The 48,447-nt window shown below is 64.8% G+C and carries 52 protein-coding genes; 5 read left to right on the top strand and 47 right to left on the bottom strand.

Going from position 1 to position 48,447, the window contains the following annotated elements:
* Positions 1-94 precede the first annotated feature (94 nt).
* The 7 genes from lysS to AS26_RS04350 all read right to left on the bottom strand — a co-directional run bounded on the left by lysS (position 95) and on the right by AS26_RS04350 (position 6,018).
* Complete coding sequence (gene lysS, locus AS26_RS04320) at positions 95-1,582, bottom strand: lysine--tRNA ligase (RefSeq protein ID WP_062306407.1); 1,488 nt, start codon at positions 1,580-1,582, stop codon at positions 95-97.
* Between the two features lie 288 nt (positions 1,583-1,870).
* Entirely contained in the window at positions 1,871-2,347 is a 477-nt protein-coding gene (greA, locus tag AS26_RS04325; protein ID WP_062306409.1) for a transcription elongation factor GreA, read from the bottom strand.
* Between the two features lie 174 nt (positions 2,348-2,521).
* Positions 2,522-2,746, bottom strand: a complete 225-nt coding sequence (locus AS26_RS04330) for a helix-turn-helix transcriptional regulator (protein WP_062306410.1) — start codon at positions 2,744-2,746, stop codon at positions 2,522-2,524.
* Entirely contained in the window at positions 2,724-3,224 is a 501-nt protein-coding gene (gene folK, locus AS26_RS04335) for a 2-amino-4-hydroxy-6-hydroxymethyldihydropteridine diphosphokinase (RefSeq protein ID WP_062306412.1), read from the bottom strand. Before folK ends, AS26_RS04330 begins: the two co-directional genes overlap by 23 nt.
* Positions 3,202-3,990 carry a dihydropteroate synthase gene (folP, locus tag AS26_RS04340; protein ID WP_062306414.1) on the bottom strand — a complete coding sequence of 263 codons (789 nt, stop codon included), beginning with the start codon at positions 3,988-3,990 and terminating at the stop codon, positions 3,202-3,204. Before folP ends, folK begins: the two co-directional genes overlap by 23 nt.
* Positions 3,987-4,880 (bottom strand): Hsp33 family molecular chaperone HslO, encoded by an 894-nt coding sequence (gene hslO, locus AS26_RS04345; protein ID WP_062306513.1) that lies wholly within the window; start codon positions 4,878-4,880, stop codon positions 3,987-3,989. The genes folP and hslO overlap by 4 nt, the downstream gene beginning before the upstream one ends.
* Positions 4,881-4,926: 46 nt before the next feature.
* Positions 4,927-6,018 (bottom strand): HD-GYP domain-containing protein, encoded by a 1,092-nt coding sequence (locus tag AS26_RS04350; protein ID WP_245629610.1) that lies wholly within the window; start codon positions 6,016-6,018, stop codon positions 4,927-4,929.
* Between the two features lie 229 nt (positions 6,019-6,247).
* Here AS26_RS04350 and AS26_RS04355 point away from each other — a divergent pair, with 229 nt between their 5' ends.
* The gene (locus AS26_RS04355) at positions 6,248-7,105 is read left to right on the top strand and encodes a hypothetical protein (RefSeq protein WP_062306417.1); all 858 of its coding nucleotides are present in this window, start codon (positions 6,248-6,250) and stop codon (positions 7,103-7,105) included.
* 182 nt (positions 7,106-7,287) lie between these two features.
* Here AS26_RS04355 and ftsH read toward each other — a convergent pair whose 3' ends face one another.
* The 6 genes from ftsH to spoIIE all read right to left on the bottom strand — a co-directional run bounded on the left by ftsH (position 7,288) and on the right by spoIIE (position 15,490).
* A complete protein-coding gene (gene ftsH, locus AS26_RS04360) occupies positions 7,288-9,096 on the bottom strand; it encodes an ATP-dependent zinc metalloprotease FtsH (RefSeq protein WP_062306419.1) in 1,809 nt (602 codons plus the stop codon).
* Positions 9,097-9,186: 90 nt separating this feature from the next.
* On the bottom strand, positions 9,187-9,729 hold the full coding sequence (gene hpt / locus AS26_RS04365) for a hypoxanthine phosphoribosyltransferase (RefSeq protein WP_008340702.1): 543 nt from the start codon (positions 9,727-9,729) through the stop codon (positions 9,187-9,189).
* Positions 9,730-9,772: 43 nt separating this feature from the next.
* On the bottom strand, positions 9,773-11,200 hold the full coding sequence (gene tilS / locus AS26_RS04370) for a tRNA lysidine(34) synthetase TilS (RefSeq protein ID WP_062306518.1): 1,428 nt from the start codon (positions 11,198-11,200) through the stop codon (positions 9,773-9,775).
* Between the two features lie 109 nt (positions 11,201-11,309).
* Positions 11,310-12,215, bottom strand: a complete 906-nt coding sequence (locus tag AS26_RS04375; RefSeq protein WP_062306425.1) for a protein kinase domain-containing protein — start codon at positions 12,213-12,215, stop codon at positions 11,310-11,312.
* A complete protein-coding gene (locus tag AS26_RS04380; protein WP_062306428.1) occupies positions 12,212-12,931 on the bottom strand; it encodes a vWA domain-containing protein in 720 nt (239 codons plus the stop codon). The genes AS26_RS04375 and AS26_RS04380 overlap by 4 nt, the downstream gene beginning before the upstream one ends.
* A gap of 93 nt (positions 12,932-13,024) precedes the next feature.
* On the bottom strand, positions 13,025-15,490 hold the full coding sequence (spoIIE, locus tag AS26_RS04385) for a stage II sporulation protein E (protein WP_062306430.1): 2,466 nt from the start codon (positions 15,488-15,490) through the stop codon (positions 13,025-13,027).
* 138 nt (positions 15,491-15,628) lie between these two features.
* Here spoIIE and AS26_RS04390 point away from each other — a divergent pair, with 138 nt between their 5' ends.
* The gene (locus AS26_RS04390; RefSeq protein ID WP_062306432.1) at positions 15,629-16,084 is read left to right on the top strand and encodes a ComE operon protein 2; all 456 of its coding nucleotides are present in this window, start codon (positions 15,629-15,631) and stop codon (positions 16,082-16,084) included.
* 203 nt (positions 16,085-16,287) lie between these two features.
* Positions 16,288-16,410: a cortex morphogenetic protein CmpA gene (gene cmpA / locus AS26_RS14170; protein ID WP_157068440.1), complete on the top strand. Its 123-nt coding sequence runs from the start codon at positions 16,288-16,290 to the stop codon at positions 16,408-16,410.
* A gap of 77 nt (positions 16,411-16,487) precedes the next feature.
* Here the strand turns inward: cmpA and AS26_RS04395 are convergent, their stop codons facing one another.
* The 23 genes from AS26_RS04395 to yabG form a co-directional block, all read right to left on the bottom strand.
* Positions 16,488-16,688 carry a hypothetical protein gene (locus AS26_RS04395; RefSeq protein ID WP_062306435.1) on the bottom strand — a complete coding sequence of 67 codons (201 nt, stop codon included), beginning with the start codon at positions 16,686-16,688 and terminating at the stop codon, positions 16,488-16,490.
* A gap of 142 nt (positions 16,689-16,830) precedes the next feature.
* The gene (locus tag AS26_RS04400; protein ID WP_008340714.1) at positions 16,831-17,235 is read right to left on the bottom strand and encodes a S1 domain-containing RNA-binding protein; all 405 of its coding nucleotides are present in this window, start codon (positions 17,233-17,235) and stop codon (positions 16,831-16,833) included.
* 146 nt (positions 17,236-17,381) lie between these two features.
* Entirely contained in the window at positions 17,382-17,729 is a 348-nt protein-coding gene (locus AS26_RS04405) for an FtsB family cell division protein (protein WP_062306520.1), read from the bottom strand.
* A 62-nt stretch (positions 17,730-17,791) separates the two neighbouring features.
* On the bottom strand, positions 17,792-18,385 hold the full coding sequence (gene yabQ, locus AS26_RS04410; protein WP_062306436.1) for a spore cortex biosynthesis protein YabQ: 594 nt from the start codon (positions 18,383-18,385) through the stop codon (positions 17,792-17,794).
* Positions 18,382-18,642, bottom strand: a complete 261-nt coding sequence (locus AS26_RS04415; protein WP_062306439.1) for a YabP/YqfC family sporulation protein — start codon at positions 18,640-18,642, stop codon at positions 18,382-18,384. The genes yabQ and AS26_RS04415 overlap by 4 nt, the downstream gene beginning before the upstream one ends.
* 254 nt (positions 18,643-18,896) lie before the next feature.
* The gene (locus AS26_RS04420) at positions 18,897-19,199 is read right to left on the bottom strand and encodes an RNA-binding S4 domain-containing protein (RefSeq protein ID WP_062306441.1); all 303 of its coding nucleotides are present in this window, start codon (positions 19,197-19,199) and stop codon (positions 18,897-18,899) included.
* Positions 19,200-19,202: 3 nt separating this feature from the next.
* Positions 19,203-19,475, bottom strand: a complete 273-nt coding sequence (gene hbs / locus AS26_RS04425; protein WP_008340720.1) for a non-specific DNA-binding protein Hbs — start codon at positions 19,473-19,475, stop codon at positions 19,203-19,205.
* Between the two features lie 64 nt (positions 19,476-19,539).
* Entirely contained in the window at positions 19,540-21,021 is a 1,482-nt protein-coding gene (gene yabN / locus AS26_RS04430) for a bifunctional methyltransferase/pyrophosphohydrolase YabN (protein ID WP_062306443.1), read from the bottom strand.
* Between the two features lie 262 nt (positions 21,022-21,283).
* The gene (spoVT, locus tag AS26_RS04435) at positions 21,284-21,826 is read right to left on the bottom strand and encodes a stage V sporulation protein T (protein ID WP_062306445.1); all 543 of its coding nucleotides are present in this window, start codon (positions 21,824-21,826) and stop codon (positions 21,284-21,286) included.
* A 114-nt stretch (positions 21,827-21,940) separates the two neighbouring features.
* Positions 21,941-25,492, bottom strand: coding sequence for a transcription-repair coupling factor (mfd, locus tag AS26_RS04440; RefSeq protein WP_062306447.1), 3,552 nt, complete (start codon positions 25,490-25,492; stop codon positions 21,941-21,943).
* 35 nt (positions 25,493-25,527) lie between these two features.
* The gene (locus tag AS26_RS04445; RefSeq protein ID WP_245629611.1) at positions 25,528-25,791 is read right to left on the bottom strand and encodes an anti-sigma-F factor Fin; all 264 of its coding nucleotides are present in this window, start codon (positions 25,789-25,791) and stop codon (positions 25,528-25,530) included.
* Between the two features lie 72 nt (positions 25,792-25,863).
* Entirely contained in the window at positions 25,864-26,439 is a 576-nt protein-coding gene (gene pth, locus AS26_RS04450; RefSeq protein WP_062306451.1) for an aminoacyl-tRNA hydrolase, read from the bottom strand.
* Positions 26,440-26,452: 13 nt separating this feature from the next.
* Positions 26,453-27,397 (bottom strand): ribose-phosphate diphosphokinase, encoded by a 945-nt coding sequence (locus tag AS26_RS04455; RefSeq protein WP_062306453.1) that lies wholly within the window; start codon positions 27,395-27,397, stop codon positions 26,453-26,455.
* Positions 27,387-28,799: a bifunctional UDP-N-acetylglucosamine diphosphorylase/glucosamine-1-phosphate N-acetyltransferase GlmU gene (gene glmU, locus AS26_RS04460; RefSeq protein WP_062306455.1), complete on the bottom strand. Its 1,413-nt coding sequence runs from the start codon at positions 28,797-28,799 to the stop codon at positions 27,387-27,389. The genes AS26_RS04455 and glmU overlap by 11 nt, the downstream gene beginning before the upstream one ends.
* Positions 28,800-28,947: 148 nt before the next feature.
* On the bottom strand, positions 28,948-29,247 hold the full coding sequence (gene spoVG, locus AS26_RS04465; RefSeq protein WP_062306465.1) for a septation regulator SpoVG: 300 nt from the start codon (positions 29,245-29,247) through the stop codon (positions 28,948-28,950).
* Positions 29,248-29,384: 137 nt separating this feature from the next.
* Complete coding sequence (locus tag AS26_RS04470) at positions 29,385-29,762, bottom strand: RidA family protein (protein WP_062306468.1); 378 nt, start codon at positions 29,760-29,762, stop codon at positions 29,385-29,387.
* A 13-nt stretch (positions 29,763-29,775) separates the two neighbouring features.
* Positions 29,776-30,603: a pur operon repressor gene (purR, locus tag AS26_RS04475; RefSeq protein WP_062306469.1), complete on the bottom strand. Its 828-nt coding sequence runs from the start codon at positions 30,601-30,603 to the stop codon at positions 29,776-29,778.
* Between the two features lie 11 nt (positions 30,604-30,614).
* Complete coding sequence (gene ispE / locus AS26_RS04480) at positions 30,615-31,493, bottom strand: 4-(cytidine 5'-diphospho)-2-C-methyl-D-erythritol kinase (RefSeq protein ID WP_062306471.1); 879 nt, start codon at positions 31,491-31,493, stop codon at positions 30,615-30,617.
* 55 nt (positions 31,494-31,548) lie between these two features.
* Positions 31,549-34,194 carry a cyanophycin synthetase gene (gene cphA / locus AS26_RS04485; RefSeq protein WP_062306474.1) on the bottom strand — a complete coding sequence of 882 codons (2,646 nt, stop codon included), beginning with the start codon at positions 34,192-34,194 and terminating at the stop codon, positions 31,549-31,551.
* Positions 34,191-35,027, bottom strand: a complete 837-nt coding sequence (locus tag AS26_RS04490) for a cyanophycinase (RefSeq protein WP_062306476.1) — start codon at positions 35,025-35,027, stop codon at positions 34,191-34,193. The genes cphA and AS26_RS04490 overlap by 4 nt, the downstream gene beginning before the upstream one ends.
* Before the next feature lie 111 nt (positions 35,028-35,138).
* Positions 35,139-35,324, bottom strand: a complete 186-nt coding sequence (locus tag AS26_RS04495; RefSeq protein ID WP_169304837.1) for a small, acid-soluble spore protein, alpha/beta type — start codon at positions 35,322-35,324, stop codon at positions 35,139-35,141.
* Positions 35,325-35,525: 201 nt separating this feature from the next.
* A complete protein-coding gene (veg, locus tag AS26_RS04500; RefSeq protein WP_062306479.1) occupies positions 35,526-35,801 on the bottom strand; it encodes a biofilm formation stimulator Veg in 276 nt (91 codons plus the stop codon).
* Between the two features lie 216 nt (positions 35,802-36,017).
* Positions 36,018-36,884 carry a sporulation peptidase YabG gene (yabG, locus tag AS26_RS04505; protein WP_245629613.1) on the bottom strand — a complete coding sequence of 289 codons (867 nt, stop codon included), beginning with the start codon at positions 36,882-36,884 and terminating at the stop codon, positions 36,018-36,020.
* 69 nt (positions 36,885-36,953) lie between these two features.
* On the opposite strand from yabG, the gene AS26_RS04510 reads away from it, so the two are divergent.
* Positions 36,954-37,799, top strand: coding sequence for a glycosyltransferase family protein (locus AS26_RS04510; RefSeq protein ID WP_245629614.1), 846 nt, complete (start codon positions 36,954-36,956; stop codon positions 37,797-37,799).
* On the opposite strand, the gene AS26_RS04515 is transcribed toward AS26_RS04510, so the two are convergent.
* Together AS26_RS04515 and AS26_RS04520 are read right to left on the bottom strand one after the other, a co-directional pair.
* Complete coding sequence (locus AS26_RS04515; RefSeq protein ID WP_245629615.1) at positions 37,744-38,223, bottom strand: ribonuclease H-like YkuK family protein; 480 nt, start codon at positions 38,221-38,223, stop codon at positions 37,744-37,746. The genes AS26_RS04510 and AS26_RS04515 overlap by 56 nt on opposite strands.
* Positions 38,224-38,290: 67 nt before the next feature.
* Complete coding sequence (locus AS26_RS04520; protein ID WP_245629616.1) at positions 38,291-38,935, bottom strand: metallophosphoesterase family protein; 645 nt, start codon at positions 38,933-38,935, stop codon at positions 38,291-38,293.
* Between the two features lie 121 nt (positions 38,936-39,056).
* On the opposite strand from AS26_RS04520, the gene AS26_RS04525 reads away from it, so the two are divergent.
* Positions 39,057-40,130 (top strand): phosphotransferase family protein, encoded by a 1,074-nt coding sequence (locus AS26_RS04525; RefSeq protein ID WP_062306487.1) that lies wholly within the window; start codon positions 39,057-39,059, stop codon positions 40,128-40,130.
* A 54-nt stretch (positions 40,131-40,184) separates the two neighbouring features.
* Here the strand turns inward: AS26_RS04525 and AS26_RS04530 are convergent, their stop codons facing one another.
* From AS26_RS04530 to AS26_RS04570, 9 genes are all read right to left on the bottom strand, one after another.
* Positions 40,185-40,637 carry an Rpn/YhgA-type helix-turn-helix domain-containing protein gene (locus tag AS26_RS04530; protein WP_169793468.1) on the bottom strand — a complete coding sequence of 151 codons (453 nt, stop codon included), beginning with the start codon at positions 40,635-40,637 and terminating at the stop codon, positions 40,185-40,187.
* 90 nt (positions 40,638-40,727) lie between these two features.
* The gene (locus AS26_RS04535; RefSeq protein ID WP_062306491.1) at positions 40,728-41,501 is read right to left on the bottom strand and encodes an IclR family transcriptional regulator; all 774 of its coding nucleotides are present in this window, start codon (positions 41,499-41,501) and stop codon (positions 40,728-40,730) included.
* A gap of 37 nt (positions 41,502-41,538) precedes the next feature.
* The gene (locus AS26_RS04540; RefSeq protein WP_062306494.1) at positions 41,539-41,961 is read right to left on the bottom strand and encodes a MaoC/PaaZ C-terminal domain-containing protein; all 423 of its coding nucleotides are present in this window, start codon (positions 41,959-41,961) and stop codon (positions 41,539-41,541) included.
* Positions 41,958-42,413 carry a MaoC family dehydratase N-terminal domain-containing protein gene (locus AS26_RS04545; RefSeq protein ID WP_062306497.1) on the bottom strand — a complete coding sequence of 152 codons (456 nt, stop codon included), beginning with the start codon at positions 42,411-42,413 and terminating at the stop codon, positions 41,958-41,960. Before AS26_RS04545 ends, AS26_RS04540 begins: the two co-directional genes overlap by 4 nt.
* Before the next feature lie 22 nt (positions 42,414-42,435).
* Positions 42,436-44,070, bottom strand: coding sequence for a long-chain fatty acid--CoA ligase (locus AS26_RS04550; RefSeq protein ID WP_062306499.1), 1,635 nt, complete (start codon positions 44,068-44,070; stop codon positions 42,436-42,438).
* Between the two features lie 52 nt (positions 44,071-44,122).
* Positions 44,123-45,340 (bottom strand): acyl-CoA dehydrogenase family protein, encoded by a 1,218-nt coding sequence (locus AS26_RS04555; protein WP_062306501.1) that lies wholly within the window; start codon positions 45,338-45,340, stop codon positions 44,123-44,125.
* Between the two features lie 32 nt (positions 45,341-45,372).
* Entirely contained in the window at positions 45,373-46,146 is a 774-nt protein-coding gene (locus AS26_RS04560) for an SDR family oxidoreductase (protein ID WP_062306505.1), read from the bottom strand.
* 66 nt (positions 46,147-46,212) lie between these two features.
* Positions 46,213-46,974, bottom strand: coding sequence for a beta-ketoacyl-ACP reductase (locus AS26_RS04565; protein WP_062306507.1), 762 nt, complete (start codon positions 46,972-46,974; stop codon positions 46,213-46,215).
* A 199-nt stretch (positions 46,975-47,173) separates the two neighbouring features.
* Complete coding sequence (locus tag AS26_RS04570) at positions 47,174-48,340, bottom strand: acyl-CoA dehydrogenase family protein (protein ID WP_062306510.1); 1,167 nt, start codon at positions 48,338-48,340, stop codon at positions 47,174-47,176.
* Positions 48,341-48,447 lie beyond the last annotated feature (107 nt).

The following is a 48,447-nucleotide window of genomic DNA, read 5'->3' on the forward strand; positions in this document are numbered from 1 at the left end:
GCGGATCGGCCAAGGAAATTTTTAGACCATGAAATGCACGGCGGGCGAAGGGCCGGGCCAGGCGGCCCCGGCCCGCGCCTCGCACCCACGGCGCTCAGTCGTCCTGCCGGTCGCGCATGAGCGGGAAGAGCAGGACGTCGCGGATGGACGGCTGGCCCGTGAGCAACATCACCAGCCGGTCAATGCCCACGCCGAGCCCGCCCGTGGGCGGCATGCCGTGCTCGAGCGCCGTGAGGAAGTCCTCGTCGAGCTCCTGCGCCTCCTCGTTGCCCGCCTCCTTCTCGCGGAGCTGGGCCAGGAAGCGCTCGCGCTGATCGATGGGATCGTTCAGCTCGCTGAAGGCGTTCGCGTGCTCGCGGCCGACGATGAACAGCTCGAACCGGTCGGTGAAGCGCGGATCGTCCGCGTTCTTCTTGGCGAGCGGCGAGATCTCGACCGGGTGGCCGTAGACGAACGTCGGCTGAATGAGCTTGTCCTCGACGCGCTGCTCGAAGAACTCGTTCAGGATGTGCCCGTAGGTCATGTGCGGCTCAATCTTCACCCCGTGCTCGGCGGCCAAGCGCCGGGCCTCCTCGTCCGAGGTGACGCGGCGAAAGTCGACGCCCGTGTGCTCCAGGACGAGATCAGCGATGTGCGCGCGCTTGAAGGGCGACTCGAGATCCACGACGTGATCGCCATACGGAACGTGGAGCTTGCCGATCACGGCCTTGGCCGCGTGGCGCACCATGTTCTCGGTGAGATCCATGATGTCGTGGAAGTCGGCGTACGCCTGGTACAGCTCGAGCATGGTGAACTCGGGGTTGTGGCGCGTCGAGACGCCCTCGTTCCGGTAGACGCGGCCGATTTCGTACACGCGCTCGAGGCCGCCGACGATGAGCCGCTTGAGGTGCAGCTCGATGGCGATGCGCAGATAGAGATCCATGTCGAGCGCGTTGTGGTGCGTGATGAACGGGCGCGCGTGAGCGCCGCTCGCGACGGTGTGGAGCGTGGGCGTCTCGACCTCGAGGAAGCCCTGACCGTCCAGGAAACGGCGGATCTCCTGGATGATGCGAGAGCGGGCGATGAAGATCTGGCGCACGTCCGGGTTGACGATGAGATCCAGGTACCGCTGGCGGTAGCGGGTCTCGACGTCCTTCAGCCCGTGCCACTTCTCGGGCAGGGGGCGGAGGGACTTGGTGAGAAACGTCACCTGCTCGGCGAGCACGGTGATCTCGCCGCGGTTGGTGCGAAAGACGGTGCCCTCGACGCCGAGGATGTCGCCGAGATCGACGAGGTGCTGGAAGACGTCGTACGCCTCGGGGCCGAGCACGTCGTACTTGGCGTAGATCTGGATGTTGCCGGTGACGTCGTTCAGGACCGCGAAGGTGGCTTTGCCGTGGCCGCGGCGGGCCACCATGCGGCCGGCAATGCGCACGCGAAGGTGCTCCCGCTCGAGCTCCTCCTGGCTCTTGCCCTCGCCGAAGCGGTGGATGTCGGCCGCGTGATGCGTCACCTCGTAGCGGCCGCCAAACGGATCGATGCCGCGATGGCGCAGGGCGTTCATCTTCTCCAGGCGATGTTGAATCAGCTCTTGCTCTTCCAAACCGACACGCTCCTCAGGAAGGTTGACCGGGCCAAGGGGCCCGGCGTCTCTTGTATCATCATTGGACAAAACGGCGCAAGTTGCAAACCGGAAAGGCGCGCGCGTCTCGTCTCTGGCGATCTCGCCCGTCCACCGGCGGCTCGACCGCCGTCACGCCGCGCCCGTCCATCGGCGCCCCGCCGCGCGATGGAAGCCGCCAAACTCCGCCAGACACGCAAAGGGACGAGGCACAAGTCCTCGTCCGCACAATTGGATGCCAAAACCCGGGCGCGCTGCCGCGGAATACGCTTACCGTTTAATCTCAAGGATTTTGAACTTGATGACACCTGCAGGCACGTTCACTTCGACGGTCGAGCCAATCTGCTTGCCGAGCAGCGCCTTGCCCACGGGCGACTCGTTCGAGATCTTGTTCTCGGCAGGGTTCGCCTCGGCGGAGCCGACGATGGTGTACTCCATTTCCTCGTCAAGATCCAGATCCAGGACCTTGACCGTCGATCCGATGCTGACGACGTTGGTGTCCACCTCGTCCTCGTTGATGACCCGCGCGTTGCGCAATTGCTTCTCGAGCGTCATGATGCGGCCTTCGATGAAAGCCTGCTCGTTCTTCGCGTCCTCATACTCAGAATTCTCACTAATATCTCCATAACTGATAGCAACCTTGATGCGCTCCGCGACCTCGCGCCGCTTGACGCTCTTCAAGAGCTCCAGTTCCTCTTCGAGCTTGCGCAGGCCCTCAGGCGTGAGCAATACTTCTTTATCTGCCATGGCTGTCTCTCCTTTGCTCCCAGTCGGTGCTCCAAGGCTCCGGAATAGCGAGAAGCGTGCATGCCATCCCTGGCAGCACGCGCGCTGTGAGCCATTCAGGATACCATTGTTTCGGAAAAACGAAGTCGCCAGTCGCGGATCTATGCGCCATTATAGAGACGGCCCCACACATTGTCAACGTACCCTTGTGGCGCAATCGCGACCACATAATTCGTCCAAGTCGACCGCAAGCGCACTCGCGATGGCCTGCACGAGGCGTGCCGAGGGCTGCCGCGTGCCGCGCTCAATCCCGCCGATGGTGGCGAGGCTCACGCCGATGGCGCGGGCGAGATCGGCCTGGGTCATCTGCTTCAGCTTGCGAAAGGCGCGCAACCGCCTACCAAAACCGTCCAACCTCATGCACCTCGTCTTTCTGGCGAAGGCGCGCCGCGACTTCCGCCCACGTCTCGCCGGTCGGGGCGAGGCGGTCGGGATGCAGATCCGCGAGCGGCACCATGACAAACGCGCGCTCCCACATGCGCGGGTGCGGCACGGTAAGGTCCGGCTCGTCGAGCGCGAGATCGTCGTAGAGGAGCAGGTCGAGATCGAGCGTTCGCGGGCCGAAGCGGATCTCGCGCGTGCGCCCTGCCCGGCGTTCAATGGCGAGGAGCGCGTGCAGGAGATCCCGCGGCGCAAGCGGCGTGCGCAGGTGGACGGCGAGGTTCAAAAAGTCGCCCTGATCCAGGTAGCCCACGGGCGCGGTCTCGTACACCTTGGACACCGCGGCAATCTCGCCCAGCGCCTTGAGGCCGTCGATGCCGAGGCCAAGGTGAACGATGCGCCGGCCGACGTTCGATCCGGCTCCGATGTACGCGTCATGAAGCACACGGTCCGCCATGCGCCAAGATCGCCTCCATCATCCGTACCACGCGCACCGAGTCGCGCACGTCGTGGACGCGCACGATGTCCACGCCCGCCATGCACGCGTGCGCGACGATGGCGAGCGATCCGGCGAGCCGATCCCCCACCGGCGCGCCGCCCAAGGCGTGGCCGACGACCCGCTTGCGGCTCGCACCGACAAGCACGGGGTGGCCGAGCGCCTGGAAGCGGCGAATCTCGGCGAGGCAAGCGAGATCCTGCTCGCGGGTCTTGCCGAAGCCGATGCCGGGATCGACGACGATGTCGCGCGCGGGCACGCCTGCCTCAAGGAGCCGCGCGAGCGGGCGGCGCAACTCCTCCACCATCGCGGCCACCGGGAGCCCTGGCAGCACCTCGCGACGCGTGTGCATGAGCACGTAGCGCAGGCCGTGATCGCGCACAACGGCGGGCATGTCGGGATCGCCCAGCATGGAGACGTCGTTCACCATGGCGATGCCGTAGTGCGCGGCGCGGCGCGCGGTCTCGGCGTGGTACGTGTCGATGGAGATGGGCACCCGAAGGCGCCCGGCGAGCCGCTTCAGCACCGGCTCCAGGCGGCGCCACTCCTCGTCCGGCGCGAGCGGCGTGTGCCCGGGGCGCGTGCTCTCGGCCCCGATGTCGAGGATGCCCGCGCCCTCCTCCTCCATCTCGAGCGCGCGCGCCACCGCCGCATCCGGGTCCAGGTACCGGCCCCCGTCCGAGAAGGAGTCCGGCGTCACGTTCAAAATCCCCATGACCACCGTCACGGCGCGCCCACCCCCTGCTGTTCAATCTCGGCGATGATCTCGTCCAGCTCCTCTCGCCCGAACCTGTACACGTTGCCGCAGAAGTGGCACGTGAGCTCGGCCTGGCCCTGCTCGTCGCGAATGGCCCTGAGCTCCTTGGCGCCGAGGCTCAAAAGCACGTCGCGCAGGCGGGGATAGCTGCACTTGCAGCGGAAACGCACGTCCTGCATGGCTAGGATATGCGCGTCCGGGAACAGCTTGAACAGGAGCGCATCTGCCGCTGGATACTTCTCCAGAAAACCGGTGACGCTCGGCACCTCGGCGAGGCGCGACTCTACGTAGGCAACATCTTCCTCCGTGTGCCCCGGCATGAGCTGAATCAGAAAGCCGCCCGCCACGATGGGCACATTGTCCGTGCCGACGAGCACGCCCGCACCCACCGCGGACGGCGTCTGCTCCGACGTGGCAAAGTAGTAGGTGAAGTCGTCCGCGATCTCGCCCGAGACGAGCTCGCTGGATGACGTGTAGTACGATCTCAGCCCTGTGTCCCGCACCACGTACAAATGCCCGCGCCCGATGGCGCCCCCCACGTCCAGCTTGCCCTGGCGGTTTGGGGGCAGGTGCACGTGCGGATTCCCCGGATACCCGCGCACGTCGCCTGAAGGCAGCGCCTCCACCACCAGGTAGCCAATCGGCCCGTCCCCTTCAATCTTGACGGTGATGGACTCGTGGTTCTTGAGCAGCGTGGCCATCATCGCGGCGATGGACGCCGTGCGCCCGAGCGCCGCCGTGACCACCGGCCAGGTGTGGTGGCGCCGCGCGAGTTCGCGCACCAATTCGGTGGTGTGGCAGGTGATGACCCGCACCCGCCCGTCTCGGGCGATGGCGCGAATGACGCGGTCTTTTGTCATATCCATTCCCCCGTGCGCAGCGGGCCAACGAGCCCGCCGCCTTGTCTCACGCCTCGCAGGTGGCGATGTGCACGTCCCGCGCATGGGCGAGATCGATCTCATACGGTTCCACCGGGCGCCCGTCTGCATCCTCGATGACGCGCACCACCGGATACTGCCGGTTGCGGGCCGAAGGCACCACCACCACCGCCAGCGTCCCGTCCGACAGCCGCACGGACATACCGAGCGGGTACAGGGAGACGGTGGCCAGAAACGCCTCCATGACGCGCTGCGGCAGCTTGCCCTGCGCCGTGTCGTTCTCCAGGATGGCAAGCGCATCGTGCGGGAGAAACGCGCGCCGGTAGACGCGGTTGGCCGTGAGCGCCTCGTAGACGTCCGCGACCATCGCCACCTGGCTGAACAGGTGGATGTCCCGGCCCACGAGCCTGTCCGGATAGCCGCTTCCGTCGAGCCGCTCGTGATGCTGCAGGGCAATTACGGCCGATCTCGCCGAGATATCGCCCTGCCTCATCAGGATATCGTACCCGATGCGCGCGTGCTGCTGAATGATGCGAAATTCCCCTTCCGTGAGCCGGCCCGGCTTCTGCAGGATCTTCCGATCCAGCCGGAGCTTGCCCACGTCGTGCAGGAGCGTGCCGATGCCGAGATCGATCAGGTCGTGGCGGTTCAGGCCGAGCTTCAGCCCGAGCGTCACGGCGTAAAACATCACGTTGACCGAGTGGTGGAAGAGTTCCCCGTCCTGCACATAGACCGTGCTCAAGTGATCCGCCGCGGCCCCGGTCGAGCGCAGCTCGTCGATCACGTCCTCCACCACCGGCGTGAACATCTTTCGAATCTGAAACGCCCGCACGTGCGGGGCAAACTGGGTGACCGCGAGTTCATGCAGCGTATCGTACGTCATGCCAAACAGACGGACCTTGGTCTCTTCCCGCACCACTTCGCGGACGACAATGTCTTCCGTGGCCCGGTCCTCGATGCAGACGGCCCGCACGCCGAGCTCCATGAGGCGGCGAATGAGGCTGTCCGTCAGGACCACGCCGCGCGCGAGCAGGGTGCGGCCCCGCTTGTCCGGCACGCGCTGTGCCAAAATGGAATTTGGTTTGACGTATTGTGTGGCCACCCACCTCACGGGGCGCATCCCTCCGCATGTCCTATCCCTTTGAGCCAAACACCCTATCTTCATTCAAGGCGAGGCGGCTCAGATCCTGCTTTCGCCTCACAGATTTCGCCGCGGCGCAGCGTCAGAAAAGGCACGAAGGCCATTCGAGTGCTATCGCTTGGCTAGCACGAAATGGGTCCCAGGACTCATGCGCGGCGCACGAACGGAATGTATAACACGGGTAAACGCTCAGATAAGGGGGACGCACGTGAATCGCGCTCGCACCTGGACCTGTGTTGCTGTCGCCGCCCTGTCCGCTGGCCTCGCCACCGGCTGCGGGCACCCGAGCGCACCGCCAGATCAATGGACCGTCTTCAACAAGTGGCTGTATTCTGTCGTCACTGCGCCGGGTGGAACGGTCAATGTGGAGGTGAACATCGTCAATCCTGACAACGAAGCACGACTGCAACTCCGCGGGGCGGCGCTTGAATCGAGCGTGCTCGAGCCTATTGCTCCTGTGCGTGTGCAGGCGAGTCAAAACCCAGCGTTCTATCAATACAGGCTTCAATGGACCGTTCGCGCGACGGGCGCGTTTCAGGCGAGTCCGGTTCGCCTCCACATGGATCTCGCAACTGGCGAGCAATCGTTCGATCTCGGCAAGGCGTACACCCGCGTCGCAGCACACCCGGTCTCGTGGCTTGACGCTCGCATCGTCCCCGGAGGAGAATCTGGAGATCTCTCCCACACCGTACATTCCTTTGACATGCAGTTTGCCAACACATCCGGCACTCCGATTCGACTCCTCGGCCTTGAAACGGCCGGAGGATTTCGGTTCTCCAAGACCGGCTACGAACTAAATCAGGCCAATGTGCCAGGCGGTTATCCAAAAAGCGCGAGGCCGCTCACAAGCGCAGGCGTCCTGATTCCGCCGCACGCCACCTGCAACGTGTACGCCGAGTTCAACCAGCCGAGCGGATATTGGAATCAGCTCGTCCAAGTGGCGGCCGTGCTCGACAAAGGCGGTGTCCGCGGCGAGGAAATCGTCGGCCCGGCGGTCTATACCGTCGACGGCTTCCAGGACGGCCATCCGCCTGCCGGCTATCCCGCGCTGAACGCCACGAGCTGAGGGCGAGGCGCCGTCGGTCCGCGCCCGGACTCGCGACGGCTGCCCTGCGCCGCCCAACCGCAACGTACCACCCGCGCACCGGGCCCCGCCGCCCCATCGCCGCCTCCTCCGGCGCACAAAAAAGAGCGGGATGCCGCCACGCCCATGGCGCACCCCGCTTCCCTTTGCCCGAAGGCCTCTCTTCACCGATACCGTTCCAGAATCTCCTTCACTTCCTCGCCGTCGAGCGTCTCCTTCTCCAAGAGCCGCTCCGCCAGCGCGTCGAGCGCCATGCGCTTTTCCGTCAGAATGCGCCGCGTGCGCTCGTGGCACGTCTCCACAATCTCCCGCATCTCCTGGTCAATCTCGTACGCCACCTGATCACTGTAGTTCGGCTCGCCCTGCAGATCTCGCCCGAGGAAGATGGCCCCGCCCGCACGGCTTCCGTACTGGAGCGGCCCCAACCTGTCGCTCATGCCGTACTCCGTGATCATCTGCCGCGCGATGTTCGTGACGCGTTCGAGGTCGTTCGAGGCGCCGGTCGAGATCTCGCCGAAGACAATCTCCTCCGCGACGCGCCCGCCGAGCGTCATGCAGATCTCGTCGAGCATCTGTTGCTTCGTGATGAAATACCGGTCCTCGTTCGGCAGGCTCAGCGTGTAGCCGCCCGCCATGCCGCGCGGGACGATGGTGACCTTGTGCACCGTGCGATCCGGCTGCATGAAGTAGCCCACCACTGCATGGCCCGCCTCGTGGTAGGCGACGAGCCTGCGCTCCTTCTCGCTCATCACGCGGCTGCGCTTTTCCGGCCCGGCCATGACGCGATCGATAGCCTCGTCGATGTCCGCGTTGGTGATTTCGCGCTGCTTCTTCCGGGCCGCAAGCAAGGCCGCCTCGTTCAACACGTTCTCCAAGTCGGCCCCGGTGAACCCCGGCGTGCGCTTCGCGATGATCTCGAGGTTCACGTCCGGCGCAAGCGGCTTGTTGCGAGCGTGCACGCGCAGGATTTCCTCGCGCCCCTTCACGTCCGGGCGATTGACGACAATCTGCCGGTCAAACCGGCCCGGGCGCAGGAGCGCGGGATCCAGGATATCCGGCCGGTTGGTGGCCGCGATGATGACAATGCCCTCGTTGGCCGAGAAGCCGTCCATCTCGACGAGCAACTGGTTCAGCGTCTGCTCGCGCTCGTCGTGCCCGCCGCCGAGTCCCGCGCCGCGGTGCCGCCCCACGGCGTCAATCTCGTCGATGAAGATGATGCAAGGCGAGTTTTTCTTCGCCTGATCGAACAAGTCGCGCACGCGCGAAGCCCCCACGCCGACGAACATCTCGACAAAGTCGGAGCCGCTGATGCTAAAAAACGGCACGCCGGCTTCGCCCGCCACCGCGCGCGCAAGCAGCGTTTTACCGGTACCAGGCGGGCCCACGAGCAGCACGCCCTTCGGGATGCGCGCGCCGAGCGCAGTGAATCGCTTCGGATCTTTCAGAAATTCGACAATCTCCTCCAGCTCCGCCTTCTCTTCATCAGCCCCTGCGACGTCCGCGAACGTTACCTTTCGTTTGTCCTCGGTGTACATCCGAGCCCGGCTTTTGCCGAAGTTCATGACCCGGTTGCCGCCGCCCTGGGCCTGGTTGAACAGGATGAACATGAGGATGAAGAGGAAGGCAAACGGAACCACCTGCTCGAGGAGCGAGAGCCATACGCTTCCGCGGGGCTGCGGAATCACGTTGAACGACAGGTTATGGCTCTGCAGGAAGGGCGCCAGGTTGTTGTCGTACAGAGCCCGGGTCTCGAACTTTTCCCCGTTCTTCAGGGTCCCGTCGATGGTCGCGGTGAGGCCTTCGGGCGTGACCTGCAGCGTGCCCGTGACCTGGTTGTGCTCCACATATTGAATGAACTGGCTATATGGAATCGGCCCGCGAACCTGCTCAGGGCCGGTGAGGTATCTCAGTACGCCGATCAGCACGAACAGGATCAGCACGTACAGGACAACGCTCCGGTAAAAACGGTTCATGCCTTACCTCCTCTCGGTTACGGCGCGACTATTGTACCATACCGGGATGGGCGTTCCTAGCAAGAAAGACGCCCGCCAGGGAGACGCGCGTCAACCTGTCGCATAGATGTCAGACTTGAGGATGCCCACGTATGGCAAGTTGCGATACCGCTCGGCGTAGTCGAGGCCGTAGCCGACGATGAACGCATCCGGCACCGTGAAGCCGAAGTAATCCGGCTGGATGTCGACCTTCCGCCCGCTCGGCTTGTCGAACAGGGACACAATCTTCACGCTCGCCGCTTGCCGCCGGATCATCGTGTCGCGCAGGTACGCGAGCGTGAGGCCCGTGTCCACGATGTCCTCCACGATGATGACGTCGCGCCCCTCGACCGGGCGCTCGAGATCATACAGAATGCGAACCGCGCCGGACGACTTCGTCGACTGGCCGTAGCTCGAAATCGCCATGAAGTCGATCTCGACCGGAACGTCGATGCGCTTGACGAGATCGCCCATGAACAGCGCCGCGCCCTTGAGGATGCAGATGAGAAGAGGCGTCTTGCCTGCGTAGTCTCGGCTCAGCGTCGCTCCCATCTCAGCCACTTTGGCCTGCAAGGTTTCCTCATCGAACAGGATACGCTCCAGATCAGGATGCATGAGTGCCTCCCCATGTCCGCTGTGAAATGTTCGGCTTCCGCCTCTACCGCCCGCCGAGCCCGCGTGGACACCCGGCCGGCGGGCGCGCCCGGATGACGATGGCGGGCCCGCCGCGCCATAGGTGCGCACCGGACCGCAGGATGCCGGGGATCCAGACGATGTCCTTTCCCACCCGAAGCATCGGCCAGCGCGCGCGCCATTCCCGCGGCAGCTTGGCGTCGGTGAAGACGTCCTGTAGCTTCTTGGTTCCGTGCCCGCCGAAGAGCCGCACCCGCTCGCTCGTCGGCACTCCGGTGACAATTTCGGCGCGGGACACGTCCGCGGGCAAGAGAAGCCACCAGGGCGAGGGCATGCGGGCAGATGCCGGATGGGCGACGCGCAGCCGCCGAAACCGCCAGCGCGCCTCACCATGGCCGACGCGCGCCTCTGGCGCCGCCAGGAGATCCCACGCCACAACCGCCTCCTGCGCGGGGACGGCGCTCGGCGGGTGACCTATGTACAGGGTATCGTAGGATCGGACGCACCGCACATCCGCCGCGAGGTGGACTTCTCCTGAGGATGACCCCGAGAAAGCCAGGCGGTGAACCGCCTCGACGTGGGCCCATGTCCACTCGCGCGCGGAGAAACAATTCAATAGTATGTGAATCACCCTGCGTTGTAAAGAAACGTGAAGTTCCGCGAGGCGGTGCGCGGAGAAGGCGATGCGCCCGTCGTCGCCCCGCGCGGCGAGGCGGCGCGCGGCCTCCAACGCCATCTCGCGCATGTACGCGTCCTCCGCCCACAAAAGCTCGAGCGCCTGCATCACTTTCTCCTCAGCGCGGGGCTCGACGGCGCGAAGCGCCGGGATGACGACTTGCCGCACGCGGTTGCGGAAAAACCTAGGGTCTTCATTCGTCTCATCATCCACGTGCGGCACGCCGTGCGCCGCCGCGTACCGCTCGATCTCGCCCTTCTCCACCGCCAAGAGCGGCCGCAAGACGCGAACGCCGTTCATCTCCGCCTCCGGGCGCATCGCGCCAAGCCCCCCGGGCCCCGCGCCGCGCAGCAGGCGCATGATGAAGGTTTCCAGCTCGTCCTGCGCGTGATGCGCCACCAGGATGACGCCGCCAGTGGCCCGGGCTCGCTCGGCGAGCGCCTCGTAGCGCGCGCGCCGAGCCGCCGCCTCCACCCCTTCCCCACGCACATCCTCCACGCGCACGCGGGCAATCTCGCACGGGATGCCGCGATCCCGGCAGTACCGCTCGACGAAGCGAGCGTCGCCATCCGCCGCTTCGCGCAGACCGTGGTGCACGTGGACCACAGAAAAACCGCCCAGGGCGCGCGGCGTCTCCGCCAAGGCGCGCTGGCACAGGTGCAAAAGCACCATGGAGTCCACGCCGCCGGAGACGCCTAACACCGCGTGGGCGGTCCCGAGATGATGCTGTTGGAAGAAGGAAATCACGTGCGTGAGAAGATTCCGCGCTCGTTCCAAAGAGGTTCCCGCCGTTTCCCCGTGTGGGCCGCCGCGCACGCGCAGCAACCCTTACTGCCTACATTGTAGCAAAGCGCGGCCGCCCGTCGAAGACGCCGCAAGCAGGAGCTCAGAGGAGCCGGAGGTAGAGCGCCCAGGCGCAGGCGGTCGTGAGCACGGCGCTCGCGACGCTCGCCCACATGAACGCGGCCGTCCAGTCGCGAGGGCGCGCGTCCGCCTTTTCCGCCTTGACGCGCACCTGCGAGAGGGCGGCGCGAAGCGCCTCGGCGTCCCGGATCTCAAGGCGCAGCACGCGGCCCCACACGCCGCGCCAGGCGCCGTCCACCTGGTCGGCCACCGCGCGCCACAGCCACTCCCGCCGCTTCTCCGGCGGGAGTTGGTACAAATTCGCTGGCGTCGGTACTTCGAGCGATACGGCCATGAGCGCCACAGCCATCACGTCGTAGGCGGCGCTCGCCCGCCTGTCGCAGAGCCCGAAGAAGGCGCCGTCCGTCGTCGGCGTGAACTGGCGCACGGCTTTGCCAAATGGCGTGACGCCGCCGGGATCGACAAACCGCACCTCGCCGCTCGCCGCTTGCACGAGTACGTTTTGCGGCTTGACGTCGCAGAACGCGTGGCCGGTGGCATGCAGCCTGGCAATCCCATCGACCACGCGCAGCATGATCTCCTTGCGCACGGCGGGCGCGAGCGTCGGCCAGACCTTGTCGAGCGGCTTTCCGGAGATGCGCTCCATCACATAGAAGTAGCGGGCGCCGGGGCGGTCGGAGTCGTCAATCTGCTGGGGCGCAGGAAGCGGCGATCCCGGCCCTCGCACGAGGTTCAACAGAGACCACTCGAACGCCACCTGGCCCGCTGTCTCGCACACCTTCATCGCGCCTTTGAGCCCGTCGTCCCGCTCCACCGCGTACACGACGCCGTTCGCGCCCGTGCCGAGCACGCCCTGAACTCGCCAGCGCCGCTTGGTCCACTTGCCCACCACCCACGTGCCGGGCGGAAGGGGGCGGGAAGCGGTCATCCGAACTCACGCCGCGGCCCGTCGTCCTCCGCCTGGCGCGCGTAGGAGAGGAGAAGGTTGGCGGCGTGATCGATGGCGGGGCCGGTCGGCGTGCCGCCGCGCGCCACGAGCTCCGCCTCGAGCGCCGCGACGTTCACCTCGGCCGAAAAGGGCTGGACGAGCCGCGTCGCCTCCTCGCCCTTGCCGGGGAACGCGAGCACGCTCACCGCGAGCGGGCCGGATCGGACTTTGAGCGACAGGGCGAGATCGCGCACCGCCTCGCGCACGGTCGGAATTTTGTCGCGCATGCTGGCGCTCGTGTCGAGGCAGACGACGAGGTGAAGCGCCACCTCGTCCTCGAGCTTCTCCACCACCTGCATGACGCGGGCGCGATCGGCGGGCGGCAGATCCTCCGTCGACTTGCCCATGACGGCGAGGAGCTCCTGGTTGACCACCTGCTGAAGCGTCATCTGCATGGTCTGGTGCGTCATCATCTGGGCGGTGGCCGAGATGTCCGCCGGCTGCACAATGCGGCACATGCCCCCGCCCGCGTCGGCGATAGAGTGCGCCTCCTGATAGCCCTGCGCGCCTGCGTCGCCGCTCGCCACGATGCCGATGACGTTGACGACGATGCCGTGCCGATGCGCCCTGCGCGCGGCTTCGACGGGATCTGGCCCGATGTTCGAGCACCCGTCGGTGATGACGAGAATCTGCCGGATGGTCGCTTCCCTGGTCACAACAATCCACCTCCGCGAAACTTGCTAGTCGCCAGTATCGCCGAGGTGGAACCGTTTCATTCCCAAAAGCTTGATAGAATCCGTTGCGCCGCGTCACGCCATGCGCCGCTTGCGCTCGGCCGACCGAAGGCTCGGCACGTTCGGCAGCCGGATGGCCGCCCACTGCTCCTGGTACCGCTCGATGACGGCGGCCACGGCCGTCATGTCGTCGCGCACCTTGCCGTGCGAAGCCTCCACGGCCATGGCCACGAGCTCGTCCACGAGCGTCTGCGGATCCGTCGAGCGGATCTGAGCGAGCGCCTGCTGCACCCAGTCGTCCCCCTCCGCGCCTTCCGGAACCGCGTCGTACACGCCGTCCGACACGAGGACGAGCACGTCGCCCGGGAGAAGCTGCACCTCGATGGTCTGCACCTCAATCTCCTCGAGGATGCCGATGGGCACGCTGTTGCCCGTGACCTTGATGACCTCCTGCCCCCGCTTGATGTAGCTCGGCGCGGAGCCCACCTTCAGAAACTCGCACTTGGCGTGGAACAGGTCGATCACGGCCATGTCGAGCGTGGTGAACATCTCCTCGCGCGACCGGAGTACGAGCGCGGAGTTGATGGTGCGCACGGCGAGCTTTTCGTCGAATCCGGCCTTCATGAGCCGCTTCAGGAGGTCGATGGCCGACTTCGACTCCTGCTTCGCGCGCTCGCCATTGCCCATGCCGTCCGAGATGGCGAGGGCGTAGCGGCCGTTGCCGAGATCGACCGCCGTATGGGTGTCCCCGGAGACGGGGCGGCCGTCCTTGGCGATGGCCATGGCCGCGGAATGCACCTGGTACTGGCGCGCCGAGGCGAACGTCGCCGTGCAGGGCCCGCCGTGGGGCGGCACGGAGAGCTTCGCCACGGTGATGTGCTCGCCCAGGATGCCCGAGAGAAGCGGCGCAATCATGCGCGCGGACGTCTCGTGCGCGCTCTCGGACGGCTGCACCACCTCAATCTCCACGCGGCCCGGCTCGAGGCTGATGATGCGCACGTCGTCCACGTAGAGCCCGAGCTCCTCGAGCGCGCTCACAATCTTCTCGCGATCCGACAGGAGCGTCTTGTGCTCCATCTCGAGCTCCCTCGCGATGGCGCGGACGACGTCCGCCACCCCGGCCAGCTGATGCGCCACGAGCTTCCGCTCTTCTATCATCTTTTTCAACCATTTGTAGTCGCGGCGCGTGAGATCCAGGTTGTAGCGAAGCGTGCTCATCATGGGATCCAGGCGAATGCACCGATCCCGGAGTTCGGGCGTGGGCGCCGCGCGGCGGCCGTTCGCGGCCTCGATGTTGGTGAGCGTGTGCTTCATGGCGTTGTAGGTCTGCAGCATCTCGCGGCCCCAGCAGAGCGTTTGGCGCGGGCAGAGCGAACAGACGCTGTCGCGCGTCTTCTGGATGGTCTGCGTGACGAGATCGCGCATCAGGAGGTAGTCGTTGCCGCTCACGTCGGCGAAGGTGTCGGCGAGCTCTTCGAAGATCTGGCTGACCTCGTGGATCTTCTCCGTCATGAGCGCGTGCACCCGCTCGGCGCGCGTGCGCTCGTCGGCGGAATGTTCAGGCGTCCCGGGCACGAAGGAGCGAAGCTCGGCAAAGAGGCTCCGGGGCGTGAGGAGGTACAGCACCGAGGCCACGCCGGCGGCTGTCATCTGCGCCAAAAGCGGCGCGTAGGCGTGTGCGTAGGCGAGGGTGAGCACGCCGACCCCGGCGACGAACGTGGCGGCCACCGCAAACCGGTTGGCGTCGCGCATCAGGCCGCAGATGAGCGCGATGAAGCCGAGCACGGCCACCTCCATGAGCGAGGCCTCGTGGCTCAAGAGCGACAGCATGCTGATGGCGACCGCGCCCGAGACGGCGGGGCCTATGCCGGTGGCGGAGAGGACGAGCACAATCCAGTCGATGGCCACGAGCGCCAGCGGAACGCCGTGGACGGCGAGCCCGTCAAAGCCCATGATGACGGACGCGATGAGGATGACGACGCTCATCACCTGCTCGTAGCGCAGTGTGCGCGTGAGCTCCTGGCCGAGGAAGAGGTGAATGCACTGCAGGAAGATGAGCGCTAAGATGGTGACGAGGGCGCCCTGGCTGAAGGCGAGCAGCCCCTCGGCGAACGTCAGGCTTGTCCCGAACGTGGCGAGGTGAACGAGGAAGCCGACGGCGCCGGCGAGGACGGGCGCCCAGATGATATCTGGATTCTTGCGGCGAAAGATGATGCGGTGCGCGAGCTTGTACAGCACGATGGCCGCGGCGAGCTCGAGACCCCCTTCCAGGCCCGTGGTGAACGCGCCCAGGATGCCGGCGTACGCGGGCCACGCGCGGCGCTCGCCCGCAAGCGCCATGACGACGGCGAAATAGGCGAGGGCAAACGGCGCCACGGCGTGATCGATGGAGGCGCGACCGAGGAGGAACGCGAGCGCGCCGATGAGCAGGGCGCGGCGCCACGCCCGCAGGGTGAAGTGAACACCAGGTTTGGAGCGCGCCATCTGGTTCGGCTCGGCAAGACGGGGTTTCGGCCCGCTCCGTGTTCGCTTTCCGACCATACATCCGTCCCCTTTCATCCATGTGTATGGCCATTATAGGGCAGGCAGAACTGCAGATTTTGTCAAACCGCGTCTGCGGCGACAGGAAAGTTTTCGAGGATTCCGGACAACGTTCGGCACGGGAAGGGTGTGATCGACATGGAGACGAAACGAGAGCGGATGGACTGGCACAGCTTCTTCGCGTCGCAGGCGCGGGTGATGGCGGCGCGATCCACGTGCACGCGGCTGCAGGTGGGGTGCGTCATCGTGCGGGACAAGCGGATCATCGCGAGCGGTTACAACGGAAGCATCCACGGGGACGAGCACTGCGTGGACGTGGGCTGCAAGGTGGTGGACGGGCACTGCGTCCGGGTGATTCACGCGGAGCAAAACGCACTTTTGCAGTGCGCGCGCTTTGGCATTGCGGCTGAAGGCGCGGATCTGTACGTGACGCACACGCCCTGCCTGACGTGCACGAAGAGCCTCATTCAGGCAGGGATCCGGCGCGTGTTTTACGAGTTCGAGTATCGCCCGGATCCGTACGCGCTGGAGCTTTTGTCGAAGGCGGGGGTGATTGTCGAACAAGTGCAAAGCCGGTTGGATCTGCTGGTGTAGCCCGGCGGCGCGGACGAGGCGTGGGGCCGCTGCGTCAGGACGCGATGTCGCGGCGCGCACGAGCCGGGACGCGATCTCGGCCCCAGGTCACGGGGCGCCTCGAGGCGGATCGCAAAACGCGCCTTGCGCGCGAATTTCTGGGCGCCATTTTTGTCCCCGCCGCGTACACTACATACAACTGGCGATGAGCGAGGTGATGTGGAATGCCGGAATGGCTTCAGAGTCAACTCAGGCGAGCGTTCCTCCATCGCGATCGCAAGGCCATCGTGATGCTGAACGAGGCGTATTACCGGTATCGCCAGACGGATGCGAAAGCCGAACCGTGAGAGGCGCCACAGACCAGCACTTCGCATCCAGTCGGCGCGACTTTGGCGCCCTGGCGCGGCCCGGTCTGCCAAGCGCGTCAGCCGGGAAAGCCGGCGATCCGGCCGTGGAATTTGCCCAGAATCCGGTCCAGCACCTCTTGCGTGATGGGTCCGAGCTGGGCCTTGTACATATCCAGCGAGATGTGGCAGCCGTCGCGATCGTTCTCGTTGTCGAAGGCGAGAAAGACGCGGGTGCCGTCGTGGAGCTCGTATTCGAGATAGTAGGTGTCGCCCTGCACAGCCGTTCTCCTCTCCAGCGCGAAACGCGCACACGATGTCCGTTGACGCGAAAACACCGGGCCCATCCGCGAACCCGGTGCTTGTTTACCACGTTTTTGCCCGAGCGGGCCGCACTCCGGAAGGTGCGGCCAAGGCTCATGTTCAGCCGCGCCGGCCGCCGCGGCCGCCGCGCTTGGCCTCGCTCCGCCGGAGCTGCGCAAGGCGCTCTTCGCTATCCTTGAGGAATCGGTTCATGATCTGTTCAAATCCTTGGCGCCGATCCTGGCGCTGACCCCCTCGCGATCCTCCGCGATGCGTGCGGCCAGACGACGATTCGTTGGCCTGGCGAATGGACAGGGCGATTTTCCCATCTCCGCTGACGCTCAGCACCTTGACGGTGACCTCGTCGTTGACCTTCAGATAGTCGTTGACGTCGCGGACGTAGTCGTCCGAGATCTCGGAGATGTGCACCAAACCCGTCTCGCCTTCGGGCAGCGTGACAAACGCGCCAAACCGCGTGATTCCCGTCACTTTGCCCGTCACTTTGCTCCCGACCTCAATGGCCATAAAGTTGCTTGTTCCTCCCTGTCCGATTGAACAAAAAGAATCCGATGAACGGCTTGCCTGACAAACGGCGTGAAGCCCGGCGGCCACCTCCGCTCATCCGTAGGATATCCGCCTAGCGCCCTTTCGACTCACCCACGCCCGCGACGTCAATGCGACTTTGACGGCGACTGCAAATCGAACGGCACGGTGTTGGGCATCACGAGGTTCTGATGCTCCGTCGCGTACTTTTCAATGTACGCCGGATTGTTCAATTGTTGCTTCTCCGTCTGCAACGCGCGCTCCTGTGCCCGTAGCGAAGTCAGCTGTCGCTCCAGCTTGGCGTTCTCCGCCGTGAGTTGGCGCAATTGGGGACGTTCCGCATGCCAGAAGTAAAAGAACGCCCACGCGCAGACGGCGAGTGTGGCCACGTACCGGATGCGCACGGGAAAGGTCCGGCGCTTCCGCTCGGGCTCTCGCTTGGCGCTCATGAGCGTGCGCGACTCGACTGCTCGCATGGCGAAACGCTCCTCCGTGAGATTTTCACCTCCTGGCACGCCGACGCTCCTCGGAAGGCGCGTCAACGAACCGAGCGGCTTTGGATCAACCAATTCGACGCGCGCTGCCATAAATCCTCTTGCCAGGCGGCTAGTTTTTTTCGCCACGCGGCGTCGCGGCGGACGTAGCGGCGCACCGGAAACGTGACGACGGCAAAGGCGATGGCCACCACGCGGCACGCGGCGTTCTCGACCATCACGCCCACGCGGTACAGCGCCACCGCGACGGCCATGAGCAGCCGGGCCACAAGCCGAAGCGGCCAGACGACGGCCATCTCCAGCGCGCGGCGCACGAGCCTCGCGACGAAGCGAAGGACGGCCACGACGGCAAACGCCCCGCGGACGACGCGCCGCCTGAGCGTCAGGCGGTACAGGCCGTAGCCCACCGCGAGCAGCACGAGCGTCCAGATCCGGAATTCGCCGTCGATGGTCCGGAACGTGAGCAGATACACGCCCACGGCCGCCGCCAACCAAAAGGCGAGATCGCACAGCGGGCGCAGGCGCCGGAGCCAGCGAAAGCCGCCGGAGATGGTGTTGTACCAGTCGAACACCGCGCCCATCGCCGCCCCTGAGGCGAGCATCCACAGCACGTAGGCGACGTTCTGCCCCGCGTTCATCGCCCAAGCCGCCCCCACCGCGCCGCGCGGCGATGATCGCCGTAGATCAGCGCGCCGATCTCGCCCTCGATACGAATGACGCCGGCCTGCCGGTCGAACGCCTTGATGGCGAGCGATTTCCCCTCGACGCTGAGATGGCCCGCGCGCGTCGAGATGAGGAACGCCGCCGCATCGAATCGCTCGAGCCGCTCGACCCCGGTCACCTCAATCTCCCGCCTGGCGAGGATGTGCACATCGTGTCCCTCGGCCGGATCCATGCCCACACCTCCAACCATCCTGTCGCTCCGAGTGTATGACGAAGGGTGGACATGTAGACCCAACGCCCGGCCCCGGACAGCCCCGCGTGGGCCTCATCCTCCGCTCGAACGCGCCGGGGGCGTCGCCCGCCCGGTTCTGCCCGCACGCCGCCGCGTGCCGCCCTCGCACGCCACTGCACACACCACCGCCGCGTGCCGCAACCTCATGCGGAAATGACAAAAGACCGGCCCACCGGACCGGTCCCGAACCGGGCTTATGGAGTCTCTGCTTCGTCGTCGACAAACTCTTCGTCGACGTCGCCCGCGCGCGGTTCCACGCGGACCATGTCATAAAGGGAAGCCGCCTCGTCCCGCCGCGGATTGTCCGCGAGACGCTTGACGACGACCGTCACGGTCTTGTTGCCGTATTGGATGACGATCTCGTCCCCCACGGCCACATCCGTCGCCGCTTTGCCGGGGCGGCCGTTCACCAGAACGCGCCCGGCATCGCAGATCTTCTTGGCCAGGGTGCGCCGCTTGATCAAGCGGGACACCTTGAGAAACTTATCGAGTCGCAAGGTTCAGCGCGTGACTTCCTTGAGCTTGTTGCCCGGTTTGAATGCAGGCACCGTGGAAGCCGGGATCTCGATGACCTCGCCCGTCTGCGGGTTGCGGCCCGAGCGCGCGGCGCGAGAACGCGTCTCAAACGTGCCGAAGCCGATGATCTGCACCTTCTCGCCGTTGGCGAGAGCCTCTTCAATGATTTCGAACACGGCGTTGACCGCACTCTCAGCGTCCTTCTTCTTCAAGTTGGTCTTTTCCGCGACACGGTTGATGAGTTCCATCTTGTTCACGCGTGCGATACCCCTTTCGTGGGAATGTCGGGAATGTTATTCGTTCTTCTCGCCGGGAATCCTGCTAGTTCGACTGTGAAAATGCGATTTTTGCCTCGTTCCAGTACGCGTCGAGCGCTTGGGGAGACACGGTTTCCCATGATTCCCCATTGGAGCGCAGCCGTTCCTCCACATACCGGAACCGGCGGACGAATCGGCGCGTCGCTTGGGACAGAACGGCCTCGGCGTCGAGATCCAGAAACCGGCACAGGTTGACCACAGCAAACAGCACATCCCCGGCCTCCGCGGCGAGCTTGGCGGCATCCCGTGGGTCCCGACGTCGCTCGATGTCAAGTTCATTCATTTCCTCTTTGACCTTCTGCCATACGTCGGCCTCGTCCGACCAGTCAAACCCGACTCTGGCCGCCGCCTTCTGGACCGCCTGCGCCACGGCGAGCGCCGGCCCGGCAAGCTTCACGCCTGACAAGGCGCTCTCTTCACGCTCTTCATTTCTACGCTCATCCCGTTTTACCTGCTCCCAAATGCCCCGAACATCGTCCGCCGTCTTCGCCACCTCGTCGCCAAACACGTGCGGGTGGCGGCGGACCAGCTTCGACGCGAGACCCTCGAACACGTCGCGCAGCGTGAACTCGCCCGCTTCCTCCGCGATGCGCGCGTGAAGGAGAATCTGCAGCAACAAATCCCCAAGCTCCTCGACGAGGTGATCCGGATGCCCCTCGTCGATGGCGTCCGCCACCTCGTAGGCCTCCTCGATGACATACTTGCGCAGCGATGCGTGCGTCTGTTTCCGATCCCACGGGCAGCCGTTCGGCCCTCGGAGCACCTCGACGATGCGCGGAGCCTCGTGCAGGTCCCGGTACAGCACGGCGGGGTCCTTCGCGGGCGGCACGTACAGCGTCGCGAGGTGATCGACCCACGCGAGGCGGTCGATCTCGTACAGCGGCACGCGCTCGATCCGCTCCTCGCCGCGGACGCCGGCCGCCCGGATCATCACCACCTCGTACTCGTCCGGGTAGAGCTCCATGAGGGTGAGCTTCACGTCGCTCGCCACGGCGCGATCGTACACCTGCGCGATGAAGGTGTGCAGCCGCGGGTTGAGCTGGTCGTGCCGAAGCGCCAAGGCGTCGAGCAGCAAAAGCCCCTCCACGGGGTCGATCCCGACCCGGGCCACGGCGAGATCGAGAAAACTCTGCCCTGGGCCAATCTCAATCTCGACGCCCGGGTGCGGCCGCGTCAACAGCATCTGCACCGCGCGCTCGGCGACGAGCGGGTGACCCGGCACGGCGTACACGACGTGCGGATGGTCCTGGGCGAGCTCGAGCAGGCGGGCGACGATGGCCTCGTAGACGGCGTCAAACGTGTCGCACGCCTCGTACAGATGGTCGCAGGTCTCGTAGGCGATGCCCAGCTCCTGAAGCCGCTTGGCGGCCGGATGTTCCTGTGTGCGAAGCACGACCGGAAAGCCGCGCCGCATGATCTCGTACGTGCCGAGCGGAATGCTGTCTGGGTCCCCGGGGCCCAATCCAACGATGTGCAGCATGCTCAATCCGCGTACCCCTCCATCGCAGACCGGTTTGATGAGTTGCCTTCGCCATCAGTATACCGCTCCAGATCCGCGCCGAAAGTGATGCGCCCGGCAGACGCGCGCCGCGCGCAAAAACGGCCTCCCGCACCCCTCTGGATCCCTCAGCGCGGGAGACCGTTGGCGGCGCGAGAGAGCCGGCCCAGACTGGCATCGATGGCACCCATGCATCCGAGTCGCACTTGCACACCTCATGAAGGTATGTTATTTTATGGATGGCACTTGTTCATTGCTCCATTTGTTTCCCCAAAAAGGCGGCGGCCGTTTCCGCCAGCTTGACCTCGGTCTCTCCCATCCGCACGCTCTCGTCGCGGGTGGCGAGGATGACCGCACCAATCGGATCGCCCGCAGCGATGATGGGCGCGATGACGCGCGCGCCGAACCGCTCTGGGCGGTCCCGCACGATGGCGTACTCCCCTGCCGTCGAATTGTGCACCGTCTTCCGCTCTTCCATGGCCTGTTCGACGTCTTCGCTCACAGGCTTGTCCAGAAACTCCTTCTTCTGCGCCCCTGACACGGCGATGATCACGTCGCGATCGGCAATCATTGCGATATGCCCCGTGTTTTCGGCCAGCGAATCGGCGTACTCCTTCGCAAAGTCCCCAAGCTCACCGATGGGCGAATACTTCTTCAGGATGACCTCGCCGTCGCGGTCCACGAATATCTCTAAGGGATCGCCTTCGCGAATGCGCAACGTCCGTCGAATTTCCTTCGGAATCACCACGCGACCGAGATCATCAATTCTCCGCACGATGCCTGTGGCTTTCAAAAAGATCCCTCACCCTCATGAAGTTTGGCGCAACGGAATCCGACGTGACTGTATTATGCGACTCGCCCAGATCCTCTATGCACCAACCAAGCCATGAGGGCCGCCCCGGCGGGCTCAGACGCCCGCCACCTCTTCCTGCTTTTTCGACTGCCGGATCATCTCCAGGTAGTCGGCCAAGAAGGCGATGAGCTTCCGGACGATCTCGTCCCCCTCCAGGCCCTTCGTGCGGAACGCCACGAACACCATGCCGTTCGGCCGCGAGGTGACCTGCGCCTTGTGCTTGACCGCCATGGACAGGAGCTTCGGATATTCGACGGGCGCTTGCTTCTCGTTCGGGAACCGGATCGTCGTGTCGGCGCCCTGGGTGGCGATGTGATCCGCGTGCGCCTGCATCGCGAGGCTCTTGAGCCTCGTCACGTCGAGCAGATTGCGCACTTCCTGGGGCGGATCGCCGTAGCGGTCGATGAGCTCGTCCTCGAGATCGTCCGCCTCGGACACGGCCTGGATGGCCCGGAACCGCTTGTACATGGCGACCTTCTGCGACGGATCGGAGATATAGCTGTCCGGAATATACGCCTCGACCGGCACGTCGATGGTCGGTTCCACGGGCTTCTCCAGCTGCTCGCCGCGGAGTTCGCGGATGGCCTGCTGCAGAAGTTCCGTGTACATGTCGAAGCCGACCGAGTTGATGAAGCCGTGCTGCTCGGCGCCGAGCAGGTTACCCGCGCCGCGGATGGACAAGTCGCGCATGGCGATCTTGAAGCCGCTGCCGAGCTCGGTGAACTCCTTGATGGCCGCCAGCCGCTTTTCCGCGACCTCCGACAGCACCTTGGCCGGCTGGTAGGTGAAATATGCGTACGCAATCCGGTTGGACCGGCCCACGCGGCCGCGCAGCTGATACAGCTGCGAGAGGCCGAATTTGTCGGCGTCGTACACAATCAAGGTGTTCACGTTCGGAATGTCGAGCCCCGTCTCGATGATGGTGGTGGTGACGAGCACATCGTACTCGCCCTCCAGAAAGTCGAGCATCACGCGCTCGAGCTCCGCCTCCGCCATCTGGCCGTGCGCCACGCTCACGCGCGCGTCGGGCACGAGCGACTGGACGCGCTCGGCCATGCGGTGAATGGTCTGGACGTCGTTGTACACGAAGTACACCTGTCCGCCGCGGGCGAGTTCGCGCTCAATGGCCTCTTTGACCAGGCCCTCGTTGTACTCCACGACGTACGTCTGCACCGGAAACCGGTTTTCGGGCGGCGTCTCGATGATGGACAAATCGCGCACGCCGAGCATGGACATGTGCAGGGTTCGCGGGATGGGCGTCGCGGTGAGCGTCAGACAATCGACGTTGGCGCGCAGCTGCTTCAGCTTCTCCTTGTGCGTCACGCCAAAGCGCTGCTCCTCGTCGACGATGAGCAGCCCCAGGTCCTTGAACTGCACCGAGTTCTGCAACAGCCGGTGCGTGCCGATGACGATGTCGATGGTCCCCTCCTTGAGGCCCTTCAACACCTCCTGCGTCTCCTTGCGCGTCCGAAAGCGGCTCAGCATCTCAATCTTCACGGGGAATCCAGCGAACCGCTCCTTGAACGTCTCGTAGTGCTGCTGGGCGAGGACCGTCGTCGGCACCAGCACCGCCACCTGTTTGCCGTCCATGACGGCCTTGAACGCCGCGCGCATCGCCACCTCGGTCTTGCCGTAGCCCACGTCGCCGCACAGGAGCCGATCCATCGGGCGCGGCTTCTCCATGTCCCGCTTGATCTCCGCGATGGCGCGAAGCTGATCCGGCGTCTCCTCGTACGGGAACATGTTTTCAAAGTCCGCCTGCCAGGGCGTGTCGGGCGAGAACGCGTGACCGGGCGTCGCCTCGCGCTTCGCGTAGAGCTTGAGGAGATCCCCCGCGATGTCGCGCACCGACTTCTTGACGCGGTTTTTCGTCTTCTGCCATTCGCTCGACCCCAGGCTGTGCAGCTTCGGCTCCTTCTCGCCCGATCCGATGTAGCGCTGGATCTGGTCGATCTGATCCACCGGCACGTACAGGCTGTCGCCGCCCGCATAGCTCAAGTACAAATAGTCGTTGCGCCGTCCGTCCACCTCGAGCGTCTTGATGCCCATGTAGCGGCCGATGCCGTGATTCACATGCACCACGTAGTCGCCGACGTTCAGCTCCTGGTAGCTCCGGATGCGCTCTGCGTCGGACACCTGCGCCCGCGTCTGGCGATGCTTGCGCTTCGCCGTGAACACCTCGCTCTCGACGATCACGGCGATGCGGTGCATGGGCAACTCAAACCCGCTCGACAGGTTGGCCACGACGATCTGCGGCACTTTCGATCCCGGCGTGAAGACCTCCACCTGGTCCGCCTGGATGCGGTAGTCGTCCAACACGCGCGCGAGGTGATCCGCCCGCTCCTTGGTCGCGGCCGCAAACACCACCTGCGTGTGCGCCTTCTCCCAGCGCGCGAGCTCCTGCTTCAGCACGTTTATCTGCCCGTGGAAATTCTGCATGCTGCGCGCGGAGATGTTGAGCACCTGCTGGTAGCGCTGGCTGCCCCTCGTGTGCGCAAACGTCGCAAAGTGGACCTTCGGCCGATTCAACTCCTGAAATTTCGCCTCGTAGTGAATGGCGTCGACCGTGCCCGAGAGCACCTCGCCCCGCATGATGGCGCCGGACAGCCACTCGCGAAACTCCTTCTCGAGCACCTCCGCCCGCTCCAGGATGCGCGCCGTCTCGTCGAAGCAGACGAACGCGGGCTGCGGGACGTGATCGAACAAGGTGTCCGCGTGATCCGGGTACAGAAGCTGATAACGCGCCACGCCGGCAAACGGCTGACCCTGTCGCAGCTTGCGGATGTCGGCAGTGATGGACTGCTCCAGCCGATCCCTGAGCGCCGCGTCCGTCACCGTCTTCAGCCTGGCTTCGAGCCGCACCTCGAGTTCATCCGCCACCTTGTCCGCGACGGGTTGCGGCAGCATCAGGTCAAACGCGGGGCCAAACGACACGGCGTCCCGCTTGTCCTGAGAGCGCTGCGTGGCCGGATCGAACGTGCGGATGGAGTCGATGTCCGTGTCAAACCACTCGATGCGGTACGGCAAATCGTGGTCGAGCGGATACACATCGAGGATGCCGCCGCGAACGCTGAATTGGCCGCGGCTCTCCACGAGGTTCACGCGCTCGTAACCACCGCGGACGAGCTGCGCCACCACGTCGTCGATGGGCTTGGTCTCTCCCACCGCAAGGCGCACCCGCGAGTGGAGAAAGTGATTCCGCTTCGTCACCGGCTGCCAGGCCGCGAGCAGGGTGGTGACCACGACAACAGGGCCCTCCTGCGCGAGGGCCTCTAGGACCTGCAGCCGATCCGCCAGCACGTCGGACGACGAGGCCAGGTAATCGACGAGCGCGTTGTCGCGCTCGGGATACAGGTAGACGCGCGCATCCGGCAGGTACTCCTTCAAGTCCTCCCAGATGGTCTGCGCGTGACTGGCCGTGTGCGTCACCACGATCATCGACTCTGGGAGACGGCGGTTGCGGAGGTGGTACAAGGCCGCCATGACGAGCTGCCGGCCGGCGCCGGTCACACCCGTGATGAGCATGTCGTTTCGCCGCGGCCCTATCCCGTCCGCGAAGGACGAAAGCGCCCCGTCCGCGGCCATAAGTTCGACGAGACCCTTCACCTTTTCCCCCTCCCAGCACACGCATGTACCTGGATTTATTGTATGATACTTCCTTCCAACAGCAGCTCGGGATGCATGGCGACGGCCTGCTCACAGGCGTCGCATACGGTCTGGATCTCAAACTGGTTGTCTCTGGGCCGGATGACGTCCCACTGGTGTTCCGGCTCGAGATGGTGCAAGCCAAGCCGCTCCATCGCGTCGCCGAGCGACCAGTGCGGCGCCTCCACCGCCCCAATTTTCTGTCTGCAGTAGCGGCAGACGTATTCGAAGCGCATCGGGATCGCCCCTTTGTCAGACATGGGTCAGACAAGTCTCCCCATAGTATGGAGACGAGATGCGCTTCCCATACCTCCACCGCTCGCGGCGGCGCGTCAAGCCCTCGCCGCCGCGTTGTAACGAGTCATGGCCTCGGCAAACCCGCGTTCGACAGCGTAGAGCGCGGCTTCCGCGGCCGTCTCGAGCGCCCGGCGGACGAGCGGCGCTTCCTCCGGTGAAAACGCTCCCAGCACGTACGGCACAATCGGCGCGCCTTTCGGAGGCCGGCCGATGCCGATGCGCACGCGCCCAAACTTCTCCGTGCCGAGCGACTCGATGATGGACTTGACGCCGTTGTGACCGCCCGCCGACCCCTGCGCCTTCAGGCGCACGACGCCCGGCGGAAAGTCCATGTCGTCGTAGAGGACCATGAGGTCCTCGGCCGGATCGATCCGATAATAGCGGACAATCTCACCCACGGAAAGGCCGCTTACGTTCATATACGTGTGCGGCTTCACCAACAGAACTTTCTCACCCGCGTAGCGCAGGTCGCCGACGAGCGCGTGGAAGTCGGCCTGATCCACGCGCACCGCGAGCTTTTCTGCCAAGATGTCGATGGCCATGAACCCGGCGTTGTGCCGAGTGCGCTCGTATTCGCGCCCCGGATTTCCGAGTCCCACGATGACTTTCAAGATCCGTCTCTCCTCAGTCGAACAGCTGACTCACGGAGCGCTGCGTGTGCACGCGGATGATGGCCTCCGCGATGAGTTCCGCCACCGACAGCACCTTGATTTTGTCGATCCGCTTGTGCTCGGGCAGCGCAATGGTGTTGGTGACGACCACCTCTTCGATGGCGGAGTTCTGCAGGCGCTCCACGCCTTGTCCCGAGAGCACCGGGTGAATGCAGCACGCGTACACGCCGCGCGCCCCCCGCTTCAAGAGCTCCGCCGCGCCCGCGGTGATGGTCCCCGCGGTGTCAATCATGTCGTCGATGAGGATGGCGGTCTTGCCCTCGATGTCGCCGATGATGTTCATCACCTGGGCCACGTTCGCGTCCGGACGCCGCTTGTCGATGATGGCGAGCGGCGCGCCGAGCCGCTCCGCAAACGCGCGCGCGCGCGTGACGCCGCCCATGTCCGGCGACACCACCACCGGGTTCTCAATTTGCTTGTCCAGAAAGTAGTCCGCCAGGATGGGCATTCCGATGAGGTGATCCACCGGAATGTCGAAGAAGCCCTGGATCTGGCCGGCGTGAAGGTCCATCGAGATGACGCGGCTCGCGCCGGCCGTCTGCAGGAGATTGGCGACGAGCTTCGCCGTGATGGGATCGCGCGCGCGGGCTTTGCGATCCTGGCGCGCATACCCATAGTACGGAATCACGACGTTGATGGTGCGGGCCGAGGCGCGCTTGACCGCGTCCATCAGGATGAGCAGTTCCATCAGGTGCTCGTTGACTGGCTGGCTCGTGGGTTGAATGATGAACACGTTTGCGCCGCGCACGCTCTCGCCCAGGCGGATACGGACCTCGCCGTCCGAAAACCGCCCGACTTGGCAGTCCGCCAGCGGGACTCCGATGTAGTCGGCAATTTCCTGCGCCAATGTCGGATTGGCATTTCCCGTGACGAGCTTCAAGTCGGCGTCAATGGCCACAATGGTTCCCGCCCTTCTCCGGATTCCGATTCTGCCTGCGCGCCTTCCACGCCCGGACGTAGTTCGGCTTCGTGGTCTGGGGGACGCGGCCAATGGCAAAGCCGTCGTCGCCGACGTCCTCGGTGACCGTCGTGCCGGCGACGACGTACGCGCCCTTGCCGATGGTCACCGGCGCGATGAGGTTCACGTTCGAGCCGATGAAGCTGTCATCGCCGATAACCGTGCGATGCTTGTGCTCGCCATCGTAGTTGACGGTGATGGCCCCGCAGCCGACGTTGACATTTTGGCCCACGTCGGCGTCGCCCACGTACGCCAGGTGGCTCACCTTGGTGTCATCGCCAATGCGGCTGTTTTTTACCTCGACGAAGTCGCCAATCTTCACCCGCCGCCCAATCTCCGCGCCGGGGCGCAGGTACGCAAACGGCCCGACTTCGGCATTCTCGCCGATGACCGCCTCGACCGCCACCGTGTACTGCACGCGCGCGCCCTCGCGGACGACGGTGTCCACGAGCCGCGTGTGCGGCCCGATGACCGCGCCCGTCGCGATGCGCGTGCGGCCCGCGAGCATCGTGCCCGGGAGCAACGTGACGTCCGGCGCGAGCTCCACGTCCGCCTCGATGTACGTGGCGCTCGGATCCACCACCGTGACCCCTTCCATCATCCAGCGGGTGAGGATGCGGCGCCTGCAGATGGCCTCGACGCGCGCGAGCTCCGCGCGATTGTTCACGCTCGCAATCTCGTCTTCGTCCTCCGCGATGTGGGCGATGACGCGCTCGCCGCGGCGAGAGAGAATGAGCGCCGTGTCCGTCAGGTAATATTCCCCCTGCGCGTTGTCGTTCTTGACCTCGCGCAGGGCCGCTTCCAGCGCGTCCCGCCGAAACGCGTAGATCCCCGTGTTGATGAGCCTGTGCGCGCGCTCCTCCGGCGTCGCATCCTTCTCCTCGACGATGCGCTCGATCTCGCCGCGCTCATTCAAAAAGACGCGGCCGAGCCCCTTCGGATTCGCGACTTCCGCCGCAAGCACGACGCAGGCTGCGCGGTTCTCCTCGCGCAGCCGCATGAGGTGCAAAATGGTCTCCGGCCGAATGAGCGGGGCGTCCCCGTATAAGACGACCACCGTCTCTGTATCGGAAGGGACGAGCGGCAGCGCCGCCCGTACGGCGTCTGCGGTACCGAGCTGCTTCTCCTGGACCGCGATTTGCGCGCGGCCGCGAATGGATGCCTCTACCTGTTCCCGATGTTGTCCTACCACCACCACGACTTGCCCCATCCCCGCCTCGCGGAGGCTGTCCAACAGGTGGTGAATCATGGGCTTCCCGCATACCGGGTGCAGCACCTTGTGGGTCTGTGATTTCATGCGTGTGCCGTGCCCCGCGGCCAGCACGACAGCGGTTTGCGCCATGCAATATCTCCTCCGAGCGCGCCGTGTATTTGCGCTCCCACAAATCTTGTCGCCCCAAAGTGTACCCGATGGGGGGGTGCATTTCAATTTGACAGGCCCGCGATCACAAAAAAGCCCTGACTTTCGCCAGGGACTTTTCACACAAGCTTCACATGGCCGAGTCGCGAAGCGGCTGCGAGTTCTCGGCTTCCGCCTCCTGCGCGCGATAGTACGCCGCGAGGACGGCCTCCTGGATCTTCTGGCGCGTGGCCGACGAAATGGGATGCGCAATATCCCGAAACTCGCCGTCCGGCGTCTTCTTGCTCGGCATCGCGACAAACATGCCGTTGTTGCCATCGATCACGCGGATGTCGTGGACGACGAACTCGCTGTCGATGGTAATGGACGCGATCGCCCTCATGCGGCCTTCACTCGATACCCGGCGAAGCCTTACATCGGTGATCTGCACCCTCTTCACCACCCTGATGTCGCGAATTGGTCACATCTGTCTTGCACGACCAATTCAACATCCGGGCGGCAAACTCCTGCACGGACCGTCATCATTTTTTCAAAAATTCGACCTCGTTCTCTGTTTCCGCTTGGCGCTCATTCACCTAGGTAGGCGACGAGCTCGATCTCGACCTTGGCGCCGCGTGGAAGCGCCGCCACCTGCACCGTCGAGCGAGCAGGCTTATGGCTGCCGAAGAACGCCTCGCACGCCTCGTTGACCACCTGGAATTCGGCGAGATCCGTCATGAAGATGGTGGCCTTGACGACCTGATTGCGCCGCGCGCCCGCCGCCGTGAGCACCGCGTCCAGGTTGCGGAACACCTGCTCCACCTGCTCCTTCACGCCGCCCTGCACCATCTCGCCGTCAGGCGTGAGCGGAATTTGGCCGGAGGTGTACACGAATCGGTCCACCTGGACCGCTTGAGAATACGGGCCGATGGCCTTCGGCGCCTGATCCGTGTGAATGATCTGCATGGACAAGACCTCCTCAATCGACATGGGTAGCGCGCCAAGCCAGCGCGCCGAGATTGGGGCGAACCTCAAAACCGCTCTCTCGCACCGGGCCTACCTCGATGAGCGCCACGTAATCCGCGACCATCTTCTGCGCGGGCTGCGACGTGGCCATAAAGACCGCCGTGCCGCAGACCTCGCCGCCAAACTCGCCAATGAGCTCGGCCACCGCCCGGGCCGTGGCTCCCGCGCGCATGAAGTCGTCCACGATGAGCGCCCGGGCGCCCCGCGGGACGAGCCGGGTGCTCAAGGACATGGTCTGAATGCGCTTCGCCGACCCGGACACGTAGTGCGTTGTGAGCGATGCGCCCTCGGTCACGCGCTGCTCGCGCCGGACGATCGCGAGCGGCGCGTGCAGGTACCTCGCGGCGCTCGCGGCGAGCGGGATCCCCTTCGTCTCGACCGTCACCACCACCTCGACGCCCGCGTGGGCGAATCGGCTCGCCACCATGGCGCCCGCCGTGTCGATCACGTCCGGATCGCCCAACACATCCGACGCATACAGGAACTCGCCCGCGATGACGCGATCCGGCGAGGCGAGCCGGCGCGCAACATCCCACAGAAAGGCTTCGGCGCGCTCCCGATCCACCTGGGGCACAAAGCGCACGCCGCCTTGAGCCCCGACGAGCGTCTCCACCCTGCCGGCGCCGTCATCGGCGAGCACTTCGCGGACGAGCTGCACGTCCTCGCTCAGCGTGGACTTGGCCACGCCCCACGCCTCGGCCAGCGCTGAGATGCCAATGGGCGCCATGGGGCGCTCGAGGAGCCGGCGGGTCAGCCGGATGAGCCGTTCATGCCGCTGCATGGCCCGCCTCCTTAGCTGCGCGCGTGTGCTTGGGCGTAGCCGCCCACAAACCGGCACACGTATACGTCTTTCATGATACCCCGGAGCGCGTTGTACAGCCGCTGCGCGTGGGTATGAACCGGCGTCAGCACGAACATCGTGGGCCCCGACCCTGACATGTGCACAGGCCGCTGCGCGATGGAGGTCACCCGCTCCTTGAGCGCCCGCAGCTCCGGATAAAGGCTGAGGGTGACGCGCTCCAGGGCGTTGTGCACGAGCGCAACCGCCCGCTCGTGGTCCCCTTCCGCCAGGCAGCGCACCATCTCCTCGCTGCGCGGGGACGAGCTGAAATCGGAAGGTTCAAGGCCGCGGTAGACGTCCGCAGTTGAGACGAAGAGGCGCGGGTGCAACAGCACCGCATACATGGCCGGGACGTGCGGATAGCGCGTCACGCGTTCGCCCCGCCCGCGCGCGATGGCGAGCCCGCCATGGACGCAGTAGGGGACATCGGATCCCACCTCCGCGCCGATGTCCGCGAGTTCGTCCAAGGAGAGCCCCGCGCCTGCCAACTGATTTAGCCCGCGCAAAACAGCCGCGGCGTCGCTCGACCCGCCGGCGAGCCCCGCGGCGACAGGAATGTGCTTTTCCAGCTGAATGTGCACGCCACCCGGAAAGCCCGTGCGGCGCTTGAACGCCTGCGCTGCCTGCACGCACAGGTTCCGCTCGTCCATTGGCACCGAGGACGACGTGCTCTCCATGGTGATCTCGCCGTCGTCTCGCGCCTCAAGCCAGATGACATCCGACAGGTCCACCGTCTGCATGACCATGTCGACCTCGTGATAGCCGTCGTCGCGGCGCCCAAGGACATCCAGGGTCAGGTTGATCTTCGCGTACGCGCGTTGAAACAACAAAGCGCCCCACCTCGACTAGGATTAGCATGCCGAGGCGGCAAGACATTGTCAAGGATCACAGCATGGCGAGCCGCTCGCCCGCGGCTTCCGCCACAACCTTGTGCCACGGCCGTGCGCCGAGCTCCTCAAGCGCCTCCTTGAGCGGCGTGAGCCGCTCGTAAAACACGCAGGCGATGTCCTCCGGCCCGAGCCCCCGCGCGGCGATGTGTGTGGCCTCTCGCTCGTCCAGGATCACCGCTACCTTTTTGTCCGGACACGCCCTCAAAATGGACGAAGATAAGAGGCGCGCGATCTCGCCGGGCGCCCGCCCGCGCAAATCAGCGTCCTCTTTCACAATGAATTCGTCGAACCACGGCGCGAGAGCACGCCCCGCCTCCTCCACGACGTGATTGGCCCGGTCCCCCGGAACACCCACCACACCGACGCGGCGCCTACAGGCGAGCGCCTGGAGCCAACGCCCAACCTCGCGGAAGCCGGCCGGGTTATGGCCGTAGTCCAGCACGACGCGCGCGCCGTTCGGGAGCACGTACATCTCGAGCCTGCCGGCGTTCTGCTCGGGAGAAAACGTCGCGAGCGCCTTGGCAACGGTGGATACGGGTAGCCCCGCCGCGCGCATGGCGGCCGCCGCCAACGCCGCGTTTTCGACGTGAAAGCGCGCGAGGCCGCCCAGGCAGAGAGGAATTTGTTCGACGGCGAGGATGGGCCGCTGCGCGCCGCCCTGCCATTCGTAAAGCACACCGTCCGAAATGACCACCGCCATGCCGCCTGCCTGCACGTGCCGCGCGACGTGCGGGTTTTCCGGAACCTGCGACACGAGCACGAGCGGCGCGCGAAAGCGCGGCGCCAGGGCGAGGACACGGGGATCGTCCGCGTTCAGGACCACCGCGCCGTCGTCGCGGACGCACTCCCCGACCAGCGCTTTCACAAAGGCGATGTCGTCGATGGACTCGAGCCCGTCCTGGCCGACGTGATCGAGCGACAGGTTGGTGATGACCCCGACGTCCGCGACATCGTAGGCGAGCCCGCCGCGCACAATCCCGCCGCGCGCCGTCTCGAGCACGGCCACTTCGACGCGCGGGTTCGAGAGCACAAGCCGCGCGCTCCTGGGCCCCGTCGTGTCGCCCTTTAGCACGCACTCTCCCCCGATGTACACGCCGCCGGTGGTCGTGAGCCCGACCGTCTTCCCGGCGAGGGCGAACCCGTGGGCGACGAGCCTCGCCGTGGTCGTCTTGCCGTTGGTTCCCGTGATGGACACGATGGGAATCCGGCCGTCCGATCCGGCCGGAAACAAGGACTCCACAATGGCTTCCGCAGCCCGGCGCGGCGAGCCGCTCGACGGGTGCTCGTGCATGCGAATGCCGGGGCAAGCGTTCACCTCAATCACCGCCCATCCGCCAGTGTCCGCGGGTGCGGTGAGCGAGGGGACGACGAGATCGACGCCGCACACGTCGAGCCCCACGGCCTCGGCGGCCCGCTCGGCGATGCGCAAGTAGGAGGGATGCAACACGTCCGTCACGTCGCGCGCCTCGCCGCCCGTCGAGAGGTTGGCGCTCTCGCGCAGCGCCACCCGCTCGCCGGCTTGCGGTACGGACTCGGGCGACATACCCTGGCGCAGAAGCACTTGGCGCGCGATCTCGTCAATGGCAATCTTGGTCAGCGGCTTCTCGTGGCCCTCGCCGCGGCGCGGATCGCGGTTGACGAGATCGACCAGTTCACGGACCGTGTGCACGCCGTCTCCCTCGACGTACGCGGGCTCGCGCACGGACGCAGCGACGGCGCGGCCTTCGACGACCAGCACGCGCACATTCTCGCCCGGCACGTAGGCCTCGACAATGACCTCCGGCGCGTACCGGTTGGCCTCGCGAAATGCGGCGCGCACCTCAGCGTCGGACTCGAGGCGCAGCGATACGCCCTGCCCTTGGCGCGCGTCGAGCGGCTTGACGACGGCGGGACCGCCGAGGTGGCGCCAGAGGAGAACGGCCTCGTCCTCGTCCGTCGCCACCCCGCCCGGCGGCACGGCGAGCCCTGCCTCTTCGAGCAGATGCTTGGTCAGCGCCTTGTCGCTCGCGATGTCGGCCGCGACGCACGATGTCCGGTCGGTGAGGGTGGCCTCGATGCGCTTTCGGTGCACGCCGTAGCCGAGCTCGAGGAAGCTCGCCTGCAGTCGCCGGACGGGGATGTTGCGCCGCCGGCACGCGTCCACGATGGCCTGCGTGCTCGGGCCGAGGCGGTCGTCCTCGTACAGCCTCGCGATTTCCCGAATCAGGGCATCGAGATTTCCCGGATGGCGACCTTCTGCGAGCGAGGTCACCACGTCGAGAGCGGCCTCGAGCGCGCGGCGCTGCGCGGGGTAGGACGCACACTCGATAGCCACGTCGTACAGCCCCGGCCGCCCCGCGTACACGGTCTTGCCGTAGTTGGCCGGAATGCCTGCGAGATGGCCGATTTCGATGGCCACGTGTTCGCAGATGTGGCCGAAATAGGTGCCATCCTCCAGGCGCTCGATGAAGCCGCCCGGCCGGCCCTTGGCGCAGTGGTGTTGACGCAGACCAGGAAAATGGTGCAAGAGGCGCTCTCCGAATCCGGGGATGTCGATGCTCTCTTTGCCTGTATACGGCCCGAGGTCCAACCGGGCCAGGAGAATGGGGCGGTACGTGAAGATGTTGGGCCCCTCGATGAAGCGAATGCGCACGATGTTCATGAGGATAGCTCCTTCTGGCGAAGCCAGTGTGGAAAGTCGGGAATGGGCCTGCGCTCGTGGAGCAAAAACCCGCAGCCCTCCGGCAACGTGTGCAGCTTCACGTCGCAAAGCGCCAGCGATTCGTCCCGGCGAATGCGGTCGAGGTTGGAATAGGTGGCGCCGCCTGCATCGACGACGCTCACCGCGCCGCGGCCGATGACCTCGAGCACCTGCCCCTCGTGCACCACGACGGCCGTGTCTTCGTCGATGCCGAGCCCCAGGTGGTGGGGGTACTGGGCCACGGCGGACAGCAGCCTGCCAAGTCTGCCGCGCTGGGCAAAGTGCTGATCGATCACGCAACCCTCGAGAAACTCCATGCCGGGCGCCATGCGCACAATAGAGGGGCGGGGATTGGTCTCGCCCTCGCCCTCGACAATCATGGTGCTCGACATCATGGAGGCGCCTGCGCTCGTCCCGCCGAGCACGACGCCGCCCCGGTGCGCCTCATGCAGCGCCGAATCCACCTTCGTTCCGCCCAGGAGCTTCGTGATGCGCTCCTGTTCTCCCCCCGTGAAGAAAATGCACGTCGCCTGCGCAATCATCTGAACCGCGCTGTCGCGGTTCGCGGCATCGCGGGTGGACACGTCGAACGTGCGCACGTCGTCCACCCCGAGGCGGTGAAACACATCCACGTATTCCGCGCCCACCTCGACCGGGGTTTTCGTGGCCACGGTGATGACGAGCACCCGCGCGCGTTTGCCGCCGCCGAGATCGAGAAATCGGCGCAAAATGCGGCATTCGCCCACCTTGTCCTCCGCGCCGCCGATGATGACGAGAGGTCCTTTCTGCCCCAATCGCACGCCCTCCCAGAGATTGGTCAGATCATCCAGTTACTCTTCCCGAAATACGTGGCCAACATGCGAACGCCAACAAAGGGCGGCCGGGATGATCCCAGCCGCCCTCGGTCACCTCTGCCCGGACTTCTCAGCCAACGCTTGCTCTGCGATCTCGATGGCGCGTTTCACCATGTTTCCGGCGTCGCGCGCCTTGATCCCGCCCCAGCCTTCGCGCTGGACCGTGTCGTAGAACCCGAGCTCCTTGGCCAGTTCCACCTTGAACGCATCTGACATGGTGCTTCTGCGCCGTGCCATGCCAAATCCCTCCCTGGGTCAGAGGCGACACCCTTACAATGCGCAGGAGGGGCGTGTTCTATGCGGCTTTCACGCCGCGGGTGCCGGCCTTACCGACCACAAAAAAGGGCAAGGCCATTCGCCTCACCCTGGACATTTTCATCCTGTTCCATCTATGTGACGAGGCCTGTCCTCACAGAGACCCCGGTCCATCTTCGAGGTTCAGTGTTCGACCACGAACTTGGTGGTGTTCCCGTCCTTCTTGCACAGCATCAGCTCGACGGTCTCGGTCAGCACGTCCGCGTAGCTGTACGAGACGCGCTCAAACGATCCGTCCGGCGGGTCCAGCTTGACGACGAACACCGACGGATACGTCTCTTCGAGAACCCCGAAGCGCTCAATGGTTTTGCGCCTGCCTCCGTTTGCGCGGAGCAACACGCGTTCACCGACGAGTCCATCCAGACTCTTCTTAATTTCGTGGAGCGCATTCCTGGCCAACACACACCACCTCTTTCCGCGCTTCATTATATCACCGCACGGAACGGGGTGTCAAGGAAATCAGATGATTATATCAGCGCATGTTTTTCGGTGTCAATGGGTATTTTACGGGGATCCGCAGCGAGTAGGGCGGAATTCGGCGCCCACGAGGCACCGCCGCGGGCCTTCGTCGGGACGTCGCCCGCGGCCTGGACACACCGGATGCCGCGCAGGGCCTCAGTACATGGACTTCGGCAGACCGAGCCGGTACTTGCCGCGCGACTCCAGCCCGCCGATCCCGTCCGTTCCCGTGTAGGTGGACTTCACGGCGTCGTACAAATTGACCGTCTCGTGAATCGGCGTGAACGCCACCTTCTCGGCGATGAAGACGGGATCGAGCGCGTGGATCATGATCCGCTGCGGAGACGAGGCGAAGTTTGCGCCCGCCTCGATGAGCGCCTCGAAATGCGATTGACACGCCCCGGCGATGATGACGAGATCGTCCATGTTCCGCACGTGTTTTCGGGCATTCGCGACCGTCTTCACGAAGTTTTGCGAGTTCCGGTAGTTCTTGATGTCGGACCAGTCCTTGCCCTTGCGGATGACGCCGTCGTGACCGGTGATGATGAGGATATCCGGCGCATACGTCTCGAGCAGGTGCACCACTTTTCGCGGCATTTCGGATTCCTCCACGTGCTGGCCGACGGCGCGAATGCCGAGCTCCTCGTACATGGCGAGGCACTTCTGCAGGTAGGTGCCGTCGCCGTCGAGGTGAAGCACGGTGCCGGGGCGCTCAAAGAAGTCCGGATTCGCCCGGTACCGGGCTTCCTTCCTGAGCCGTCGCTTCTCCGAGTCGTGAGCGCGGCGGGATCGGATGATGCGAAGGCACTCCCCGACGACCTGCGTGCGCATGGCCTCGAACGCGCGCATGTCCTCCTCGGTGACCGGGGCGAGATCGTCAAACGGCGCGTCGGCCATGAGGCGGACGTCCAGTCCCTTGAGGATGGCGGTCTCGGAGCTTGCGTCCAATTCCACAATCACGAAGCAGATGTCGTGGCCGTACGATCGACGCGTGACTTTGTCGCCGATGTGCCACACCGTCATCGCCTCCCTTGGCGGGCTCTAGACTACGGTATGCGGCGCGGAGGCTTCGTGATCCCGGGAGATGGAAACATGGCGGATGTGCGCGATGTCGCGGGCGCCGTGGCGGCGCGCGATGAGGTGGACCGGATTGGCAACGTGCTGCGGCAGATGGCCCGCGCGGGCGTCAGGCGGGTGGTTCTCTGCGCCAACGGCTGCACGGACGGCACCGTGAGAGAGGCGCGGCGCGCGGCGGATGCCGTGCGCGTGGAACTCGCCGTGGTGGAGTTTCAGCAGCCGCTCGGGCACGACGCCCCCCGCGCGATTGCCGCGATGGAGGTGTGGCGGCGCTGGCCGGAGTCGGCGGCCGTGCTGATGGTGGACGCGGATTGGCGGGGGAGCTTTGGCCCGATGCTCGAAGACCTCCTCCGGGATGCCCTGGGGCATCCCAAGGCCATCACCGGCGTCTGTGGCCACGTGCGGGCGGGCGATCTCGACCGTCACTGGCAGCGCATCGTGTGCCGCGCGGGCGCTCCGGCGTCGCTCCGCCCGTTTCTGCTTCCTCAGGTCATCCCGCTCTCCGCCTTCGAGCAGGTTTCACCGCGTTTCGTGGCTTCTCCAGGGCTCTTTTTCGCGCTCACGCGCCGCAAAGGAATCCCGTGGCGGGTGTACGAGGGGTGGGACGGGAGGCTGTTGGGCAATCCCGCGCGGGACACGAGCGCGACGGCGCGCGTCCTTGACCTCTTGCGCGAAGACGCGCGAGCGGCCGAGATCGCCCTCTGCGGCGGTTCGGGCCATCCGCCGCTTTGGCCGGGGCGGCGCGACTGGCAGGCCGTCGAAGCGTGGATGAGTGAGATGCGTGGGCCGCGGGCTGCGGGAGGCGTCACGACTTCGTGTACCGATCCGCCACCTTGCTCGCGCCAAACGACTCGGGTTTGATCCGCGCCTCGTAACCGTTCGACTCGATCCAGGCGACGATTTCGCGGATCCACTGCTTGGTCTCGCCGCCTTCGCCAATGTCGAGGTGCACCTCAATTTGCCAGTCCTGTCCGGCCTTTTGCAGCATCTCGCTCAGGAGGCCGCCCACCTGAAGCGACAGCGAGGCCTCCGTGAACATCCGCTGGCGCAGCGAGTGAATGTGCTCGTGATGCTCCTTGTGGACGTAGTAGCGAGCGCCGCGCCCCACGCGGTGCAGGATGACCGCGGTCACAAAGGTCGCGGACGCCGTGTGCTCATGTGGCTGCGAATCCGTGCCGATGATCAGCCGAAATCGATCCTGGGGATGTTCTCTGCGCTCCTGGATGGCGTCCTCCGCCACCTGTTCCAGTGTCACCACGCCGAGCGTCGGGCTGCGAAACAGCACGCGCACCGCCCCCTCTCGTTGGCTACGCGGCATCCACACCTGCTCCGCGGTCATCTGCCGCAGGATGTCACACGGGCTCAGCCGTGCTGGTCAACGCGCCGCCTGCGTCGACGAGCGCGTTCACCTGTCCGCCGTGACGCGCACCTCCGTCAATTCCGACTTTATCCGAACCATACCACACGTCATGCGTCCCATGCAGCACGATGCACGGCGTGTGCCCGAACACCACCAGCTTACCCACCCGATGGGGACGCGCATAAAACCGCTCGCGGATGGTCAGCAGGTCTCGCTTCGCGGTTTGGCGCCAGTCGGGCTTGTCGGGATCGATCCCGGCGTGAACGGCCAACCACCGCTCCCCTTCCCAGGTGTACGGCAGCGTGGACAAAAAGGCGGCCAGCGCGGTGTCCGCTGCGATGGCGCGGTACAGCGAGCCGCGCACGGGACCCAGCGGTTTTTGGCCGCCTCGCATCCAGCCAAGGAAAGCCTCCTCGTGGTTGCCGCGCAGCGCCACAGCCCCGTCGGCGCAAAGGCTCCGCACGTACTGCAGGACGCCCACGCTGTCGGGCCCGCCGGAGATGTAGTCCCCGAGGAGCACGAGCTGGTCCTGATCCGGCCGATACCCAAGCCGCGCCAAGAGCCGCTGAAACGGGCGCAGGTGCCCGTGAATGTCGCTGATGAAGATGGTTCGCATCGCCGCAGAGGTCGATAACACGACCGCCCCTCCCAGAAAACGCTTGCATCCAGCGCTCGCGTTTCACATAATAGAAATTGTATTTCATTGATAAAATCTCTGCCACCCATCGCCTGGGATGCGAGGCTTGGAGGGCTCGCCCATGGACATCCGCACCGTCCCCGGCGTCATGCCGGTTCGCGAAGAAGATCAGCTGGATTGGGAACGGCTTCGCGCGTATCTCGTGCGCGAAGGCGTCTTGCCCGCCGAGGCGGACCCCCTCGTGGCCGTGCAGTTTCCCACGGGCGCGTCCAACCTGACTTATCTCATTCAAAGCGGTGCGTTTGTGGCCGTGCTGCGCCGTCCGCCGCACGGGCCCCTTCCGCCGCGCGCGCACGACATGGGGCGCGAGTCGTCCATCCTCGCGAAGCTCCATCCGCACTTCCCCAAAGCCCCGAAGCCGTACGCGTACTGCGACGACGCGCAGATCATCGGCGTGCCGTTTTTCGTGATGGAGTACCGCCAAGGCCTCCCGCTGGACGACGCCTTCCCCGCAGGCTTCCCATACGCGCCGGAGGTCGGGCGAGCCGTCTCCGAACACGCCATTCAGTCGCTCGTGGAACTGCACACCGTGGACCCCGTGGCGTCTGGGCTCATCCACTTTGGCAAACCCGAGGGCTTCCTGCGCCGCCAGGTCGACGGATGGATAGAGCGATTCCACCGGTCTCGCACGGATGAAGACGTGCCCCACGCCGACCTGGTCATGAGGTGGCTTGCGGGCCACGTCCCCGAATCGCGGGGCGTGACCGTCATCCACAACGACTTCAAGCTCAACAACATGTTGTTTGCCCCGCCCGCCTATCGGGACATCGTCGGCATCGTCGACTGGGAGATGGCGACGGTTGGCGATCCGCTCTTCGACCTCGGCGTCATGCTGAGCTACTGGACCGAGCCGTCCGACCCGCCGGCGCTCCAGGCGCTCTTCCCGTCCGTGACGACGCTCGAGGGATTTTACTCGCGCGCTGAAATGGCGGAGCGGTACGGGGAATCGACCGGCCGCTCCATCCACGATCTCAAGTTTTACTATGTGTTCGGCGTGTTCAAGCTCGCCGTCATCCTGCAGCAGATTTACGTGCGGTACAAGATGGGCAAGACGTCCGACGCCCGTTTCGCCCGCTTCGGCGACGGCATTCGGGCGCTTGTGGAACATGCCCGGGCCGAGATCGACCGCGCCTGATGCGCATCCCAGCGCGTGAAGAGGCCAGCCGGCTCAGCCGACTGGCCTCTCGGTTCAGTTCATCTGCTTGCGCAGGGATTTAATCTCATCGCGAGAGAGTCCCGTCGCCCGCTCAATGACCTCGCACGGCATGCCCGCCTCGAGCATGTTGCGCACGACTCGGCGCACGCCCATCGCCGTTCCCATCTCGATGCCTTTTTCAATGCCTTTTTCCATACCTTTTTCGATGCCTTTTTCGATACCTTTCTCGATACCCTCTTGCAGCCCTTCCTTAAAACCCTCGAGATGCCCTTCCCTGCGCCCGTCTTCAAAAATCTCATCCACGAGGCGATACATGTTTCTCAACTCCCTCCTTAAACGTAGCCGCTGTTCCTCCGAAAGCGCCTGTTCCCCGATGGTCAGAAGCGCGCTGACGACCAGTTCTCGCTCGCTTGGATCGCGCACCTCCGGGATCAGGGACAGGACGCGATCGAACGCCCGCAAAGGGTCGGAGAGGCGCATATTCATGGCCAACGCAAGCCGCAGGCGGTCTCGCGGCTCCCTTGGCCGTCCTTGAAATCCTTCAAACGAAGAAAAGGCACCCGTCAAAACGGGTGCCTACGCCCGGCCCTGATATCCGCTCCATGCGGACACCTTCGCGGCGCTCTCCTTCAGGGCCTTCACCGCACGCTCCACGTCCTCCTCGTTCATCACGGAGGTCATCGTCAGGCAGGAGAGGACGAGATCGACCTTATTTTGCTGATTGAACACCGGCACCGCCACGGCCGAGATGCCGGGCCACAGCTCGCCGTGGGAGACGGCGTAGCCCTTGTCGCGCACCTCTTGCAGGAGGCGCACGTACGCCTCCTCGTCGGTGATGCTGTTGGGCGTGTAGGCCTTCAGGCCCTCCCGCAGCACTCGACGCCACGTGGACTCGTCGTCATACGCCAGAAAGCACCGGCCGAACGCGGCGCCGTAGACCGGAAACTGCTGGCCCACGGACACCGCGATGCGCACGCCGTCGCCCGGCGGCTCGGCCGAGCCGATGTAAATGACGCGATCGTCCCGGAGGCGCTTGACAAGGACCGCCGTCATGCCCGTCTGGGCGGCCACCTGATGCAGTTCCGCCAGTGCGTGAGCGTACACGTCGTTGAGGTCTGCCGCCCGAGCGCCGAGCGGGATGAGATAAGGGCCTAGACTGTAGCGGCGCGACTGCGGATCGTAGGAGACGAAGTCCTCCCGCTCCAAGGTCCGCAGCACGCGAAGGCACGTCGTCTTGTTGACGCCGAGCCGCTCGGCGATCTCGGTCAGGGTGGATTGACGGTACTTGTGCCGGCTCAACAATTTCAACACGCGCGCAGCGAGCGCGACAGATGGCACTTGGTAGTCCAACGGACACCCTCATTCCGCGAAAGAGTCTGGCCCGCCCTCAGGCGAGCGGAATGCGGAACGTCGCCGTACCCTGGACGACGCGGACGTCGCCTGGCGACTTCTGCGCCCAGACGTCGCACGTCACCACCTGATAGCCTTCTTCCTCTTTGACTTCTTGGACGACGCCGTCACAGGTGATGATATCACCCGGCCGCACCATGTCAACGAAGCGCACGCCGAACGAGAGGAGATCGCCTGCTTCGCCGATCTCGTCCGTCAGCATCTGGGCCACGAAGCCCATCGTCAGCATGCCGTGGGCAATCACGCCGCCGAGCCCGGCCTCCTTCGCGAACTCCTCCACTGTATGGATGGGATTGAAGTCCCCCGAGGCGCCCGAGTACTTCACGAGCTGGATCTTGGTGACGGGCGGCTTGGTCAGCGGCGTGAGGTGATCGCCCGGCTGATACCGCTTCGCGCTCATTGCGCCCTGCCCCCTTCCGGCCGGTAGATGACGGTCGACTTGGCCTCTTGGACGAGATCGCCTGCTTCGTTCTCCACTTTGTACGTGAAGACGAGGAGGATCATCCGGCCGAGCTTGCCGGCCCGCTCCTTCACGTCCGTGAGCGCAAAGCTCGCGTACAACACGTCGCCCGCGAGGATGGGCTTGTGATACGTGTACGCCATCTCGCCGTGAATCAGGCCCTCCGTCGGCATTTCGAGGCCTGGGATCACGCCGTAGTCAAAGGTGCGGCTGAACGTCGGGGGCGCCACCAGGCGCCCGAACCGGCTCTTGGCCGCGCGCTCTTCGTCGCGGTAGAGCGGGTTGGGGTCGCCAATCGCATCTGCGAACTTGCGGATGGCTCCCTTCTCCACCTCGTTTTGCACCGGTTTCGACCAAACCCCAAGCAGCCGCTCGAAATCCGCCAGTTCCATCGTTCATCTCCTCCGCCAAGGTTCAGTACATCGACACGAGTTCGCCCTTGTCGTACTGCTCGCGCAGCGTCTTCTTCGAGAATTTGCCGACGCTCGTCTTCGGGATCTCCTCCACAAACACGTAGTCGTCAGGCAGCCACCACTTCGCCACCATCTTGGACAGGTGGGCCTGCAGGTCTTCTTTCGTGACCTTGCCGCGGTACCCCTCGCGCAAGACGACGCAGGCGAGCGGCCGCTCCTGCCACTTCTCGTGCGGGATGGCGATCACGGCCGCCTCCATCACCGCCGGATGCGCCATGAGGGCGTTCTCGAGATCCACGGACGAGATCCATTCGCCGCCCGACTTCACGAGGTCCTTGACGCGATCGACAATCTGCAGATAGCCGTTCTCGTCGATGGTAGCGATGTCGCCCGTGCGGAACCAACCGTCCTCCGTGAACGCCTCTTTCGTCTTCTCGGGATCTTTGTAATAGGAATCGATGATCCACGGCCCTTTGAGCAGAAGTTCACCCATCTCCTTGCCGTCGTGCGCGACCTCTTCGCCCTTCTCGTTGACGATCTTCATCTCGAGGCCGGGCAGGATGAGTCCCGTCTTGGCGCGGAGCCGGTATTTCTCCTCGCCCTCGAGATGCGCGAGGCTCGTCTTCGGGAACGAGACGAAGGTCACCGGGCTCGTCTCCGTCTGGCCGTAGCCCTGGTACAGCTTCACGCCAAGTTCCTTCTCGTACGCCTCCGTGAGCGCCGCGGGCAGCGCGGATCCGCCCGACATGAAGAAGCGGACGCAGGAGAAGTCGTACTCGCCCGGGTGTTGGCGGACGTGATTCAAGATGCCCATCCAAATGGTTGGCACCCCCGCCGAGTACGTCACGCGCTCGTTGTGGATGAGGTCCGCCAGGTCCTTCGCCGTCGGCCGCGGGCCGGGATACACCTGCTTCGCGCCGATCCAGGTGTCCGCATACGGCCGCCCCCAGGCGTTCACGTGGAACATGGGCACGACGGGCATCGTGACGTCGGTCTCGCGCGTGCCGAGCTCGTCGACGAGCACCGTCAGGCAGTGGAGGTACAGGCCGCGGTGGCTGTACACGACGCCCTTAGGATTGCCCGTCGTCGCGGAGGTGTAGCTGATGAGCGCCGGCGTGTTTTCGTCGAAGATCGGGAACTCGAAGTGCGGATCGCCTTGGCGAATGAGTTCCTCGTAGTGGTACACGTTTTCGAGCTTCGTGTCGGGCAGCTTCTCGTTGTCCGTCATGACGACATACGCCCGCACCGTGGCGAGCTTCGGCGCGACCGCTTCGATGAGGGGCAGGAGGTCCTCGTCGACAAACAACACCTTGTCCTCGGCATGGTTGATCACGTAGGCAATCTGCTCGGGGAACAGGCGGATGTTGACGGTGTGCAGCACGCGCTGCGAACACGGCACCGCGTAGTAGAGCTCCAGGTGGCGGTGGTGGTTCCACGCGAACGACCCGACGTGTTCAAGCGCTTTCACGCCGAGGACGCGATCGAGCGCGTTCGCGAGCCGACAGACGCGCTCATACAGATCTCGATACGTGTAGCGAAACACGCCGTTGTAGCCGCGCGAGACAATCTCCTTCTCGGGGAAGATGGTCTTGGCGCGGTAAAGCGGCGACTTCAGCAGAAGCGGATAATTCATCATCGCCATCGACTCCCTTCGCGAGTCCTTTGGGTGGCATCGGGTCGACTGAGGGTCAGTTGGGCCGCTCCGATCCCTGGGCGAGCTCGAGCCGCGCCACGTGACGCTTGTGCACCTCGTCCGGCCCGTCTGCAATTCGAATGACGCGGGCCTGCGTCCACATGTACGCGAGCGGGGTGTCCTGACTCACGCCCGCCGCCCCAAACGCTTGAATCGCCCGATCAATCACGCGCTGCGCCACATTCGGCGCAACCACCTTGATCATGGCAATTTCCTTCTGCGCGGCCTTGTTGCCCACCGTGTCCATCATGTACGCGGCCTTCAGCACGAGCAGGCGCGCCTGCTCGATTTCGATGCGCGACTCGGCAATCCACTCGCGAATGACGCCCTGCTCCGCGAGCGGCCGGCCAAACGCGACGCGCCCCTTGACGCGCTCCACCATGAGCTCGAGCGCCCGCTCCGCCATACCAATCTGCCGCATGCAGTGGTGGATCCGCCCCGGACCCAGGCGCCCCTGCGCGATGGCGAACCCCTTGCCCTCGCCCCAAATCAGGTTTTCCTTCGGCACGCGGACGTTGTCGAACACGATCTCGGCGTGTCCGTGCGGCGCGTCGTCGTAGCCGAAGACGTTCAGGGTGCGGATGATTTTGACGCCCGGCGTGTCGAGGGGCACGATGATCATGGATTGCTGCTCGTGCCTCGGCGCGTCGGGATTCGTCTTGCCCATCACGATGGCGAATTTGCAGCGCGGATCGCCCGCACCAGAGGACCACCACTTGTGCGCGTTGATCACGTATTCGTCCCCGTCCCGGACGATGCTCGCGGAAATGTTGGTGGCGTCGGAAGAGGCCACCTCCGGCTCGGTCATGGAAAAGCACGAGCGGATTTCGCCGGCAAGCAGCGGTTTCAGCCACTTCTCCTTCTGCTCCGGCGTGCCGTAGCGGACCAAGACCTCCATGTTGCCCGTGTCCGGGGCGTTGCAGTTGAACACCTCGGGCGCGATGGGCGACCGGCCCATCACCTCGGCGAGCGGCGCGTACTCGAGGTTCGTGAGCCCCGCGCCGTACTCGCTGTCCGGGAGAAACAGGTTCCACAGCCCCGCCGCCTTGGCCTTCGCCTTCATCTCCTCCATGATAGGCGGAATCATCCAGCGGCTCGGCTGGGACACCAGCTGCTCGTAGTAGATCCGCTCGCCCGGGTAGACGACTTCCTCCATGAACTCCTCAAGCTTTCGCTTCAACGCCACCACTTTGTCGGAGTACGAGAAATCCACGCTTATCTCTCCTTCACGCCGAGGCGCAACCCTCACATCGCAGTCGTGCCGCCGTCCACCGCCAATACCTGCCCTGTCACATAGTCGGACGCCACCGACGCGAAGAACAGGGCCGCCCCTTTGAGATCGTGTTCACCGCCAAAGCGGCCGAGCGGCGTGCGCAGCTGTATCAGGTTGCCGCCTCGCTCGAGCACCACGCGCGTCATCTTCGTCGGGAAAAATCCCGGGGCAATGGCGTTCACGTAGATGCGGTACCGCGCCCATTTGACGGCGAGATCGCGCGTCAAGGCGATGAGACCGCCCTTGGACGCCGCGTACCCCGCCGCGTCCAACACCTCCGGCGGCGAGCCGCGCATGCCGGCGACCGACGCGATGTTGACGATCTTACCGCCGCCCTGATCTTTCATGTGTCGCGCCACGCGCTGCGACATCAAAAACGCGCCGGTCAGATTCGTCTGCAGGACCTTCATCCAGGCGTCGTACGGCATGTCAAGGGCAGGCGCGCCCCAGGACGTGCCGGAATTGTTCACGAGCACGTCAATCCGCCCATACCGGGCGATGACCTCGTCCACCAGCGCGTCGATGGAGGACGGATCCGTGACGTCAAGCGGCAGCGCAACCGCCTCCCAGCCAGCGGCGGAGAGCTCTTTCGCCACTTCCTCGCAGTTCTCCACACGGCGCGAGCAGAGCACCACCTTCGCGCCCGCCTCCGCATACGCCTCCGCAATTTGCTGACCCAGACCGCGGCCTCCGCCGGTGACAATGGCCACCTTCCCGTCGAGTCGGAACAGGTCGAACACGCTCACTCACGAGCCCTCCTTTTCGGATCCTTGCGGCCCATGGCGCCAGAACGTCACCATGGGCCCGAATCATCAGCGATGGCGGCAGCCGTCGATGTACAACACCTGTCCCGACACATACGCGGAGTCGTCGCTCGCGAAGAACGCGATCACGTTGGCCACGTCTTCCGGTTTGCCCGTGCGACGAAGCGCAATCTGCTGCGACGCAGCCTGTTTGAACGCCTCGTAGTCCACGCCGATGCGCTCCGCCGTGGCACGCGTCATGTCCGTCTCAATGAAGCCCGGCGCCACCGCGTTGACGCGGATGCCGAAAGGCCCGAGCTCGATGGCGAGCGTGCGCGTGAACCCTTGAATGCCCGCCTTCGCCGCCGAGTAGTTCGCCTGGCCCCGGTTGCCGAGCGCCGACGTGCTCGACAGATTGATGATCTTGCCGGACTTCTGCTGCACCATGTACTTCTGGGCCGCTCGACTGCAGAGGAACGCGCCCTTCAAGTGCACGTTCATCACCGTGTCCCAATCGTCTTCACTCATCTTGAAGAGCAAGTTGTCGCGAATGACCCCCGCGTTGTTGACCAGGATGTCAAGGCGGCCCCACTTCTGCACAACCGACTCGATGGCCCGCTCCACATCGTCGGCCTTCGTCACGTCGCACCCGACGCCGATGGCCTCGCCGCCCGCCTGGCGAATGGCCTCGACCGTGTCCTTCGTCAGCTCCTCCTTGATGTCAAACACGGCGACCTTTGCGCCGTCCGCAGCCAATCGCTTCGCTGTCGCCGCGCCAATGCCGCGCGCCGCGCCCGTCACAATCGCAACTTGTCCTTCCAGCTTCCCCATGCTACATACCCCTCTCCGATGTGCCTTTCGGTTCCTTGCGGAAGCGGCCTCGCCGGTAAGCGCTCACAAGACGCACCCGCCTCGGCCTGTCCACGTCGAAATTACCCCAACGTTCAGCAAGTTTACACATTCTCATCCTATCACAGCTGTGCGATGGACCGCCAGAAATTTTTCATAGGTGAAATAGGATTTCGAACCGTCACACGTCCGCCTTCGTCCGCTCGTACTCCTTGTGCAGCTGCGCCGCGATGATGTTCTTCTGGATTTCTGACGTGCCCTCGTAGATTCTCGTGATGCGCGCATCGCGGTAGAACCGCTCGATGGGATACTCCGCGATGAAACCGAGCCCACCATGAATCTGCACGGCCTTGTCGGCCACGCGGTTGTAAACCTCGGACCCATACAGTTTCAGCATCGCGGCTTCCTTGATGACGTTCATCTTCTGATCCGTCATCCACGCCACCCGATAGACGAACGTGCGCAGCAGTTCGATTTCGAGTGCCATCTCCGCGAGGTAGTGCTGGATGATCTGCTGCTCAAAGATGGGCTTGCCAAACTGGATACGCTCGTGCGCAAACGCCAACGATTTGTCGAGCAGGTATTCGCACGACCCCAGGCACCTCGCCGCGAGCCCCGCCCGGCCATTGGCCAAAATCTTGAGCGCGTTGACGTATCCCTCACCCTCTCGGCCCAGCACGTTCTCCTCTGGGACCTCCATGTCCTCGAAGAAGATCTGCGCGGTGTGCGATCCGTGCAACCCCATCTTCTTTTCGATGTGTCCCACGCGAAACCCCGGGAAGTCGCGCTCGACGATGAACGAGGTGATGCCCTTCGCGCCCTTGGACGCATCCGTGACCGCCATCACGGTGAACACGTGCGCATACGGCGCGTTCGTGATGTAGATCTTCTGACCGTTGAGAATGTACCGGTCGCCCTTTTTCACCGCCGTCGTCTTGATGGCCGCCGCGTTCGATCCGGCCTGCGGCTCCGTGAGCGCAAACGCCCCAATCCACTCGCCCGTGGCCATCCTCGGCAGGTATTTCTCCTTCTGCTCCTTCGTGCCGAACTCGACGATCCCGACCGAGCCGATGCCGTTGTGTGCGCCGATGATGGTCGTGTAGCCGTTGATGGTTTTGCCGAGTTCCTCGTAGATGACGCACTTGCCGAGCATGTTGAGGCCGATGCCGCCGTACTCCTCCGGAATGCTCAAACCAAACAGCCCGAGCTCCTTCGACTTCTCGAGGACGCTGTCCGGCACGCGGTCCTCTTCTTCAATCTGCATGGCGAGCGGCTCCACCTCGTGCTCCACAAAGTCGCGAATGGTTCGCCGCATCTCTTCGAGCTCCGAAGGCAGCGTAAAATCCACGCGACTCACCTCCATGATTTACGAATATGAAATCCGAGTTCAAATGAGAACTACACGGATCATGATAGCGGTTTCTCTCGAGAGGCGCAATGGAGAAGATATGGGGA

The sequence above is a fragment of the Alicyclobacillus sendaiensis NBRC 100866 genome (genome assembly GCF_001552675.1).
GTDB lineage: Bacteria > Bacillota > Bacilli > Alicyclobacillales > Alicyclobacillaceae > Alicyclobacillus > Alicyclobacillus sendaiensis.

Coding starts and splice junctions, on each gene's coding strand:
- AS26_RS04495 (WP_169304837.1), bottom strand. CDS start 35,324: ATGGCACGGCGCAGAAGCACCATGTCAGATGCGTTCAAGGTGGAACTG.
- AS26_RS04565 (WP_062306507.1), bottom strand. CDS start 46,974: ATGGGGAAGCTGGAAGGACAAGTTGCGATTGTGACGGGCGCGGCGCGC.
- hslO (WP_062306513.1), bottom strand. CDS start 4,880: ATGACAAAAGACCGCGTCATTCGCGCCATCGCCCGAGACGGGCGGGTG.
- spoIIE (WP_062306430.1), bottom strand. CDS start 15,490: ATGGTCGGAAAGCGAACACGGAGCGGGCCGAAACCCCGTCTTGCCGAG.
- purR (WP_062306469.1), bottom strand. CDS start 30,603: ATGCAGCGGCATGAACGGCTCATCCGGCTGACCCGCCGGCTCCTCGAG.
- AS26_RS04390 (WP_062306432.1), top strand. CDS start 15,629: ATGGAGACGAAACGAGAGCGGATGGACTGGCACAGCTTCTTCGCGTCG.
- greA (WP_062306409.1), bottom strand. CDS start 2,347: ATGGCAGATAAAGAAGTATTGCTCACGCCTGAGGGCCTGCGCAAGCTC.
- hpt (WP_008340702.1), bottom strand. CDS start 9,729: ATGCATCCTGATCTGGAGCGTATCCTGTTCGATGAGGAAACCTTGCAG.
- AS26_RS04470 (WP_062306468.1), bottom strand. CDS start 29,762: ATGCAGATCATTCACACGGATCAGGCGCCGAAGGCCATCGGCCCGTAT.
- AS26_RS04350 (WP_245629610.1), bottom strand. CDS start 6,018: ATGCGCCCCGTGAGGTGGGTGGCCACACAATACGTCAAACCAAATTCC.
- AS26_RS04415 (WP_062306439.1), bottom strand. CDS start 18,642: ATGGATCCGGCCGAGGGACACGATGTGCACATCCTCGCCAGGCGGGAG.
- AS26_RS04525 (WP_062306487.1), top strand. CDS start 39,057: ATGGACATCCGCACCGTCCCCGGCGTCATGCCGGTTCGCGAAGAAGAT.
- AS26_RS04445 (WP_245629611.1), bottom strand. CDS start 25,791: ATGTCTGACAAAGGGGCGATCCCGATGCGCTTCGAATACGTCTGCCGC.
- AS26_RS04375 (WP_062306425.1), bottom strand. CDS start 12,215: ATGACCGCTTCCCGCCCCCTTCCGCCCGGCACGTGGGTGGTGGGCAAG.
- AS26_RS04540 (WP_062306494.1), bottom strand. CDS start 41,961: ATGAGCGCGAAGCGGTATCAGCCGGGCGATCACCTCACGCCGCTGACC.
- folK (WP_062306412.1), bottom strand. CDS start 3,224: ATGGCGGACCGTGTGCTTCATGACGCGTACATCGGAGCCGGATCGAAC.
- ftsH (WP_062306419.1), bottom strand. CDS start 9,096: ATGAACCGTTTTTACCGGAGCGTTGTCCTGTACGTGCTGATCCTGTTC.
- AS26_RS04510 (WP_245629614.1), top strand. CDS start 36,954: ATGGCGGATGTGCGCGATGTCGCGGGCGCCGTGGCGGCGCGCGATGAG.
- AS26_RS04400 (WP_008340714.1), bottom strand. CDS start 17,235: ATGGCCATTGAGGTCGGGAGCAAAGTGACGGGCAAAGTGACGGGAATC.
- cphA (WP_062306474.1), bottom strand. CDS start 34,194: ATGAACATCGTGCGCATTCGCTTCATCGAGGGGCCCAACATCTTCACG.
- yabG (WP_245629613.1), bottom strand. CDS start 36,884: ATGACGGTGTGGCACATCGGCGACAAAGTCACGCGTCGATCGTACGGC.
- cmpA (WP_157068440.1), top strand. CDS start 16,288: ATGCCGGAATGGCTTCAGAGTCAACTCAGGCGAGCGTTCCTCCATCGC.
- yabQ (WP_062306436.1), bottom strand. CDS start 18,385: ATGAACGCGGGGCAGAACGTCGCCTACGTGCTGTGGATGCTCGCCTCA.
- AS26_RS04550 (WP_062306499.1), bottom strand. CDS start 44,070: ATGATGAATTATCCGCTTCTGCTGAAGTCGCCGCTTTACCGCGCCAAG.
- AS26_RS04405 (WP_062306520.1), bottom strand. CDS start 17,729: ATGCGAGCAGTCGAGTCGCGCACGCTCATGAGCGCCAAGCGAGAGCCC.
- AS26_RS04530 (WP_169793468.1), bottom strand. CDS start 40,637: ATGAATATGCGCCTCTCCGACCCTTTGCGGGCGTTCGATCGCGTCCTG.
- AS26_RS04545 (WP_062306497.1), bottom strand. CDS start 42,413: ATGGAACTGGCGGATTTCGAGCGGCTGCTTGGGGTTTGGTCGAAACCG.
- glmU (WP_062306455.1), bottom strand. CDS start 28,799: ATGGCGCAAACCGCTGTCGTGCTGGCCGCGGGGCACGGCACACGCATG.
- AS26_RS04330 (WP_062306410.1), bottom strand. CDS start 2,746: ATGAGGTTGGACGGTTTTGGTAGGCGGTTGCGCGCCTTTCGCAAGCTG.